The sequence below is a fragment of the Galbibacter kalidii genome, from assembly GCF_026241135.1.
In the GTDB taxonomy this organism is placed as follows: domain Bacteria; phylum Bacteroidota; class Bacteroidia; order Flavobacteriales; family Flavobacteriaceae; genus Galbibacter.
Map to the genome: position 1 here is coordinate 1 of NZ_JAPFGA010000008.1, position 57,671 is coordinate 57,671.

Consider the following 57,671-nt stretch of genomic DNA (forward strand, 5'->3'; position numbering starts at 1 on the left):
AAGCTGTGATGAAATCCGTATATTTGGCCATGAGAGAGGCAACCAAAAAATGGTCCATGCCAGTTAGGAACTGGGGCATTATTTTAAATCAGTTCCTCACAATCTATGAAAAAAGGATCAGAATCTAATTAAGAATCCAACCCTCGATATTTTTACTTACACACTTTTTGGGATAGTGTCCTGACATATCCGGTATAAGTTACTTTTTTAACTCCATATGTAAAGTTGGGTAAGGTTTTCCGGAAGAATCTAATTCCGAACGATTTATTGTTTCAAACCCACAATGCTTGTAAAACCTAACAGCTTGTTCATTCTGTTCATTCACGTCAACTTTGGTTACGTTTAATTTGTCAATGGAATAATCCAATAGTGTTTTTCCTATTCTTTTTCCTCTGTATTCAGGGTGAATAAACAACATTTCCAAATTTTGGTCAGCCACTCCAAGAAATCCAATTATTTTTCCCCTGTTATTTCTAATACATCTTAATTCAACAGCATCTAAATAATTATTTAGGATTAGAGGTTTAAAGTATTGGATATCTTCTTCTTTTAAAAAGTGATGTGTCGCTCTAACTGAAGCTTCCCAAACATCGACTACTTCTATGTATTCTGTCTTTTTTATATTGTCTATTTCGTGTCTCATTTTTTAATTGCTGTTGGCAAACGTTTTTTCTTTTACTTGTCCGTTTATTATTCGTTTTAAATCGTTTATTGAATTCTCTTTTTCTTTATTAAATCCAAAATGAACTAATCCAATTCCGAACGCTATCATTATTAATGGAAAAATTAATAATATAGGATTTGTATCTTGTTTAATAATTCCGACAATTCCCATAACAAAAGCAAATCCGATAAAAGTCAGCCAAAAAATCATAAAGACAATCGAAAAATTGTGAACTTTTAAATCCGCTATAAGTATAGTTCTTTTAAAATCAGATTGAATTTGACCTTTAATTTGAGGCAAAAAAGAATTCCGCCCTTTACTTATCCTTTGTATTTTAAATTCGTCCCGTTCAAAAGTTCCTTCAAATAATTTGTTTTCTTTTTGGTTTTTAAATCCGAATGTAGGTCCTTTTTTTGGTCGAATATATTCGACCAATATTTTCCGAACTTCTTGTATCGATAGTTCAGTTTTTAATTCAATTTTTTCAGATGGTATTAGTTTCATTCAAATGTGTGGCAACTCGTTATAAAAAACACTAAAAATACATTTTAATCCCTCAATAGCTATCAGCAGGCAAGATTTCGGAGTAACATAACTTTTATGATCATTTTTCAGGTTTTGTTAATATTCTAATTAGGCTCCCATAGTTCAATCTTGTTGCCTTCTGTGTCCAGAATATGTACAAATTTTCCAATACCATCGTAAGTCGCAATGCTGTCAAGTATGGTTACTCCGTTTTCTTTGAGTTTGTTTACAAGTCCTTCAATATTCTGAACTCGGTAATTAATCATAAAATCTTTTTGGGACGGGGAAAAATATTCATCTCCTTTTTTGAAGGGTTTCCATTGAAGAGCGTTTATCTCGTCAGGTCTGTTAATGTTTCTGGATTCAAAACTTGACGAACCCCAATCATTAATTTCAATCCCTAAATTTTTGGTGTACCATTCTTTTGTTTTCTGCGGATGGTCAGAATAAAAGAAAATACCACCAATTCCTGTCACCTTTGGTGTTGTATCAATAGGAAATGTTGAGTTGTCTGTTTGATTTTTTTGGTCTTCCATATTGTTTGTTTTTTAGTTGTTGAATCACAATTTGCAAGAAGTGTAACAAGCGAAATTATTGTCAATAATCTTTTTATCCTGTTCTATTTTCTGTACATATATGCTTGCACTGTCGTTTTGTCAAGGTTACTACTAATGTTTATCTACATGAGTAGTGTGGGGGGCACACGCTATAATTTTTAAATTGTTTAGTTTGCATATTTATTTTAGCATTTGTTAGCAACATTTACTTCCCTCCATATTTTTCAGGTAATTCCACACCATTGGATTCTGAAGTCCATAAAAGACTAACTATCCACCAACGGCCATTATAGTAGGCTAACTGATAGCTATTAATGCCTTTATTTTCAACACCCTCAGAGTCCTTCGCATAAAAACTCTGGAATACTTGTGCTATTCCGTTATATTCATCAATAACCTTGTGAATTTCTTTTTCAAGGAATCCCTGTTCATAGTATGGATCTTTCAAGAGGCTGAGGAACTCATCGAGTGACACAGTTTCTGCAAACGAAGAATCATTATGTAAAACAGTGAGTTGTGCAGAGGGATGAAATAAGTTTCTAACCGCTGAGGTATCTATTTTTTTACCTTCTTCTATCGTTATTTGATCAAGGAGGCCATTCACTATTCCATCAATAGATGCAACAGCAGTGTCTTCCTTATCTTGTGCCAAAGAACTTAAAGGAATAATGGTCAAGCATATTATATAAAGTAAGTATTTCATAAAATGATAGTTATTGTTGTTAACGTTCCGGCTAAAAAGAGTTACTGTCCCGTAGGGCAACTATGATTTTTTAACTATTGTTAGCTGTATCTTTAATTTTTTTAATCGATTCCATTCCTTTCAAGTCATTGATAGTTTCAAACGCCTCGTATAAAAGTTCAATTAGTTCTTTATTCAATTTATTTTGATGCTTCTTTATTTCCTCTCTAAAATCCCAAGAGAAAATATATCGCCCAAGGCCAATTCTCGTAACTAGGTCTTTGTCTGAAATTAGGAAAGCATCTATAATTTCTTGAAGTTCGTATTCATTAAGAATCTTTTGAGAAATTGACTCATATATTGGATATGCGTTCCATAGATCTTTGCTAGTACCGAATGACCGAAGTAAAGCAACAATTAAAGAGTTTTTATCTGCATATTCCTTTTTCAAGTCATTAATTAAAAGAGGAAAGTAGCTATTATCAAAATCATTGATTTCATTCCAATAATTAGAAAAACTTTTTGGAGAATTCATTAGCCAATTATTTGATTCCTCCTTAGATTTTCTTGCTCGTTCATAATCCAACTTTTTTTCTTCCAGAGGTTCTTTTAGTCCTAAATCATACAAAAATTGAAGAAGTTCATCAGCATATTTTAGATCTGCATCTCCTGTCCATTGATTGCACCTGATAGAAATACCATGATGAAACCCAATTGCTGATTGTGGTTCTTCATCATTCAATAGCTCAATTGCATAGTCGCCTAGGCACATGCAACGAAAGTCTTTTTTGGGTTCTTCTATTGCTATTAAATTTTTAAATTCTTGAATCTTTGATGGTTTATCAATTCTCAAGACTATATTATCGGATATTGCCTTGTTATTATGTACTCCGTCACTTTTAATCTGGATACTATCAATATCCTTGAATAAATCATTTAGTGAATCATTCGTTGCTCTACTTTTTCTATTCATTGATTTTAAAATCTTCATGTTTTCAATTACAGCTAACAGCAGTCTGTCTCATAACTAATTTTGCCATTCTGAAGACTCTCTTATTCGAAAATCCTCAAAGACACCTCTCCGAATACAAAACTCAAAAAAAGAGGAGTTTTGGGACAGTCTGACGGTTTTGGCTATGGTTTCGTTGCGGAAAATATCCACAGGACTTTTCCTGCCGTAACACCGAAGATAGCAAAAATGTGGGGATTTTCCGGTCAGGATACGTCCTATAACGTATCCAGATACGTTCACCAACGTATCTAGATAGGTTCATAACCCCGCCGGATACGTCTACTAACGTATCTGGATACGTTCATAACCTCGTCAGATACGTCTACTAACGTATCTGTACACGTTCTTAACCCCGTCGGATACGTCCACCAACGTATCTGGAGACGTTCTTTACCGCATCAGATACGTCTGGTAACGTATCTGGATAGGTTTCAAACCCCGATGGATACGTGCAATAATGCTCCGGATAGGTTCATAAGCCCGAAAAATACGTCTGTTGACGTTGTAGCCTTACCCAAGCTAGCGTGAGCGCTGTACTTGTACTCCAATCAACCAGCAACCAACAACCAGCAACCAACTATCTAACATTAAATTCAAAAACACTTTCGTTTTTATAGGTTTCCCCTTTTTTCAGTACAGCTGAAGGAAAATCTGAATGGTTGGGTGCATCGGGAAAGTTTTGCGTTTCAAAACAAATGGCGGGATAGTCCGCTAGGGGATTGTTCTGTACTTTGGTTTCATCCAATTGTGGTGGCGTATAAACGACTACACCGGGCTGATTGGTGTTCATGCGCATTTCAATACCTGTTTTTTCAGAATACAATCGGGCAAAAGAATTTTCCTTAGTCAACTGATAACAATCATCTATGCCGTTGAACTCGTTATGACTGCCTACTTTTCGCTCTTCCCTAAAATCAAAATAGGTGTTTTCAAGGGGAATGAAATTCCCTGTAGAAACAGCATATTCACTTTTTTCCAGAATGTTTTCAGCCGAAATGTATAATTCGTGCTCCAAAATACTCCCTGCTCCGTTGAGGTTGTAGTAGTTGTGATTGGTCAGGTTCACAATGGTATCCCGGTCAGATTCGGCTTGATAGGTGATCACGAGTTGATTACCTTTCAACCGATAGGTAACAGAAGCTTTCATGGTTCCGGGATAACCTTCTTCCATGTCTTCACTCAAATAGGAAAACGTAATAGATTCTCCTTCTTTGATGTTTTCTACTTCCCATGTTTTAAAAGAAAAACCTTCTTTTCCGCCGTGCAAATGGGCACCATCTTTATTGTAAATAGGGTAGTGGGTGTCGTTCAGTCGGAATCCTTTTCCGTTTATCCGTCCGGCACACCTTCCTACAGAGGCTCCCATATAAGGCGCGTTATGAACATAGTCCTGAAGATTTTCATATCCCATAACAACATTAACGTCATTTCCGTTTTTGTCTTTTGTGATCAATTGGTGGACAGTGGCTCCATAATCTAGGGTGACGAGTTTTAAAAATTGGTTTTCTATGGAATATTTCTTCATTTCTATGGTAATTTTTGAATATCTAAATTGTAATTTTAAAACTCCCCACATGCTTGTATTGAAGCTTTCTATTTACTTCTTCCGCCTTAGGCGGATCAGAACTGCTATTTTTCGGCAGTTCTGGGTGAGGTAAAATAAAAAATTTCACTATGGACCTTGTTTTGAGGGTAAATTTCAAGAAATTTTTTATTCAAATAAAACACAAAAAGTCCGCAATCGCAACGGATAAAAAGAAAAAAGGAGAAAAATGCAACGTTGTATTTTTTGTATCGTCTTTATAAGAGAATAGTAATACCAACTTTAAAAAGGAACAAGCCGGCATGCTTCAGATTGATCTGATCGAGAAATGCAAGAAAAACGACCGTAAGGCGCAAATGCGACTATACGATCAGTACTGTGATGGAATGTTTTGTGTGGCGATGCGTTTTTTAAAAAATACCGATGACGCACAAGACGCAGTGCAGGAAGCTTTTATCAAAGCCTTTCAGAAGATCCATCAATTTAAAGCAGAAGTTACTTTTGGAGCTTGGTTAAAACGAATTGTAGTCAACAAGAGCATTGATTTTTTAAAATCGAAACGAGAGTACCTCATTTCATTGGATGAAAGCTATATGCAAATTGCCGATGATGAGGACGATTGGACAGTAGAAGAAAACATCAGTGTTGACATGGTGAAAAAAGCGATCGACAAACTTCCGGACAAATACAAATATGTGGTCATGTTGTATTTGATCGAAGGCTATGACCACGAGGAGATCTCGGAAATATTGAAGATTGCACAAACCACCTCCAGAACGCAGTTGATGCGTGGCAAACAGCGGTTAAGGGAACTTTTAAAATATCAGTATGATGGCACAGGACATTAGGGATTTATTAAAAGAAGATAAGGCAACGGAAAATTTAAAAATGCCAAAAGGGCACAAGGAGCGTTTTGCCCGGCTTTTGGATGAAGAATTGCCAAAAAGCAAGAAAAACAACCTGAATATCTTTTTTAAGATAGCCGCTTCGGTGGTGGTATTGCTTGCTGTGGGCGTTGCCGTTTATCAGTTTACTAAGCAAGATATTGTGACTCCAGAAGTAGTGGAGGTGGATAAAAATACTCCCAATTCAGCTGAACAGATCACATTGGGGGCTATTTCCCCGGATCTGAAAAAGGTAGAAGATTATTATGTGGCTAATATCAATTTAGAGTTGGCTGATCTTGATTTTACCGATGAGAATAAGGAATTACTGGAAGGTTATATGAGCCGACTGGGGGAGTTGAATGATGAATACAAAGTGCTCACTGAAGAGCTGAACGAAGTGGGGCCTAATGAACAGACCATCAATGCGTTGATCAATAATTTACAGTTGCGTTTACAATTACTATATCGATTAAAAGAAAAAATAAAAGAACTTAAAAAGTCAAATAATGAAAAATTTACAACACAAAAAGTTTAAAGTCTTCTTTTTACTGATGCTGATGACATTTTTTGTCAGTGCGCAAAAGCAAACGAAGACCTATAAAGAATCGTTTGATGTTAACGATGACGTGCTGATCGACATCAATACCAGTTATGCTGATGTTGAGTTTGATACTTGGAACACAAATAAGGTGGAGATAGAGGCCGTGATCGAGATTGAGGGTGTTTCCAAAGAAGAAGCTGAAAAGTATTTTAAGGATTGGAACTTTAAAGCAAAAGGAAATAACAGCAAGGTTTCCATTTCTACATCCAATGCTTTACGGTCATGGCACCACGGGGATAATATTATGGTATTATCTACTGATAGTTTGGATTTCGACTTCGATTTCGATTTCGATTTTCCTGATTCCATTCCGATGCCACCAATGCCTCCCATGCCACCGATGGACTCCCTGATGGTAAGGGCTCCGATGCCTCCCATGCCGCCTATGCCACCACTGCCTTTTAATTTCGATAGTTTTACATTCGATTATGAGGCCTATAAAAAAGACGGGGACAAATACATGAAAGAATGGAAGAAGAAATTCAACGAAAGTTTTGATGAAGAAGCGAAAGCCAATATGGAAGAATGGAAAGAAAGAGCGGAAGAACACCAAGCCGAATGGGCAGAGCGCAGAAAGGAAATGGAAGAAAAGTTTGAACACCTTCGAAGCGAGGATGGAAGAGCGGAGTTAAGACAGCGTATGCAAGAAGCCAGGGAAGCGATGAAAGAGGCTCACGAGGAGATTCAGAAAAACAGGGAAAGGGTATTTATATATTCAAGGAGTTTCGATAGTAATGATAAGAACCTGAAAGTCAAAAAAACGATTAAGATAAAAATGCCAAAAGACGCCCGATTGAAGATGAATGTGCGCCACGGAGAGGTAAAACTAGCTGAAAATGCAACAAATATCCATGCAACCTTGTCATACACAAGGTTGCTTGCCCCTCGGGTCGACGGGGAGAATTCGGTTATTGAGGCTTCCTATTCCCCGGTAAGAGTCAACGACTGGAATCAAGGGGAACTGCGGGTCAACTATGTAAGGGATGTTGATCTAAAAAAGGTGAACAGTATGAAACTGATCTCAAAATCGTCTAACGTGGCCATTCAAAGATTTACAGGAGATGCTGTCATTAATGGGAGTTTTGGCAATTTGGAAATAGAGGAGATAGCAGATAGTTTTAATACGTTGAACATCATCTTGGATAATTCAGAGGCTTCGTTGACGCTTCCCAAGGTAGGGTTTAATTTTTTCAGTAATGCCTCCAATTCAGCAGTGACATACCCGCATCAATTGGTGTTGGATGTTTCAAAAAAATACAACAACGAAGTGGCTACCGGATATGGTGTGCAAAAAAACAGCAACAAAACGGTGAATCTTGTAGCTACTTTTAGTGATGTAAAGTTGCAATAATTTAATGAATACCTTCTTTCAATAACTCGGGATATTTCTTCTGGAATTTTCGCAATCTGGGTATTGAAACATTTTTTACATAAGGATTGTCAGGATGTAATTTTTCATAATCCTGATGATAATCTTCAGCTTTCCAGAATTTTTTAAATTTCTTTACTTCCGTTACGATGGGCTTGGAAAAAGCTTTTGTCTCTTCCAGTTCTGAAATATAATTTTCTATGATTTCCTTTTCCTGATCATTCTTATAAAAAGCGATCGACCGGTATTGTGCACCTTTGTCCGGACCTTGTCGGTTTAATGTAGTGGGATCGTGCGATCCGAAGAAAACAATGATCAGAGTTTCAAAAGTGACTACTTCGGGGTCGTAATATACCTTGACACTTTCAGCATGTGATGTTCTTCCTCCCCCGACTTGTTCGTAGGTCGGATTTTTCTCCGTTCCCCCGGAATAGCCGGATACGGCTTCTTTTACACCTTCAACGCTTTCAAAAACAGCTTCCACACACCAAAAGCAACCGCTGGCAAAATAGGCCGTTTCATATTTGGAGAGATCCTGTTCCTCAACGACAGGAATATCTGCTTTGGCCGATTTCTCTTTTTTAGTAGATGATTGGCAGCTTACGACCATAAAACAACTTAAAAGGGTAAAAGCGAGTTTGATAGGATTCATTTTTAATATTTATTTGTTTTATAATAAGTCTGAAAACATTCTAATTTCTTACCATATTTTCTGAAAAACAAATATCTACATCAAATTTCTTGAAATTTAACAGTGAACGAAGTCCCTTTTTCAACTTTGTTTTTGGTGATTAAACCTTTGAGTTGCCTTACTAGATTGTTGACCAATTTGAGTCCCAATGACTTTTTAGGGGCTTCATAAATAAGGTCTTTAAAGCCAACACCATCATCGCCCATGGTTAAATGAAAATAATCGGGAGAGGGTTGTTCTATATGAATGAAAATGACTCCGCCTTTTTGATTGACAAAAGCGTGCTTAATGGAATTGGTCATAAACTCACTGATTAGAAGTCCGAGCGGAATAGCAGTTTCTATGTTGAATTTGATGTTACATATTTTGAGATCCAACTGAATGTCTTTTTCTTCTTTGTTCAGTGATTTTATGAGATATTTCCCTAATTCCTTTACGTATTCCTTGTAAGAAATTTTATAGAGGTCATCCCGTTCGTAAAGCATTTCGTGAACGATGGCCATCGATAAAATCCTATTGTGGCTGTTGGTGAGAATTCTTTTTGTTTCTGCGTTCTCTGTATTCCTTGCTTGCATATTCAGCAAACTTGAAATGGTTTGCAGGTTGTTTTTCACCCTGTGGTGGACTTCTTTAAGCAGGACTTCTTTCTCGACGGCCTTTTTTTCCAATTCTTTTCTTGATAAGTACAGGTGTTTGAGATTGGTAGCTAATATTTTTCCGAAGAAATTTCCTAAAAGATAGATGGAAAAAAGAATAGAGATCAGATAAAATAAATCTCTCGATTTTTCCGGAACCACATTATGAAAAGGGAGTTGTAAACTATCTTGGAAAAAGACGATAAGTACAAAAATGATGATCAACGTCAATAAAATCCTTCCAAAATTAACCGATGAAATATAACCTGAGAAGGCGATAAGCGCCATAATGAATAGAAACGGACTACTCTATGCCTCCACTATAAATGGAGACAAACAAAGAGCCTAATAAACCCAAAAAACACGCTATTACATAGGTGAGATGAATGTTTTTATGCCTATAAAACAGAAGTATATTCATTAAGGCTGTGATTCCGTAGGCTAGAAAAATATGGGGGATGACCACTTTTACTTCCAAAACATAATACATGATCGGTACCAGGCATAATATAGAAATAGAAGAGAAGTAATTCACACTAAGTACCAATGATGCCATGTGTTTTCTCCTGTTGAATATAGATTTGGACTTAATAGAGGTCATGAAGTTTTGTTGATCTTTTAATATTCATAAAGGGAATTATTATATAGAAATGCTAATTTATTTAAAAAACAGATAAAAGGTGTGATTTTGACATTTCGATTGCTTTTTATTTTGTTGTAAGAGTTGATATCAAGCTTTAAATCATATTTAGCTTCTTCATTTATCAAAGGTGCAATCTGTTCAATTTTTTTGATTCAGATGGAATATCAAACAAAAACTCCCGCCGAAGCAGGAGTTTTTATAGCTTAACTCGTTTAACCTTTTTTGATTGAAGTGAAAAAAAGACTGTCTAAAAAAAGCATTTCACGAATTGATATGTCAGTCTGAGCCTGCCTACCGTCAGGCAGGTCTGTCAAAGACATTTTGAATGTTTAGTATAAATTATACTTCGACAAGCTCAGTATGACAATAAGTTGTTTACTTTTTAGACGGTCTTTTTATAGATATTAAAAGCAATCTTTTAATTATCTACCAAAACCCAATCCCCTTTGTCTATCAAAGGCACGGCTTGTTTATATTTTAGGGTTTTATTTTCCCCTGTCATTACATTTTTAATGGTTACTCTTTCATTTCTACCAATTTTTGGTTTGTCCCTTACGATGGTTTCGGTAACCTGAGGTCTTCTTTGCTGTGTTTGTCCGGCAGCCCTGTTTTGAGCAGCAAGTTCGTCACTGTTCGGGATTTCCTCTTTAGAAGTTTTATAATCTTCTTTTCTTTTTACCTCACGAGCTTCCTGAATGTTACTCGTGTCTTGAGTTGGAAGCTCTCCTTTGAACAAGAAAGAAATAACTTCTCTGTTCACCTTATCGATCATAGTCTTGAAAAGCTCAAAAGCTTCAAATTTATAGATCAGCAATGGGTCTTTTTGCTCGTGAACCGCCAACTGAACCGATTGTTTCAGTTCGTCCATTTTTCTCAGGTGCGTCTTCCAGGTGTCGTCTATAATGGCAAGCGTGATGTTCTTTTCAAAATCGGCAATCAGCTTTTTACCTTCAGATTCATAAGCCCCTTTCAGGTTGGTTACTACTTTCAGGGTTTTGATCCCATCTGAAAAAGGAACTACAATACGCTCAAATTTGTTGCCTTCATTTTCATAGACATTCTTGATCACAGGAAAAGCAGTTTTTGCATTTCGCTCAATTTTTTCCTGATAATATTTTAAAGCCTCTTCATAAACTTTGTCAGTGATTTCCTGAACCGATTTCCTCTTCATTTCTTCCTCGCTTATCGGTGAGGTGATCGAGAAGAATTTAATGAGTTCAAACTCAAAGTTTTTATAATCGTCTGCAACTTTATTGCTTTCTACAATAGCCTCGCAGGTGTCAAAGATCATATTGGCGATATCGAGCTTCAATCGCTCTCCTTGTAGGGCGTGTCTTCTTCGTTTGTACACAACTTCACGCTGTGCGTTCATAACATCGTCATATTCCAATAGGCGTTTACGCACACCAAAGTTGTTTTCCTCCACTTTTTTCTGAGCACGTTCAATAGATTTGGTCATCATGGAATGCTGAATAACTTCTCCTTCTTCAAGTCCCATTTTATCCATGATCTTGGCAACCCTTTCTGAACCGAACAAACGCATTAAATTGTCTTCCAAAGACACGTAGAATTGAGAGCTCCCCGGATCCCCCTGACGTCCTGAACGCCCTCTTAACTGACGGTCAACCCGTCTGGAATCGTGTCGTTCTGTACCAATAATGGCCAATCCGCCGGCTTCTTTTACTTGTTGGGAAAGTTTAATGTCGGTACCACGACCCGCCATGTTGGTAGCGATAGTCACCACGCCGGATTCTCCTGCTTCTGCAACAATATCGGCTTCTTTTTTATGGAGTTTGGCGTTCAAGACATTGTGTTTGATCTTTCTAATGGACAGCATTTTTGACAATAACTCGGAAATTTCAACTGAAGTAGTCCCCACCAATACCGGTCGGCCTTCTCCGACTAATTTCACGATATCTTCAATAACCGCATTGTATTTTTCCCTTTTAGTCTTATAGATAAGGTCTTGCTTGTCGTCTCTGGCTATAGGTCTGTTCGTTGGGATTTCAACAACATCCAATTTATAGATCTCCAAAAATTCCCCTTCTTCAGTAATGGCGGTACCCGTCATTCCGGCAAGTTTCCTGTACATTCTGAAGTAATTCTGAAGCGTTACCGTAGCAAAGGTTTGTGTGGCCGCTTCAATCTTTACGCTTTCTTTAGCTTCGATCGCTTGGTGTAACCCATCTGAATAACGCCTACCGTCCATAATACGTCCGGTTTGCTCATCTACGATCATCACCTTGTTTTCCATCACCACATACTCAACATCTTTTTCAAAAAGCGTATAGGCTTTTAAAAGCTGGTTCATGGTGTGGATACGTTCACTTTTAACAGAGAAATCTTTAAAAAGATCTTCTTTCAGCTCCGCTTCTTCTTCAACAGGGAGTTCTTTCTTCTCAATCTGAGCGATTTCCGTACCGATATCGGGCATCACAAAGAAATCAGGGTCGGTATCACCGGATAGGTATTCAATTCCTTTATCGGTTAACTCAATCTGATTTGTTTTTTCGTCGATAACAAACCACAATGCCTCGTCTACTTTTGGCATTTCCCGGTTGTTATCCTGCATATAGAAGTTTTCTGTTTTCTGAAGGAGTTGTTTTACACCTTCTTCACTTAAAAACTTAATTAATGCTTTATTTTTAGGCAAACCCCGCTGAACACGCAATAAAAGAAAACCTCCTTCTTTGGTCTCTCCTTCGGCGATCAGTTTTTTGGCTTCTGCCAAAACGCCTGTTAGATATTGGCGTTGCTTACCAACGATGTCGCTTACTTTTGGTTTTAGTTCGTTAAACTCATGACGGTCGCCTTGTGGAACAGGACCGGAGATGATCAATGGTGTTCTCGCGTCATCGATCAATACAGAATCGACCTCATCGACAATGGCATAGTGATGCGGACGCTGAACCAGGTCTTCCGGTGTATGTGACATATTATCACGTAGATAGTCAAAACCGAATTCGTTATTGGTTCCGTAGGTGATATCTGCAAGATAGGCTTTTCTACGCCCCGTTGATCCCGGTTGGTGTTTATCGATACAATCTATCGAGAGTCCGTGGAATTCAAACAAAGGTCCCATCCAGGCACTATCACGACGGGCAAGGTAGTCGTTTACCGTTACCAGATGAACCCCGTTTCCGGTGAGTGCGTTCAAGTACATAGGTAGGGTAGCTACCAAGGTTTTACCTTCACCTGTATGCATTTCCGCAATTTTTCCTTGGTGCATGGCAATACCACCAATCAGCTGAACATCGTAGTGGATCATATCCCAAGTCACCTCTTTCCCGGCAGCATCCCAAGAATTGCTCCAAATAGCTTTGTCGTCTTCTAAGGTTACATAATCTTTGTCTCCGGAAATTTCACGGTCGAATGCAGAGGCACTAACCGTTATGGTTTCATTGTTGGTAAAACGCTTTGCAGTTTCTTTAACAACGGCAAAAGCTTCGGGAAGAATTTCACTTAAAGTTTTTTCCTCGCTCTCATAAGCTTCATCTTTTAAAGCATCAATTTCGTTATAGATTTCGTCATTTTTGTCGATATCTTCAGAAGTTTCTGCTTCTGCTTTGAGCGCAGTAATTTTTTCGTCGAACGAAGCACGGGCTTCTTTTATTTTGTTTTTAAATTCGGTAGTCTTAGCACGAAGTTCATCGTTGGAAAGCTTGGAAAGCTCTTCTTCAAAAGATTTTATTTGGTTTACGAGGGGTTGTAGTTCCTTTACATCTTTCTTCGCCTTGTCTCCTACAAAAACTTTTATAACTGAATTCAGTAAACTCATGTCAAATTTTATATTTAATCTTAAAATTCCCCGCATATTTTTGCGGGCTTCTTATTTTACCTCTTCTACCTTAGGCGGATCAGAACTGTTATTTTGGGCAGTTCTGGGTGAGGTAAAATAAAAAAATATTTTTGATCCTTATGGTCAAAAATGAAATCGGGGAAACACCTACCTAAATATGGCTCTGCCTCGAGGTGAGTCAATTTCAATTTTTTTATTGTCCAAAATTAAGCAAAAAAAAAGCCTCTTAAGAGACTTTTTTGCTTTATAATGTTAATGTGTTTGTTAATATTCATCCTCATTCCAGAGGTAATCCTCCTCAGTGGGATAGTCGGGCCATATCTCTTCAATAGATTCATACATATCGCCTTCGTCTTCCATTGCTTGCAGATTTTCCACTACTTCCAATGGGGCGCCGGTTCTAATAGCATAGTCAATTAATTCGTCTTTTGTCGCTGGCCAAGGCGCATCGTCTAAATAGGATGCTAATTCTAATGTCCAATACATCTGCTATTTGATTTTTAATTTTGTGCAAAAATAAATTTTTAAAGTAAAAAGTCAAGTAAAATCCATATTATTTGCATATTATTTTTAAGAACGTATTATTTAAGCTATTCTATTGAGTATTAATCAATAAAAACAGGTTATTTTTCTGAAGTACTCCCTTTTTTGGGAATCCACTTCACTTCATTTACCTCTAGATCTGAGGTCAACTTTCGTGCCAATACAAATAAATAATCCGATAAGCGGTTTAAATAATGCAATACCAAAACATCAAAGGATTCATTTTCATGTAAATAGCTAGCTTTTCGTTCAGCTCGTCTACATACGGTTCTCGCAATGTGACAATATGACACAGTAGTGTGTCCGCCGGGCAAAACAAAATGTGTCATAGCCGGTAAAGAGGCATCCATTGTATCGATCTCGTTTTCCAAGAGTGAAATGTCCTCCTGAGCAACGGAAGGGATATCCAAACGTTTTTTTCCGCTTTTCAAAAATTCCTTTTCCGGTGGTGTCGCCAAAATGGCTCCGATGGTAAAAAGCTTGTCCTGAATATCGATCAATACTTTTTTGTGACGGGCATCTATTTGCTGATCCCTCAACAAACCGATCCATGAGTTCAATTCGTCCACAGTTCCATAGCCTTCAATGCGGATATGGTGTTTGGGAACCCTTGTCCCTCCATAGAGTGCTGTTGTGCCCTTGTCGCCTGTTTTAGTGTAAACTTTCAATGATACTATTTTTTGTTCTTTTTGTTTGTATAACGGTCTTCAAAACGCGTATGGCGTCTGTCTCTCCACTTTTTCATGTTCCGCTTATTGTTAAGCCAAACAGCAATAAAGAGGATAGCTAAAATAACGATCCAAATAATATAATTTCTCATTTTACCTTACTTTTTATATAAAATAGCGAATTAAACTCGGATAATAAAATCCTCCTTGTTTTGCCCTTTTCTGATGAAGATAAAACCGAGGCTATAAAAATCGATACTGACATTGAAACGGTTGCTTTTTTTTAGTCTATCCCATTTTTCTGCCGTCTCTTTTGACTGATTGAGGTTGTCTATGATAAAAAAAGAATAGGTATTTACTGCGCCGATAACAGTCTCTAGGTCGATATCCCCGAGTGAAAAATAAGCAGTATTCTTTATTTTGAAAGCATTATCATGCTGTTCTTTAAAGTTTTGATCGTTAAAATAAACAACCGCACTGTTAATTATTCTTTGCTTTCTTTTTGAAAGTCCGTATTGGTTTTTCCATTGGATCACTTGGGAATGCAACACCAGTTTTTGTTTTTTGTAAAGTGCTTTGATAAGCAGATTGTAAACAAAAGGGGAGTGCACCCCGTGCTGGTTAACGGATTTAAAAAGGTATCTTATGTAGCTGATCAAGTTTAACATTCAAGGTTTAATATTTAAAGTTGGACAGAGTTATACATTTTGAGTTCTGTTGGTACATAGTGAACCTTGCGTATTTCTTTGCGTTCCTTACGGTTAAGTTTTACTGCAAAGACTGTGAATCATTAGCTTTTGTCTTGTTTATTTGAATTTCTGCTTACTGTCCACTGAAAAACTATCCTTCCATCTTCATAGAAAGTTCAAACCACGCTTCTGTTTTTTCTTCAATACTGTTGATGATCTCTTGTAGTTTAACGGATTGCTCGTCGATGGCATCACCTTCCAATTCACCTGTTGCAAACAAAGCTTCTATTTCTTTTTTGTTTTCTTCCAGTTTTTTAATGTCGCGTTCCAGACGTTTAAATTCTTTTTGCTCTTCATAACTCAGCATTGAATTGGCGTCTTTTTTCCAGGTTTTTTTAGTATTTGTTTCTGAATTGTTTTCAGTGGTTTCCGGAATCGAACTGCTTTCATAAGCCCTGTAATCGGTATAATTCCCGGGGAAATCTTCTATTTCAGCGTTGCCTTTGAAAATAAAGAGGTGGTCAACGATCTTGTCCATAAAATAACGATCGTGTGAAACCACAAGCAGACAACCGGGGAAATCCAATAGGAACTGTTCCAATACATTCAGCGTAACGATATCCAGATCGTTGGTAGGTTCATCCAGAATTAAAAAATTCGGATTTTGAATGAGCACCGTACACAAATACAAACGTTTTAGCTCGCCACCACTGAGTTTTTCCACAAAATCATACTGCTTTTTTCGGTCAAAAAGAAAACGCTCTAATAATTGAGCTGCTGATATTTGTCGTCCTTTAGTCAATGGGATGTAATCTCCATAAGCCCTTATGATGTCGATCACCTTTTGTTCGGGTTTTGGATTGATTCCGCTTTGGGTGTAATACCCGAATTTCACCGTTTCACCAATCGCTACTTTGCCGGCATCGGGAGCTAAATTCTCCGTTAGAATATTCAAAAAAGTAGATTTCCCGGTACCATTCTTACCGATGATACCGATGCGTTCTCCTTTTTTAAAAGTGTATTCAAACTTGTCGAGGATCTTTTTGTCCTGAAAACTTTTACCGACATTATGAAATTCAACAATCTTACTCCCGAGGCGCTCCATATTGATTTCCAACTGCACCTTATGGTCTTTTCTACGCTGATGGGCTTTCTCTTTGATTTTGTGAAAATCGTCTATTCTGGATTTTGATTTGGTGGTGCGGGCCTTGGGTTGACGGCGCATCCAGTCCAATTCTTTTGAAAAGAGGTTTTTTGCCTTTTCTACGGAAGCCTTTTCCGCTTGGATGCGGGCTTCTTTCTTCTCGAGGTAATAGGAGTAATTACCTTTGTATTGATATATTTTCCCGTGATCCAGTTCAATGATCTCGTTACAAACACGCTCCAAGAAATAACGGTCGTGTGTCACCATAAAAAGCGTGATGTTCTCTTTGGCAAAATACTGCTCCAGCCATTCGATCATTTCCAGGTCCAGATGGTTGGTAGGTTCGTCGAGGATAAGCAAGTCGGGTGTATTGAGAAGGATAGTGGCCAATGCCAATCGCTTTTTTTGTCCGCCGGAAAGCATTTTTACCTTTTTATCGAGCTCTTCCAGTTTCAGTTGAAAAAGGATCTGCTTGTATTGCGTTTCAAAATCCCAGGCATTTTTGATGTCCATTTGTTCAAACGCCTTTTGGTAGGCTTCAGCATCATCTGGGTTTTCAAGTGCTTTCTCGTATTGTTGGATGGTTCTTAAAACATTATTATCCGAAGCAAAAATAGTTTCTTCTATGGTGAGGTTGGGATCCAGATTTGGTTCTTGGGATAAGAATGATATCCGAAGGCCATTTCTCGACACCACTTGTCCACTGTCGGGAGTGTCTTTTCCCGTAATGATATTCAGCATGGAAGTTTTTCCGGTACCGTTTTTTGCGATAAAAGCAATCTTCTGGTCTTTGTTTATTCCGAAGGAAATATCGGTAAACAAAACCCTTTCCCCATACGATTTGGCAATATTTTCAACTGAGAGATAATTCACGCATACGTTTTTTGCAAATTAACGGAATTTAATGTTGAGTTGATAGGTGTTAGGTCAAATTAAAGGATGAATAGTGGATACTACATATTTATAGCGTACTTATAGCGTGTTTGATATATGGAAAATATCTCTTATGGACTATTGGTATTCGTCAATAATCCTTAACCTTTCTTCTTCGCAATGGCAAACAACAGGGTTATTCCGGCGATTAACACAGAAAGTCGAGCAATATAATCACCGTATTTCACATAGAAAGTTTCTTTGCTGTTGATAGTAGCAGCTCCGGAAATGGCTCCTTTTACATTGTAGGCAAGGCTTTTTTCAACCTCTCCTTTTTCGTTGATAAAGGCTGAAATCCCGGTGTTGGCACTTCTCACCACACTTTTTCGGGTTTCTATGGCACGTAGGCGGGCATAACTCAAATGTTGTTGATGACCTTGTGTATCGCTCCACCAAGCGTCGTTGGTGATGATGGCCAGGAAATTAGCTCCATTTTTTACATAATCGGTCACAAATTCCCCGTAAATGGATTCGTAACAAATAATGGGAGCCGCAGCGAAATTTCCATTATTCGAGTTGAAAACAGAACGCTCCTTTTGAGTAGCCCTGGACGCGACGATTCCACCAAGGTCAATCATTATATCTCCCAACAAGGGTTTCAGGATATTTTTAAAGGGAAAATTCTCGACTCCTACCACCAGTTTTGATTTTATATATTTTGGAGTGGAAGGTGACTTACCTATTTGTACTGCCGCGTTGTAAATGTCATACCAATCTCCTCTTGGGGTTTCGTTGGCTGTTGGGGTGGGTTTTTCTTTTTGAGGATACAATCGGAAAAAACTGGCGCCTGTAACAAATTGTAACTTCGGATATTTTTTTACAAATTGCTGAAGCATATGTTTTTCCTGACTCTCATCAAAATCATCGATAGAAAGGTCCCTCGGCAAAGCTGTTTCCGGAGCGAAGACATAATCGGTATTGTTTGTCACATTTTGTTTCGCCAATTCGATAAGCTGTTGTGCCATCTGAACATTGGGGATCCCGTATTTTTCTGTGTACGGATCGATATTGGGTTGAAGTAAAGTGACTTCAACTTTTTCTGTGCTTTCTTCATAGTTGTTGAGAAGGAAGAGCGAAAGAATGATCGGAATGGCAATCATCAAGACATTACGGGCAATTCCTTTGGTGAGGACACTTCGTGTTTTGGTTTCTTTGTAATGGATAATCGTCTTAAAAACACCGATATTGATGATCCATATCCAAAGTGCACCCCCGAAAGTTCCGGTAAATTCATACCATTGAATCCAAGTGGTGTATTCAGAAAAAACATTTCCTAAATTCAACCAAGGCCATGAAAAATCCCAGTTGAGGTGAAATTTTTCAAAAGCCATCCAAATGACAGGTAAAAAGATGAGGTGGATTTTTGATGGAAGCCTTCGTGCTACAAAATGATAGAGTTGAAAAACCAACGCCATCAGCAATGAATTGACCAAAATGGCAAAGAACATACCGAAAGGGGTAGAGTACCAAATCCACCATGTAGTGATAGAATTCCATATTAAAAAAGCGATATATGATGATAGGAAAACTTTTGCCCCCCTTCGTTTTCTATCTGATTCCCGTATGTGTTTTTCAGCCAAAAGTAAAGGGACAAAACCTATAAAAGCAAGCAATGGAATCCCGTAAGTAGGCCAAGCCAATGCCATGAGCAATCCCGATAAAATGGCTAATAGATATGAGTTTCTCATTTCCAGAATTTATACTGCTAATATCTTAATAAAAATGATAGAAACAGGAAGAGTTAGCCGGGCTTTTTTTACTTTTTTGAAATTTTATGGGATCGACAGTATTTTAAAATAGTATTTTTACCAAAACTCAATATCCCAAATTAAGATGAAGAGATTTATACCAAATGCGCTGACGCTTTTAAATATGTTATGCGGAACGATTGCCGTTGTCTATGCTGTTCAAGGGAGTCTGGATATGGCTGCCTATTTTGTGTTTGCCGGGATTTTCTTTGATTTTTTCGACGGATTGGCAGCGCGGTTACTCGATATGCAAAGTGAACTGGGCTTGCAGTTGGATTCTTTGGCAGATGTGGTGACCAGTGGAGTAGTGCCGGGCGTTGTGATGTTTCAACTTTTTAATATGAGTGAGGAAAATTACAGTTGGGGACATCATGATGTTACTTCTGAAGCTTTTTTCCCCTTTCCGGCAATATCTTTATTGGGTTTTTTGATCACGCTAGCTTCGGGATACCGATTGGCGAAATTCAATATCGATGAAGATCAAGCAATGTCTTTTATCGGATTGCCCACTCCGGCAAATGCTCTTTTTGTACTTTCGTTACCTCTTATTTTGATATTTCAGGATCACCCTTTTTTGACAGAACTGATCTTAAATAAATGGTTCTTGATCACAGTAACCCTGCTCAGTGTTTATCTATTGAATGCAAAAATTGAGCTGTTCGCCTTGAAATTTAAAACCTGGGGGGTGAAAGAAAACGGTTTGCGCTATGCTTTTTTATTGCTATGCTTTATTTTGTTGGCAATGTTGAAGTTTATCGCCATTCCGATCATCATCATCCTTTATGTGTTATTGTCTGTCATTGTTAATGTTTTATCCAAAGGCAAAAAATAAGAGGGGGCTAAAAAGCTCTTGATTAATTTGATTTGTCAGTCTGAGCTTGTCGAAGACTTATTGATTTTCAATTAACTATACTTCGACAGGCTCAGTATGACATCTAAATTTATGGCTTTTTAGTCCCTCAAAATAATTTCAAAAACCTTATTCCATAGCTTCAAAGACTGCCAGTGGAGCCATTCGGGCTCTGTTTAGTGATAAAACTCCGTCTTTGATGGCGTAGTTGTCTGCCATATCCAAGGCTTTCAATAATTCTGTTTCCACAGCCATATCAGGACAAGCTTTTAGAGTAGCAACAATTTTGGAAAGATCGATCCGGTTACCTTCTTTTATATCGTATGTTCCGGAGAACACATTACAACCTCCGGTTCCGCTGACTACCATTTTTTCGGTATCAAACTGGATAAAAGGCTCTTGAGCTGCTTTACCGATTTCTTCTGCAGGTTTCCCCAATAGTTTTATCAGCTTCCATTTTTTGGATGTTAGGTTGGTGTCTGTAACTATCATTTCTTTTTTTAGAACATACATAGATGCCAAATCCCCGGTGATTTTATTGCCGTCCGAATCGAGTTTGATCAGCTTGTTTTCCCCTACTAAATACTGATTTGGACCTTCGTGGTCGGTATTGAGGGTTATTGTAGTTCCTGCGTCGTTCCATGTAAAAGTACCCTTGGTTTCAAATGGTGAGTCATCCTTGCCCAGATAAACGTTTTTACTGGTGAAAGTCATATCATTATTGATACTAATGGAAGTTTCGATACCTTCACAATCGGCACAGGGTAAAACACCTGAGTATGTCCCGGCCCAATCCAAAGAACTAGCACTGCTGTGCTCACTGTCTATTATAACCTGCTCGCTATCGGTTATTTCCGGAGTTTCTTTTTTTGCTTTTTGTTTACAACCCAATAGCGTAAAGGTTAAAGACAAACAGCATACTGTTAAGATTTTTGTGTTCATTTGTATAAATATTTAAATTTTAGTGAATAACACCCAAAAAATCAAACCATTCAATAAGTTTGCATACTTCCTGATAAAAAGAAGATGCTTGTTCTGTTTTGAATTGTTTTTTAGGAGATTATTTGGATTGAAGTTACTATTTTTTTGAATAGTTAAGAATGAAAATCCAATTTTTTCTTACGCAACTCGAAATTCTGACCGAGATATACTTTCCTTACCATTTCGTCGGCAGCCAATTCTTCCGGAATACCTGCTTTTAGGATACTTCCTTCAAACATGAGGTAAGAGCGTTCGGTAATGGCGAGGGTTTCTTGAACGTTGTGGTCTGTGATCAAGATGCCGATATTTTTATTTTTCAGCTGGGCGACAATACGTTGAATGTCTTCAACAGCAACAGGGTCAACTCCTGCAAAAGGCTCATCGAGCAAGATAAAATTCGGATCGGTTGCCAAAGCACGGGCGATTTCTGTTCGTCTTCGCTCACCACCCGATAACAAATCCCCTCTGTTTTTTCTGATGTGTCCTAAACCGAATTCATCAATAAGGCCTTCCATTTTCATTTTTCGCTCTTTTTTAGAAAGCTTGGTGAGTTGAAGTACGCTCATGATATTGTCTTCAATACTCAACTTTCTGAATACAGAGGCTTCCTGTGCCAAATAACCAATTCCGTTTTGTGCCCTCTTGTACATAGGGTAGTTGGTAATTTCCCTATCGTCCAAGAATATTCTTCCGCCATTGGGTTTTATAAGGCCTACGATCATATAGAAAGAAGTAGTCTTTCCGGCACCGTTGGGGCCTAATAGCCCTACAATTTCCCCACGGTTTACTTCCAGGGAAATTCCTTTCACTACCTTTCTTCCTTTATAGGATTTCACTATGCTTTCGGCTCTTAATTTCACACAAATAAATTTAAATTAAATATATGTTTCTTGTCAAATAACCTAAAAAAGGTAAAAAAACCATACGATTTGGAAACCATTCCTTTGTCCGTATCCATTGAGGAAGTAATTACCTTAGTCATACTAAATCCCTCAATGAGGGGTTCATGTGGTTTTAAATCTGCTTTATTGATTTATGTATCAAAAATATACATTTGAATTGAATTGCTCACCTAATTAATAAAGGTTTAGGATTTCTTTTCCAATGCATCCCAAAATTCATAAGCTTTCCGTAGGTGTGGGATTACTATAGTTCCACCCACCAAAGTTGCAATTCCAAGGGCTTCGACAACCTCTTCTTTCTTCAATCCTTCTTTATGGCATGTTTCCAGATGATACTTTACACAGTCATCACACCTTAAAACAGCAGAGGCGACCAAGCCCAAAAGTTCTTTGGTTTTTACATCCAAAGCTCCCGGCATATAGGCATTGGTGTCTAAGTTAAAAATGCGCTTTATCAACTTGTTGTTGTCTTCTAGGATGCGGTCGTTCATTCGGGAACGATAATCGTTGAATTCATCTACAATATCAGCCATTGGAGGTTTTATTTTTCTTTAGTTTTCGTTCTTCTCTTTTAATTACAACCTTCGAAATGTGTATACTCAACTCATACAAAATAACAACGGGAATGGTCACTATAATCTGGCTGGTCACATCGGGAGGTGTGATTACTGCTGAAATAATGAGCACGATAACGATAGCAATTTTTCGGTATTTCCTTAAAAATTCGGGAGTTACCAAGCCTATTTTGGTAAGGAAATACATCAAAATAGGAAGTTCGAAAATCAATCCGCAGGCAATAACCGAAGATCGTACAGTCGAAATATAGGATGCCAGGTCGATATCGTTAAATACTTCTTCACTCACTTGATAGTTAGCCAAAAAGTTGATGGATAACGGCGCAACGATATAATACCCGAAAAGGACACCGAGAAAGAATAAAAATGAAGCGATAAGGATAAATCCGCGTGAATTTTTCCGTTCGTTTTCATACAATCCCGGACTGATAAACCGCCATACTTCGTACAACACATAGGGGAATCCGACAATAAAACCGGCCCAGATCGACGTCCATATATGTGCAGAGAATTGTCCAGCCATCTGCCTACTTTGAATCCTGAATTGTGGTCCTTCACAAAAAGATTCATCCAATCCCAATGTCCTGGCGATATTACAGAAGAATTGGTAAGTGGGGAAATCCGCTTTTTTAGGTCCTAAGAGAATGACGTCAAAAATAAAATGCTTGGCGAGAAAAGCGCCCATACCGATAATTACTACAGCCAGTGTTGCCCTAATCAAATGCCATCTTAGTTCTTCCAAGTGATCGAGGAAAGACATTTCCTCAGGCTCCTTGCCTGTTCCGATTTGTTTTGTCATCAGATAATTCCTTCTTTAATTAAGTCATGAAGATGTATGACTCCAAAATATTGTTCGTTCTTTTCCACTAAAAGTTGAGATATTCCATGCTCATCCATCACTTCAAGGGCTTCAACTGCCAAAATGCTAGATTCGACCTTTTTGGGGTTGACTGACATAATGTCTTTTGCTTTCAGGCCATTGATATTGTCATATTTCCTAAGCATCCTACGGATATCTCCATCCGTAATCACTCCTATAATCTTTTTATCCTTAACCACAGCTGTTACTCCCATAAGTTTTTCAGAGATTTCAACAATAACATCACGAACGTCACTGTCTTCCGTAACTTGAGGTTTAAGATTGGCCGTAGCGATATCAGAAACCCGAAGGTAAAGTTTTTTACCCAAAGATCCACCGGGGTGGTATTTTGCAAAATCTTTGCTGCTGAATCCTTTCATATCTAACAAACAAATGGCCATGGCATCGCCCATGACGAGCTGTGCCGTTGTACTGGTTGTTGGGGCTAAGTTGTTGGGACAAGCCTCTTTTTCTACATAAGCGCTGATCACATAATTGGCTTGTTGTGCCAAATAAGAATCCTTGTTGGAGGTAAGGGCAATGAGTTTATTGGGACCTGATTTTATAAACGGGATCAAAGCTTTGATCTCTGTAGTGTTCCCACTTTTAGAAATACAGACCACAATATCATCTTTTAAAATGGTGCCGAGATCCCCGTGAATAGCGTCGGCGGCATGCATAAAAATGGCTGGGGTTCCGGTTGAATTAAAAGTGGCGACGATCTTGGTGGCTATGATCGCACTTTTACCAACGCCTGTCACAATAACCCTCCCTTTTGAGTTGTAAATAGACTCAATCGCTTCAGCAAACTCATCATCTATAAAAGAGGCAAGGTTTTTGATTGCATCACCTTCAGTTTCAATTGCCTTGATAGCATTGGCTATGATGGCACTTTTAGTGTTCAAATTTTAAATTTTTAGAATTTGTTAAAACTAAAGATTAATAGTATCTTTAGTAGTGCAAATGTATATAAAATAGTAAAACGAAAGAATGAGTTCAGCTGAAATTGACTTGCAGGCAGCACTTAAACAATATTTTGGATTTAGTCAGTTTAAAGGTTTACAGGAAGGAGTTATAAAAAATATTGTGAATGATCGCAATACGTTTGTAATTATGCCGACCGGCGGAGGAAAGTCGCTTTGTTACCAATTACCTGCTTTGGTAAAAGAAGGTACAGCTATTGTTATTTCACCATTGATTGCCCTGATGAAAAATCAGGTAGATGTCATTAGGGGGATCTCTTCTAATAAAGGTATCGCGCATGTATTGAATTCTTCACTCAATAAAACAGAAGTACGTCAGGTAATGGACGACATTAAAAATAGTGTCACAAAATTGCTGTATGTGGCTCCGGAATCACTTACCAAAGAAGAATATGTAGAATTTTTCAGAACCGTAAAGATATCGTTTGTAGCCGTTGATGAGGCACATTGTATTTCTGAATGGGGACATGACTTCAGGCCTGAATATCGAAATATACGCACCATCATACAGCGTTTAGGGGATGATATTCCTATTATTGCGCTAACGGCAACCGCTACTCCCAAAGTGCAAGAAGACATTTTGAAGAACTTAGGTGTTAGCAGTGCTGAAGTTTTTAAAGCATCGTTTAACAGGCCAAACCTATATTATGAGGTGCGTCCGAAGACGAAAAATGTAGATGCAGATATCATCCGTTTTGTAAAACAAAATGATGGGAAATCGGGTATTATTTATTGCCTGAGCAGAAAACGTGTAGAAGAGCTGGCACAAACTTTACAAGTAAATGGCGTTAAAGCAGTTCCGTATCACGCCGGACTCGATGCAAAAACACGGGCCAAACATCAAGACATGTTCCTGATGGAAGATGTAGATGTTGTAGTGGCAACCATTGCCTTTGGAATGGGGATCGATAAACCGGATGTGCGCTTTGTGATCCATCACGATATTCCAAAAAGTATAGAAAGTTATTATCAAGAGACCGGAAGGGCGGGACGCGATGGCGGAGAAGGCCATTGTCTTGCTTTTTATGCATATAAAGACATAGAAAAGCTCGAAAAATTCATGAGTGGAAAACCGGTAGCAGAACAGGAGATCGGACATGCTTTGTTACAGGATATGGTGGCCTATGCCGAAACTTCCATGTCGCGAAGAAAATACATACTTCACTATTTTGGGGAAGAATTTGATGATGTTAACGGTGAAGGAGCCGATATGGACGATAATGTAAGGCACCCCAAGAAAAAACACGAAGCAAAAGACGATGTAGTTGATCTGTTGAAAGTTATTAAAGGTACCAAAGAAAAATATAAGGCCAAAGAAATTGTCAATACCCTTACAGGGAAGGTGAACGCACTGATAAAATCACATAAAACAGACGAACGTGATTTCTTCGGAATCGGAAAAGAGAAGGATGCAGCCTATTGGATGGCGTTGATCAGACAAGTGCTTGTTACCGGGATGTTGAAAAAAGAAATCGAGCAATATGGGGTTTTACATCTTATGGATCAAGGAAAAGCTTTTCTGAAACAACCGGAGTCTTTTATGATGACCGAAGATCATACTTATACCGATGCTGATGATGGAACGATTATAACAGCCGGGAAAAGTGGTGGTGCTGTGGCCGACGAAAAGCTATTGAAAATTCTGAAAGACCTCAGAAAACAACAAGCAAAGAAATTGGAGGTGCCGCCGTTCGTGATTTTTCAGGATCCTTCATTGGAAGATATGGCGCTTAAATATCCCATCAGCATGGAGGAAATCACCAATATTCATGGGGTGGGGGACGGAAAAGCCAGAAAATACGGTAAACCTTTTGTCGAGCTTATAAAAAGATATGTTGAAGAGAACGATGTCATTCGACCCGATGATATGGTGGTTAAATCAACCGGAGCGAACTCTGCTTTAAAACTCTATATGATACAAAATATAGACCGGAAATTGCCATTGGACGATATCGCGGCTTCCAAAGGATTGTCGATGGATAACCTTATTAAGGAAATGGAACAGATCGTCTATATGGGAACCAAACTCAATGTTGATTATTGGCTTGATGAGATTTTGGATGAAGATCAGCAGGAAGAACTGTACGATTATTTTTTAGAAGCTGAAAGTGATAAGATATCATTGGCGATGGAAGAATTTGACGGCGAATATGAAGAAGATGAATTACGCCTGTACCGCATTAAGTTTATCAGTGATATAGCGAATTGATTTTTAAGACTAAGATTTAAAGTTTAAAATTTAATGTTTAAGGTTTGTGTTTTCCTGATTGAAGTTAAAAAGTTTTGAAAATTCCAATATCCAAAGTACACTTGATGTATGAAAGGGAAAATTGGCTCCTCCCTTCAGATGAAGGGAGGTGGATTATCCGCCCTAAGCGGATAAGACGGAGGGTTTGATGTCCCAAGTCATGGATAAAAAAGCAAGCCTTTATTTTACGTCCTGAAGTCTTAAGTCGTATAAACCAATCAATTAGAAAGCTTGTAATAACGGTCGATACAGTTGTCTTGCTCGTTGTAAAACTCTTTGATGAGGTTGAAAGTAGAATCCAATATGCGTACAGAAGTAACATTGTTTTTATCAACATAGGCCACAACTTCTTTGATCTTTTTTACTTCAAAGGCATATTTAATGAGTCCGTTGGTGACTTCCTTTCCGTAGCCTTTTTTCCAATACTCTTTTAGAAGGCGATAACCTATTTCGTATTCTTCTTTTTCGTTTTTTACCAAGGCAACGGTTCCAATGAAATCAGAGGTTTCAGCAAGGGTAACCGCCCATACCCAAAAGTCGTTTTTCGGATTTTTGTAAAAATTCAGGATGTTTTGAAGGTCTCTTTTGTTTTCTTCATATGAAAATGCTTTGCCGCTGATATATTTCATTACCGTTTGGTCGTTTTGCATCTTGTGGAAGAGTTTAAGGTCTTCCATGTTTAGTTTTCTTATCGTTAAACGACTGGTCCCGAATATCATACTGTAAAGGTATGACAAAAACTTAAGACGGTGAAAGCCTAAGAAATGATCATTAGGGCAAGCATTATACAATCAAATCTAGATGAATCGGTTTTGAAACCATGTTCACAACAATTTATTCCGCCCCGCCTAGGACGGGCTTAAAAGACCTTTTTATATACCCTTTTCTATTAATATTTCACCCCTAACGGGGTAAAGTCCGTAGGACTGGAATATTAATAGCAAAAAATAGGCTACAAATAAATTTAAGCCCCAGAGGGGCGGAATATTTAATCAAGCAGGAAAGCTTTTCAGGTAAAATGTGATGTTTTTGCCCTGAAATGATCATGAATAAATTTTTAGTTTATTCATCCGCCGTTGGCGGACTAAAAATTTTAAACAGATGAAACGCTGTTTTCCAATAATTTTATACTGAAAGAAGCGGTATTCAATGTCGCATTTATCCCTACCGGAAGCGTGATATTGTATTTAATGTGACCTATAGAATAGCCGTAGAGTGACGGAATATTCAAAGGTTTTATCCTATCCATAATGACTTCCTTTAAACTGAATGTGACCGATCTTTTAGGTTCATCACAGCCTTTAAACACTCCCAAAACGATTCCTTTGGCATTTTTAAAGGTTTTGGAATCGAGAAGCTGTGTCAGCATTCTGTCAATACGATACGGATCTTCATCAATTTCTTCTATAAAAACGATCTTATCGGTATAATCAACTTCAAAAGGGGTGCCCGTCATGGCCGACAGCAAAGAAAGGTTTCCGCCTACAAGTCTTCCCGTAGCAATCCCCGGATTTATAACATATTGATGAAATGTTGAATCTAATGTTTGTGCCGGATAAAATTTACTTTTTATTTCGATACTATTGTTCGCATTTGTAATAATCTGCTCCAAATGTTGACGGTTAAAATCATTGTTCAATGTAGTGCCCACCGGTCCGTGAAAGGTGATCAATTTTGTACGTTGATAAATAGCATTCAGAAAAGCAGTAATATCGCTAAAACCCACAAGTACCTTCGGGTTTTGCTGAATGTAATCATAGTTTAATCCGCTAAGGATACGTGTACAGCCATATCCACCTCTTGCACAGATGATACCGTCTATATCCGGGTTGAGGAACATATGATGTACATCGGCGATACGCTCTTCATCAGTATTGCTCAAATAACCGTGGTTTTCCAAAATCCTCGAAGTGTGATAGGACTTAAACCCCATTTTTTCCACTCGTTCTATAGCTTTATTCAAGGCTGTTTGCGAAAGCTCATATCCGGGTGCGATCAATCCTACAGTATCCCCTTTTTTCAGTTGTTTAGGAAGGATGATGTCATCTTCATTATTTTTGATCTGATGATTTTTTAATGTGGATGGGGAAAAGCCCATTGCCGATGCCGGAAGTATTGAGATAGCCGAAGCTTGAATTCCTCGACCGATAAATTTTCTTCTGTTCATTTTATCAAATTTTAGTCATCAATCAAAACTACTCATTTTTTTTGTTTTTAAGCTTTATCAACATTTCATCCCTAAAAAATTACAGCTCAGTCATTCTATTTTTAAATTATCGGGTTATTTGTGGAGATTTGAACCAACTAATCAAAATCAAGAGAAATGTTACAGGTGATTTATAGTTTGTTGATGTTGTTGATGAACGTGATGGAACAGGATTTTTTTGATGACACAACACAAGATTTTGACACGGAAAGGAGTATTGAGGACAATCGTTACGAGCCTGTTTTTGTGCAGGATCAAAACTGTGAAACTTTCATTACCTTTAAATCAGGGATGCTCAAACAATACTAATAAGATTTAAACAAATACAATGATAAAACTGATTAGGGAAATAGGGATAGCACTTTTTATAGGCGTGTTATTGTTTGTGGTCTTAAGCACTATCAATATTCTTAACGGGGAAACTATCACCTTTGATCGTTTTTTGCTTAAGGCTTTTTTGTTTACTCAGGCATATACCATCTCCTTGTATTTGGCCAATAGTTTTTTTGTGAGGCTCCTTTACAAAAAGTATGAAAAAGAACTCTTTACATTCAGGTATGGGTGGATTTTTATTTTGGGTTCTATGTTGGTCTCTTTTGCCACTATATTTTTACTGAACTTTTTCTTTAAGACAGTTGTTGCCCAGCAAGGATTCCAAGAGTTTTATACCGGCGAGCAGTTTACGGATTATATACAACCTTTGATTATTTCAGTAATCATAGCCTTGCTTTTTTGGGCTTTTACTTATTACAGAACACGGCAGGAAACCAAAGTAAAAGAACAAAAAGTCATTGCCGGGGCTGCCACAGCCCGTTTTGATGCCTTAAAAAATCAGTTGGATCCACATTTTTTGTTCAATAGCCTGAATGTACTCACCAGTCTGATTGATGAAAATCCGGAAGCGGCACAGAAATTCACAACGGGATTATCCAAGGTGTACCGCTATGTGTTGGAGCAAAAAAACAAAGAATTGGTGACCTTGGAAGAGGAACTTCAATTTGCCAAAGTTTATATGGGGCTGTTGCACATGCGTTTTGAAAACAGTATCGATTTTCAGGTTTCAGATAAATTGTTGAAGAGCGAAGCAAGAGTAGTGCCATTATCGCTTCAGCTTTTGCTGGAAAATGCGGTGAAGCACAATAAAGTTACGGCTTCAAAACCCTTGCAGATCACAATTTCCGAAGAAAACAACTATTTGGTGGTTTCAAACCATTTACAACCTAAAGAAGTGATCAAAAAAAGTAGTGGAGTAGGTTTGAACAACATACGTCAACGTTACGGATTGCTCACAAACAGAAAAGTACTCATCGAGAAAACGCAAGAAGAATTTAAAGTCAAAATACCGATGTTAACAAAACAAGTCTCGACTATGGACACACAACAAGAAGCATATATCGATAACAAGCGCTACAAGCGCGCAAAAGAACGGGTGGAAAACATTAAGGGATTTTATGCGAACCTTACCGCTTATTTGATAGTGATCCCCTGTCTTGCGTGGTTGAATTACCAAACGACAGGCTTTGATTTTCCTTGGGTTATCTTTCCGATTTTAGGCTGGGGTTTCGGATTAACAATGCACGCCATGGAAGCCTTTGGTTATAATCCTCTGTTGGGAAAAGGATGGGAAGAGCGGAAAATCAAGGAATACATGGAAAAGGATAAATAATTAAGACAATAAAAAAATCAACTGATCATGGAAACTACAGATAAAGAAAAAAAATATTATGAAGCCAAAGAAAGGGTAGAGGAAATCAAGAAATTCTACAGCAACCTGACATCCTATATCGTGGTAATTATTTTTTTGGCAATTATTAATTACTGGACAAACAGGATGACCTACCCTTGGTTTTTATGGGCAGCCGGAGGCTGGGGCTTAGGACTGATTTTCCACGGGGCAAAAGTATTTGGATGGAATCCCTTTTTCTCTAAAGATTGGGAAGAGCGAAAGATCAAGGAATATATGGATAAAGAAAAAGACGATTATTCATCTTCCCGATGGGAATAAAATAAAACATCATGAGTTATACAGAAGAACAAGATAAATATAAAAAAGCACGGAAAAGGGTTCAAGAGCTAAAAGAGTTTTATTGGCATTTGGCAATCTTTATTATAATTAACAGCCATATTTTTGTAAATGTGTACATCGATACAGCAAGAAAAGGAGAAAGTTTCTGGCACTATACCACATTTATCACCTTTTTTTCCTGGGGAGTAGGACTCGCCGTACATGCATGGTGTGCATTGTGGAAACACCGGCTTTTCTCAAAGAAGTGGGAGCAAAAAATGATAGATCGTTTTATGCAAAAGGAAGCACGACAACATTAGAAGTAATTTATAAGGTATAATTTTTGATTAAAGTAATGAACGTAATTATCATAGAAGACGAAGCTCCTTCAGCAAGACGATTGGGGAGAATGTTGGAAAAACTGGATGTAGGGGTGGATAAAATACTGCATTCTGTTGAAGAGGCTGTCAATTGGTTTTCAAAAAACGCACATCCGGATCTTATTTTTTTGGATATCCAACTTTCTGACGGACTTTCTTTTGAGATTTTTGATACGGTTGAGGTAAAAAGTGCCGTAATTTTTACGACGGCCTATGATGAATATGCCCTGCAAGCGTTTAAACTGAACAGCATTGATTATCTGCTGAAACCCATAGACGAAGAAGAATTAGCCAAGGCGATAGAAAAATATCGGGATTTCAAACCTGTACCGCAGGACCTTCAACTTGATTTTGACGATATAAAAAAGCTATTGATAAATCCATTGGAAAGAGGTTATAAAAAGAGATTCAGCGTAAAGGTAGGACAGCACATTAAGCTAATACAGACAAGCGATATCGAATGTTTGTACAGTGAGAATAAAGGAACCTACGCTTTTACCAACGAAGGTCGAAGCTATCTGTTGGACAACAGTCTGGAGGCGATGGAAAATGAATTGCATCCCGAAAAATTCTTTAGGGTAAGCCGGAAATTCTATGTGAATATTGATGCCATTGCAGACATTATCAATTATTCCAATTCCCGCTTAAAAATCAAACTAAATCACTTCAACGAACAGGAAATTATTGTAAGCCGGGAACGTGTTAAAGATTTTAAAGCGTGGTTGGAGTGATGAGTATGTCAGACCAGTCAGGTTTTCAAAACCTGACTGGTCTTTGACTCAATGTTTTAATGTCACCTCGAGCGCAGTCGAGAGGTTTTGGACTTGGGCATTGGATGAGGTCTCGATAAGCTTCGCTTGGTATCTTCAATTCAAAATATATTTTGAATCTCGATAATGCTCGACCTGACTTTACACAAATATTTGAAATTTAACTCCGTTTACTCCTCTTCAACCCTATTATCATCAAAAGCAGAGGGAAGTAGTGTGGGGATTAATTTGATAAACACAGGTAAGAGTATTGCCCCTCCGGGCAAAGCAAAAATGGCCAGTGACGGGATAGTTTTAAATATATCGAGGAGTTGATCCTTGATTTTTTTGCGTTCCTTATCTGTTAATTCTGTTGTGGCCGATTTGCTTAACAAAAACAACAGTTCTTTGCTTTGTGACAATTCTTTTTGCAGGCGTTTACTGTTTCTGTTGATCAGACGTTTCACCAAAGTGTTGGAGTTGTCAAAAAATTGTTTTAACGGATTGGCACTTTTGAACAGGGACACTTCATCTTTGTGTTGTTCAAAGAATTCACTTACGTAGTCGATGGATTCTTTTATCGAATTTTCATCCAGTTTCAGGTCTTTTCCCGTTCCAAAAATGAATTCGGATTCCTTGTATTCCATCGAATGGTCTTCCCAAGCGGACAAACAAACCATATCGATAAAATATTTCTTTTCAAAATAGTCGAATTCGCCTTTTAGTTCGTCACGATACGAACCGTCAAAATCCTCGTCATCAAGGGTGTTGTAGAGGAGTGAAGCGTTAAAAAGCTTTAGAAGCTGATCGTCGTTCTCTGTTTTTTCCCCTTTGGAAGCGATGGTGTGATAGGCGAGGTTGATAAGGATACGCTCGATTTTTTTTGCGTGGAATTTCAGGTTGTCAACTCCGTTCAGGAATTTGTAATACATCAAAACATCGGTAAACAAGAGCGAGTTGGTCAGTATTTTACTGAAATTTTTAGTCAGGAAATTATCTAAAACGTGCACTCTGTCATGCAAGATTTTTTCCAAACGATAGGAGGCTTTTTTTCCGGTAAACAGGTGATCGATAAACGAAAGCTTTTCGGCTTCCAGTTCTTTATAAAATTGTGTGATATTTTTTAGAAAATCCTTAAAATCAACTGCCTTTTCATACTGAAGTTGATAGGTGCTGTAGAGAGCAGTGAGTAAATTGATTTTAGCCAATTCGTCCTCTGAGAGCTCATTTTCAAAAAGAAAAATAACCGGAGCAGAAACATTAGCTCCGTAGATAAAGCCATGTTGCCTCAGATCGAGATATAAAGCTGCCTTTCCGGAATACAAACGTTTGTTTTCCTGAACAATGGAGGCAAATTTATCAATCCAACCTTGGGCAGACGGGTTCATACAGTACAATTTTTTCAGCTAAAATACAACAGATAATGTAAAATTGAGGTTTCTTTAAAATGAAGAAAGGGAGATTTTTAAATATTAGCTGAAGTTTAAATCCCACTAAGTGGATATTACCTGACTTTGGCCGGTAGGTATAGTTAATAAAATTTATGTTGGATTCATGCAAAAAGCTCTCTGTTAATTTCTTTAACATTTCATGGACTATCCATGGCTTATCTATGGAGTATCCATGGGGTATGTTTGGCTTTAAAATACTTTTTGACCCGTCCTGACCCGTCCTAAAATAACTATTTTAAAAAAGGCCATTTACTGCTTATTCCTGTCAAAACCGTCCATTTATGGGTAAAACAGGGCATTTTATGCCCTTACGGACAGCGGGCTTTTTTATATGGAAAAATTGGTGGAAGTTTGTATTGGGTCAGTTGTCAGTTAATACTCGTTCGTAGTAGTGCCGGACATAAAACGGGTTTTGGCAAAAGGAGAGATGATTTGCAAGAGGTGTTTTCTAAGATGTTTGATGTCATTTTCTGTGTTGTATAGCTCTTTTTGTAAATTTGCGCCTTGTAGTTCATTACATTAGTAATTTATTGGCTGTCAACTTTAAATTTTTAACTGCTTTTTTTAGGTTTTTCCGCCTAATAGCCCTGAGGTAGTTGACCAAAAAGATTAGATTATATCATATAATAAGCAGAAACAAAAAAGTGAAATTAAAACGAAGAAGGAAATTAGTAACGTATTTAAATATTTTAGATCAGCCTGTAAGATTCAACCCTTTTGTTTTTAGTAGAACTTTTTTGTTGTGGGCTTTTCTAGGATTAATAGGAGGGGTAATAGCCGGTGTTTATTGGATTGGTCTCGAATTCCTTACTCATGTATTAGCCTTTTTTGAGGGGTGGACAGTTATTCCTGTGATGGCGGTTTGCGGACTTTTAGCGGGTTTGATAATTCACTTTATTGGCGATCCGGGGGAAATACATTTGATCGTAAACAACATTCGCTTCAATAAGGGGAAGCTGGACCCAAAAAACAATCCTTCAATGATTCTTTCCTCTTTATTATGTGTAGCTTCAGGGGGAAGTCTCGGTCCCGAAGCTCCATTGGTGCAGGTGACCGGTTCGACAGGAACCTGGCTCGGGAAGTTGTTCAGGCTTAAAGGTGAAGAGCTAAGGTCTTTGAGTATTGCCGGGATGGCATCAGGTTTTACGGCACTGTTCGGCGCTCCTTTGGGGGGTAGTTTGTTCTCTTTGGAAATTCTTCATCACAAGCACGCTGTTGAATATTATAAAGCTATTATTCCTGCTTTTGTAGCAAGTTGTTTCAGTTATTTGGTGTTTGCATTGATCATTCATTTAGGACTTGGTCCGATATGGAATTTATCTGCTTATGAATATTCAGGGATTTTTGATTTCGGATATGCTGTTTTATTTGCAATTGTTGGAGCGGCTTTTGGATGGGGATTTATTTTTTGCACAAAGTTTTTTAAATCCGTTTTCGAGCATCGTCCCATACCTATTTATCTTAAAACATTGATTGGTGGAATTGCACTCGGGGCCATAGCTTTCTATTTTCCCTTAACACGATATTTTGGGCATCACGAAATCAACGAACTGTTATCGGGTAACTTTTCGCTGACTTTATTGTTTGCCATTTTGATATTTAAAATCATTGCCATTTCGATAACCGTGACATCGGGATGGAGAGGAGGATTTATCATTCCCCTATTTTTTGTCGGGGCAACAATAGGTTTGATCATTCATCAATTATTTCCTGCAATCAACCTCTCCTTAGCAATTGTTAGCTGTATGGCAGCCATAAATGCCTGCGTGACCCGAACGCCGATGAGTACAACAATTTTATTGGCTACTTTGACAGGATTTGGACATTTCATCCCAATTCTATTTGCAAGTCTTACAGGTTATTTTTTAGCTCCGAGAATACCTTTTATAAGTTCACAAATGGAGAAATGATGAAAAGTATTATCCCGGTTTTTACTTAAAAATATGGGCATCGTTATTTTGACGATGCCCAATTCATACGAAATAAATACTCAAAACAAGTATACATTGTTATTGATGTCTCTATCTCTATTAATGATCTGTCCTAAAAGGAACAGCAGGTAAACCTTCTTCGTTGTATAAGTTGACTTTGTCCGGATTGTTTGCCCAAGCATAACGAACTGATTTTGGTTCAGGTACTTTGTCACTCCATACCTCTATTTTGTTGCCAACGATTTTAGCTTTTGCCCAGACGTATTTCCCATCAGCTCCAGCAATAGCAAATTCTTTTGGTGAAGCTCCGTCTTTGGTGACAAGTCCGCCGCCGGTATGGCTGAATTCCAATACGATTTTATTACCGACAACCTCCATCAATTTGTACATGGGACCCGAAGCGACTATATCTTTCCCATAAGCTATTTTTTGTGCAGCCAATGCCAACCGATGCCCAACATCTTTTTTGTTAAGCGGGTGAATGTCGTTCCATTCGCCTATATCAATGGTTGTGGCCATTCCGGTATTGGGAAGCGACAATGCTTTGGTCTGTGCTTCACGGGTTCGTGCCCAGCCACTTTCTGTTGGTTCCTCCTGTGCTTTCATAAAATTGGTCAATTGCACAAATAAAAATGGGAAATCGCCTTGTTGCCATTGTTGTCTCCAATCACTGATAACAGCAGGGAAGAGGGTATCGTATTCTTCAGGGTTTTTGGTGTTGGATTCCCCTTGATACCAGATCGTACCTTTAATCCGATAATTCAATAAAGGATGTATCATGGCGTTAAAAAGCCCGAGTGGTTTCCAGCGTACAAAGGTTTGTCCTTTCAAAAGTGGAGCAGGTGTCCCTAATTTGAATTTCCAAAGCCCTTTCAGGTTGATGGTTTTATCGGGAAGCACCAATTCATAATCTTTTTCCTTAACAAAACCACCATTCCCCCGTTCGTTAATAATTTTAATGGCGATGGTGTTTTTTCCATCTCGCAATATTCCCTTCGGAATGGTATATCGTCTTGGTGGATATTGATAGGTGGTATTGCCTACAAAAATTCCGTTTACAAAAACCGAATCGGCATCTACAATGCGACCAAGCAGTAATGAAGCTTTGTGTCCGACGTCTTTTTTGTCAAGCTCAAATGATTTTCGGAACCAAACCACTCCGTGGGTATCACCGAGTGATGTTGTGTTCCAATACCCGGGGATTTCCATGATTTCCCACTCACTGTCATCGGTTTCAAAGGTTTTTAGGTTTTCTTTAGTGCCTATGTCTTTTGCTGAAATATCGCTGTACCAATTTTTAATCCGATTTTGATCGGAAGTAATGACACTGTCAACATACTGTTCGTTTTTGAAAAGTTGAGCCTCTTGCCAGTAATGTGGGAATTGCTTTAAAGCGGCTTCACTCAACCAAGCTTCAGCCGGAGAACCTCCCAAACTACTGTTTATGAGTCCGATTGGAATTTTGTTTTCCTGATTTAATTCTGTAGCAAAAAAATAGGCCACAGCAGAAAATTTGTGGATGGTTTTTGAGTTCACCGATTCCCATTTCCCTGAGGAAAGATCAACAAAGGGAGTGTTGAAATCATATGTTTTGGGAACTTCAAAATAGCGTATTTGATCATTGTCAGCCTCTGCTATTTCTTTTTCATACAGCGGACTTACCCGATACATGGGCAATTCCATATTAGATTGTCCGGAACACAACCACACATCACCAATAAGAATATTTTGTACGATGATGCTGTTATTGCCTTTAATGCTCATTTCATATGGACCTCCGGCTTCCATTTCAGGTAAGATTATTGACCAATTTCCATCTGCTGAAGCAGTGGTTTGATATATTTTTCCTTTAAAACCCATTTCGATTTCCTCGTCAGGATCTGCCCAACCCCATATTTTGAGCTCCGTATCGTGCTGTAACACCATGCCATCACTAATGAGTTTTGGGAGCTTAACATCCGCAGATACAGGTAATGCTAAAATTACGGCGCACAGGCAGATAAGAATATGTTTAAAATTATATGATGTCATATTGATATTATTTTTCGGCTTCAACCAGGGCATCTATGGCTTTTATGGTACCATCTTCATTATATTCCAATTCGCTTACTTTCACATTCCTTAAATGTGTTTTTCCGCCCGATAGTGAGCTATCGTGAAAGAAGATGTACCATTTTCCGTCAATTTCAACAATAGAGTGGTGGTTGGTCCATCCTAAAACCGGTTTTAGGATTACACTTTGGTAGGTAAAAGGTCCGTAAGGACTATCTCCAACGGCATAAGCAATATTATGGGTATCTCCTGTTGAATAGGAGAAATAATATTTTCCGTTGTATTTGTGTACCCATGCTGCTTCAAAAAACCTGCGGTCGTGATCTCCGGCTAAAATCGGATTCCCTTCTTTGTCCACGATCTCAATTTCTTTTAGTTCTTCAGCAAATTGAAGCATATCGTCACTCAATTTTGCAACTCTTGGAGCAATGGCCGGCTCATCGTCTTCCGGTTCGTTGTCATACGGACTGTTGAAATCGGTGTTATAGGTTCCGGTTCGCCAATTTTGAAGCTGACCACCCCAAATCCCACCTACATACATATAATAAGAGCCATCAGAATCCTTAAAAACAGCGGGGTCTATACTTATACCGCCTTCAATGGGCTTTTCTTCAGGTTTGAATGGCCCTGCAGGACTGTCGCTTGTAGCAACACCAATCCTGAAGATGTCTTTTTCGTCCTTTGCAGGGAAATACAGGTAGTATTTACCGTCTTTTTCAGCAGCATCAGGCGCCCACATTTGTCTTTTTGCCCATTTTACGTCTTCTACATCCAAAACTTTTCCGTGGTCGGTTACTTTACCATCAATATTATCCATAGAGAAAACATGATAGTCTTTCATATTAAAATGAGCTCCATAATCATTTTCAGGAATTCCGGACTCATAATCGTGTGAAGGGTAGATGTATATTTTTCCGTCAAAAACATGGGCAGAAGGGTCGGCGGTATATATATGGGTGATTAGCGGTTGTATTTCTGTAGTTTCTTCGGCAGTAGTATTCGTAACTACTTCTTGTTCATTTTTAGTAGTTTCTTTTTTATCGGTTTTTTGCTTACAACTCATCCCCAATAATGAAAGGCATGTTAGTAATGCGAATGATTTGGTAGTAAAGCGTGTCATATATTATTTATGTTAGTTAGTTTTATAATCAGGTCTCTAAATTATTAAAAAAATTAATCAATCGTTTTCTTTTATTATTAATTGTTGTAAAATATTAATAATCAATTTTTTATTAAAACATCCCCTCTTTTTTATTTTATTGATATGTTAAAAATTTTTAATTTTTAACGCAATCGATTGCGCTATTTAAATAATTATAATATATTTATCATCTCAAAAATATTTTAGGTGTTTTTGAGTGAAATAAATAATCAATAAACTAATTAATTAAAAAATCAACAAAATGACTCATCAATTGCTGATTAAGACCAAAATCAATGGCAAGAAGTTCCTTATGCTTCTTTTGTTTTTTGCGATGGGCTATACGCTACATGCACAAAACATAAATGTTTCCGGTACGGTTACCGATGAAACAGGCCCTCTGCCGGGAGTAACTGTAGTGGTAAGTGGTGCTAATCAAGGTACGACAACCGATTTTGATGGAGCTTACACTTTGAGTAATGTACCATCTGATGCAACCATAGAGTTTAGTTATGTCGGGTTTACCACCCAAAGACTAGCTGTAAACGGAAGGACACAAATTAACGTGACCATGACACAGGACACAGAAGAACTGGCAGAAGTGGTTGTTGTGGGATATGGTACACAAAACAAGGAATCTGTAACTGGTTCGGTAGTTTCCATTAAAGGTGACAATTTAAATGAGGTACAATCAGCCAACTTCCAACAAGCACTTCAGGGTAGAGCTGCTGGTGTTAAAATTTCCACAACCAGCACAAGACCCGGAGCTGCACCGCAAATACGCATACGTGGTACGCGTTCGCTTTCAGCAGACAATAATCCGTTGATAGTTCTCAACGGTATCCCCTTTTCCGGTGGGCTTAGTGATATCAATCCAAATGACATTGAAAGTCTTGATATACTAAAAGATGCATCCGCCACGGCCATATATGGATCAAGAGGGGCAAACGGTGTTATCTTGATAACGACAAAATCTGGAACCAAAGGACAGAAGGCCACGATCACTTACAATACTTATTATGCTGCAAAAGAAGTATTTGCGAAATTTCCTATGATGAATGCGGCCCAGCTTATACAATTGCGCGCTGATGTTGCAGCCAATAATGGTGGAACTCCTATTTTTGGTTTGGCGGGTGATGAATATTTGGGCAATGATACAGACTGGCAGGATCTACTATATGGTACGGGCCTGCAAACCGCACATGATATTAATGTTCAGGGCGGTACCGAAAACGGCTCTTACAATGTAGGTTTGGGGTATTTTAAAGAAACTTCTGTGGTTCCCGGAGATTCTTTTGATAGATATTCCTTGAGGGCGCAGATCGATCAAAATGTGGGTAAGTTGTTTCGTTTTGGTTTGAATTCTGTAACCAATTTTAACAAAACGAGCAGTGTTATTGGTATCTACGGAACACTGGCTGGATCTCCCCTTCTTAGTCCTTATGACGCTGACGGGAATTTTCTTGAATCCGTCCGTCTTCAAACACAAGCTGATGACCAATGGATCCCAACCAGGAATGAAATTAGTCGAATCGGGAAAGGCAGGGTAAACGAGCAGCTCGACTTTGGTACATATAACAACATCTATGGTGAACTGCAAATACCTTGGGTCGATGGTTTGAAATACCGTCTTAACCTTGGTTTAAACTATCGGACATCAAGGGATGGCAACTTCACGGGGCAAGGTGTATTTAATTATAACCCGATCAACCCTTCCTCTGCAAGTTATGATTCCTCGATCCAAAAAGATTATGTGATTGAAAATCAATTAATTTATGATAAGACATTTGGTAAACATCAGGTAAATTTTGTTGGACTGTTCTCTTCACAAAATACTGAATTTGACAATATAGGGCTTGCTGCTCAAAATATTCCCGACGAAAGCTCTTTATGGTATAACCTTGATGCAGCACTTTCTGAAGATGTTACAAGGTATGGAACCGGCTATTCCGCCACTGGATTGTTATCGTATATGGCCCGGGTGTTATATCAGTTCGACAACCGCTATCTACTTACCGCAACGGTGCGTTCCGACGGTTCATCCAGATTGGCTCCCGGTCGTAAATGGGTTACGTATCCAGCCGTGTCCGTAGGGTGGAACATAGGCAATGAAGTCTTTATGGAAAATGTGGATTGGGTAAATCTGCTCAAACTACGGGCAGGTTATGGTGAAACCTCAAACCAAGCCATAGCACCTTATTCAGTTCAAGGTAGATTAGGTCAGGTCAACTATAATTATGGAGGTACCTTTGCAACAGGTTATTTTGTGAATCAACTGCCCAACCCAAACTTGGGATGGGAGTTTTCAGAGACCTATAACTACGGTCTTGATTTTGGATTGTTCAATAACCGTTTATCGGGTAGTGTGGAATACTATATTACCAAAACCAATGATATTTTATTGGGTCTTGGACTTCCAAGCACTGCAGGTGTAGGTAGCGTAACCAGCAATATTGGCAATACCGAGAATAAAGGTCTTGAAATAGCCCTCAACGGTACCATTTTTGACAATCCCGATGGATTTTCCTGGGATGTTGGAGTTAACGTGTACACCAATAGAAATGAAATTACCTCATTGGCCTCTGGCCAAGATAATGACGAGGGGAATCTTTGGTTTGTTGGCTCGCCAATCAATGTCATTTATGATCAAGAACGAATCGGGCTCTGGAATGAATCCGACCCAGATTTCCAATACTTGGATATATTGGAACCAGGGGGTAATGCCGGTATGATCAAAGTAAGATATACTGGCGATTTCAATGAGGATGGTTCACCAACTAGAGCTATAGGTCCTGACGACAGAATTATACAGGATCCAACTCCTGATTTTCTAGGTGGTTTTAATACACGTTTAGCCTACAAAAATTTTGATTTGAGTATGGTGGGGGCTTTCCAAAGCGGTGGTATCCTTGTAAGTACGTTATATTCGTCAAGTGGCTATCTGAATTTACTGACGGGTAGAAGAAACAACGTTGCCGTGGATTATTGGACACCAACCAATACCGATGCCAAATATCCTGCTCCTGGAGGTATACAAAGTGGTGATAACCCAAAATACGGAAGTACCTTAGGCTATTTTGACGGCTCATATTTAAAGGTACGTGCACTGACTTTGGGCTATAATTTTGATCAAGATTTGATTAGGGATTCTTGGTTTAAAAACCTTCGCCTCTATGCCACTGTACAGAACCCCTTTGTGTTATTTTCACCATTTCATGACGAATCTGGTCTAGATCCAGAAACTAACTCTGGTGTTAATGCTGATGGTACTCGACAAAACGTAGCTGTTAATACGGGTAGTGTTTCCAGAGGAATACCGACTGTTGGTACCAATGTTCCGACAACGAGAAATTTTATGCTAGGATTAAACGTAACATTTTAAAAAAATAATAATGAGAAAGATGAAAAGAAAAAGTATATCAATAGCAATCTTATCGATTGCATTGTTTACAGGATCTTGTACAAAAGACATTATAGAAGAGGAACCAAGAGGTGTGTTCACTCCTGAGTTTTTCTCAACTGAACTTGGTGTTCAAGGTGGTTTGACATACTTGTACCAAAATTTAAGAAACGTATATGGGTTCGCCTATTTTTTAAACTTGGGTGAAACGGGAACAGATGAATACTGTGCTGCCCAAAGTGCCGATAACAACTTTTTTGATTTGGACCTTGCCGGAGAGGGCAATTTAAGTTCCGATAGTGGTTTTTCAATCGGTAGACCTTGGGGCAACGCCTTTCCCGCTATTAACACGGCTAATGGAATTATTGAAAATGCAGCTGCTGTTGGTCTGGACGAAGCGCTAATCGCAGAGGCCCAATTTTTCCGTGCTTTCAACTATTTCTTGTTGGTGCAAACCTATGGCGGTGTACCATTGGATTTAGGTTCCGGGGAATTGGCTTTTAACAGTTCTGCCGTTAGAACCTCAGTACGCAATACGGTACCTGAGGTGTATACCAAAGCCATTTTTCCTGATTTGATTGCTGCGGTTAATGATTTGCCAGAAAATCCACGGTTAACCGGGGCGGTGACCAAGAATGCGGCCCGGTTGTTTTTGGCTAAAGCGTATTTAACATACGGATGGTGGCTGGAAAACCCCAATGGTATTCCTACATATCCAGAAGCGCCAAGAACTGATCCCGATGGCAATGGTGCTGCATATTATTTTCAACAAGCTTATGATGTGGCCGTTCAAGGCATCAATAACCCAGGGCCTTATGGTTTGCTTGATTATTTTTACGATGTTCATGTTGCCACAAACGATCGTCATGAGGAAATGATGTTGTATGCAGATCGTACAGAAGAAAGCCAGATTTACAATGGGGCAGATTTAGGGTTTAGCGGAACAGACGGTAGTGCCAACACAGCGGTTTGGATGGTAACCTCCAATTACACCACTATTAGTGTTGATGGTGTTGCAGCGGTACAACGTGAGGCTGCGCAAAGCTATGGAAGACCATGGACACGTATGGCACCAACTACAGGCGCATTAACAGAAACTTTTGCTGAAAAAGATTTGGATTCCCGTTACGATGGTACATTCGTAACGAGCTACAGGGGTAACTGGGACAAAGGAGGTGATGAGACACCCACTTTAACCGCCGCCAATGGATTGGAAATAGCACCTGGTGATGCGGTTGTTTCATTCTTGGATGATTACGACCCAAATGTTGACTATAGCGTGAACGGCGGTAATATCGGGGGTGGACAAACTGCTGGAAGATCTGATTATGTCATTAACTTAAATGAAATCAATAGAAGATTTTACCCAGGCCTATGGAAGCTGGGAACATATCGCACTGACAACGCGGGTGGTTTAGGATCGCCTAATGGTGCGCTTACACGTCCTTTTCCTATTGCTAAATTTTCAGAATTCTACCTCATAGCCGCCGAAGCAGCTGTAAAAGGTGCGTCTGGAAATCTTTCTGCCAGGGATTTGGTAAATGTCATTCGTGCCCGTGCTGGCATGTGGCGTTTTGACAATGGTGAGCAGCAAGAACGCATTGAAGACAATAGTGCTGCCATGGTGGCCGCAACACCTGCCGTAATTAATATAGACTATATTTTGGCAGAGCGATCCCGTGAGTACTTTGGAGAAGGTATGAGATGGTATGATTTGGTGCGCACACAAAAATGGAACGAATATGCAAGTTCCTATGAAATTGCAGGAAACGATGCTGCAGACCATAACCCCACAACAACAACTAGGACCATTGAGCCTTTTCATTACTTAAGGCCAATACCACAAGGTCAAATAGATGATTTAGATATGTCTGATGCCGAAAAGGCCGCGTATCAAAATCCTGGTTATTAGGAAATTAATATAACTTAACTAAAAAACTATAATCATGTCAAAAACTCTAAAGTACATAGGTAAGTTTTTAACAGTCTTTGCAATTGTGTTTGCTTTAAGTTGTGAAGACGACGATTTATCTAATTCTACTGTAACTGTATCTAGTGTTGTATCCGATAATTTTTATCCTGGTGACCAAGTAACTATGCAAGGGAGTAATTTTGAAGCCGTTCTATTTGTATTTCTAGGAAATGATCAAATTCCCTTTCAATTGGATGGAGACAACTTAACTTTTACGTTACCTTCATCAGCAGCCATTGGTGATGAAACAGTTACTTTGGTAATGCCCGATGGTTACATAGTCACGCGAAATATAGGAGTGGTTGCAAGACCTTTCCCTATAATTACTGCGATAAGTCCCAGTGCTGCAGCACCAGGAGAAGAAGTGAAAATTACTGGAACATCATTGGATAATCTTCAGTCGGTAACCGTTGGGGAGGTTGAGGCAAGCGTTGTTTCATCAACAGCTACTGAGTTGATAATAACTGTTCCTTCAGGTCTTGCGGAAAATTTACCGACCAGTATCAACGTGGTTACAACGGGCGGGGAAGCATCGCCATCTTCAACATTTTATGTGGGTCAAAATTTAATTGTAAATGGACAGTTGGAATTGGGTGATGGAGATGAATTTACCAATTGGGGGAAATGGAATGGAGGCGACGGAATGACTGCCACTACTGCTGATGGTGAAGCCTATTCAGGCAGGGCTTTACGTGCTGTGGGAGTTGGTGGAGATGCTTGGAGAACTCAGTTTGTGAGCGATCCTGTTCCCACACAAGTTGGCGTGGAATACACGTTGTTTATGTTGATAAAAGCGCAACCAGGAACTCCCGGAGATGGAGGAAACGTTAGATTCTCCACAAACCCAGATGCACTCTACAGCGGCAATTATGACATAACTACTGAGTGGCAACAAATTGAGTGGGTATTTACCGCCAACGCTGACCAAACAAGAGCTGTTCTGGACTTGGGCGTAATAGCAAATGCGGTATATTTTGTAGATAATATCACTATGGTTGCTACCGGCTTAAGCGGACCACAACCTACAGAAATCTTGCTCAATGGAGGATTTGAAGAAGGAGATGGGGATGAGTTTACCAATTGGAGTAAATTCAATGGAGCCGACTTGTTGACCGCTACAACAGAGGCCGATGAAGTCCGGAGTGGTGACAGAGCACTTAGGGCCGTTGGATTTGGAGGAGATGCTTGGAGAACCCAATTGGCAAGTGATGCCGTGCCTACCGAAGATGGAGTGGATTATACGGCAAGCTTATGGATTAAAGCTGCGCCTGGTCCAGGTAATGGCGGTGTCATACGAATGTCAACCACAGGTAATGGGGATGCCCAATACCAAGGTGATGTAACCGTAACAACCGAATGGCAAAAAGTTGAATGGATATTTACTGCAAATAGCACACAAACTGGTATTGTATTGGACCTAGGAGCTACTCTAGATGCAGTTTATTTTGTTGATGATGTTAGTCTTTTGGCTCCACCTGAGGATTAATAACACCAAACTCAATATAATATTGAATCTTTTGATTGAATACTGAAATTAAAATAAGACAATGAGAGAAATTAAACAGGTAATAACAATCATTTTTGTTATTCTAAACATCAATTGTAGTAGCAATGACACCAATGAGGTCGGAGGACCTACACCACTACCAGATCCAGTAGATCCAACAGTTTTACAATCTGATGCTTCTATAATTACACCGACTGATGTTGAACAAGATATCAGTGGTTTTGGTGCTGCAACGGTTTTTAGACTGGATAATCCACTTGGCGCTTCAGATATGGATAAATTATTTGGAACAGATGAGGGGCAAATTGGTCTATCTATCTTGAGAATTCGAGTAGCCACTGATGATTTTTCAAGAAGCGTTGAGTTGGAACATGCAAAACTAGCCGCAGCCAGGGGAGCTAAAATTATGGCCACACCATGGAGCCCACCGGCTGAAATGAAGACCAATAACGACTTGGTGAGTGGATCATTAAAACCAGATTCTTATGAGGACTACGCAAATTATTTAAACGATTTTGCGGCTTATATGGAAGTTAATGGTGCTGCTCTTGAGGCAATCGGTATTCAAAATGAAGGAGACTATCAAGTGAGCTATGAGTCTTGTGATTGGACAGCTGCCCAAGTACGGGATTTTGTTAGGGATTATGGGCAACTTATTACCAATACCAAAGTCATATCTCCAGAATCATTTCAATTTAGGCACGAGCATACAGATTTAATGCTAAACGACACGCAAGCAGCAGCTAATGTTGATATTGTAGGGGGACACATTTACGGGACACAAGTTCAAGATTATCCTTATCCTTTAGCTTTGGAAAAGGGAAAAGAACTTTGGATGACCGAGCATTACACAACCAGTGATAGAAGTGCAAATTTATGGCCAGATGCCCTACTGGTTGGGAAAGAAATTCATAACTGCATGGTAATAGGTCAATACAGTGCTTACATATGGTGGTACGGCAAACGTTATTATGGTTTCATAGGGGATGGAGAAGAAGGTACGGGAAACGGAATTGTAACAAAGCGAGGGTATGTAATGGCTAATTTTTCAAAATTCATTCGGCCTAGTTATAAAAGAATAGATGCAGATGAAAATCCTCAAACAGATGTATCTGTTAGTGCATACTCTGGTGAAGGAAAAACTGTTGTTGTAGCCATTAACGAATCAGACCAAACCAAAGAACAGCAGTTTGTAATCACTGGAACGAACAGCACCAGCGTTACCCCTTACATCACTAGTGCTTCCAAAAACCTGGAGGTTCAAGAAGCTGTTGATATTGAATCAAGCATAGATGCATTTTTATATGTGTTGCCACCCAATAGTATCACCACTTTTGTGACTGACTAATACGTTGAGAATAAGTGTATTATTTATGTACATGAAAGAAGCTAGTTTGGTCATAAATAGAGAAGCATTTAAACTTTAATCCAAGCTACGGATAAAAACACAATAAGATTTTTAAAATTAAACATCTGATAGATTCTTCATAGAGGATAGTTTAGTTAGCTCTTAAAACCGTCGCAGTTTGCGGCGGTTTTTTGTCTATTCCTGAATTCCTGCGAAGGCAGGAATCTTTAGCCCCCCTGTAACACATAAACATTGCTGATTGTTTACTCACTAAGTGTCACGAACTATTGGGATAAAATGCTCCGACGCCAGGCTGTACCGTTAGACAGGCTTACCCGGAGGTAGCCGAATTAGCTTACTGTAGGTATAGATAAGGCTTCTGATAACAACCCAATCATTCAAATTCAGGAAGGGTCTCAGCAATTATATTATCTACGAAGGTTTGTTTGGGGTAGAAGGATAATAAACCGGATTTAAGAATTGTCTGTATATAAATCAGTTAATTTTATGACTCTCCTCCGGTCCTAGATACGTCTGCTGTAACCCACCACAATCAATCACCAGTTTTTGGAGTACCAATCCTTCATCAATCCTAAAATAATTTAGGGTGTGATTCCCGAGCTGGTCGATTTCGAATTCGGTGGTGACTATCTTTATGTTGTCGGCAACGTTTTGATGCCAATTTTCGGGTACGCTGCCGCTATAGTTTTCAATCATCTTATCATGGTTGTAAGTAACAGCCTTTGGTTCGTTATCGTCAAAGGACAAACCGTAAAGGAGGGATTTCCGTTTTGAATAATTAAGCGTTGGTGAAAAATAAGCATGTACTTTTACTTTCCCTTTGGAAAATAAATAGACATCGTAGGAGAGTTTCGGTGAATTTTTATTGAGCGAAACCCGTCCTTTTTCAATAGGCAAGGAAATAACCGAATTTCCTGTCTTTCCCATATTTTCTATCACTTTCCACTGATATACTCCCCTCTCCTTTGGGGAGGGGTTGGGGGTGGGGACTTCCCTAGTAAAATGATCGGCGTTAATAACAATCACACCGTTGCTTTCCACAAAACCTTTAATGTCATCTGTTTTAGGATTGAAGGTGTTTACAGTTATGGGAAGTTCTTTTCCGTTTCCTTTTATGATAAGGGTTGAAGAAGCTTCACCTTGTGGAGCCTTTTCCCAATCGATGGATACCCAGATACGTTCTTCATCGGTGATGCTTCCTTTTTCTTTTGAAAGTTGTACCCAATCGTTTTCCGATGAAATTTCAAAATCGAAAGCTTGTGTTCCCTTGTTGAAAATATCAATGTAATAGCGTTCTTCCCCAAACGGACTAAAGGTTGGGAGCGTATTATCTTCTGATGCCTCCACAGCAATTCCCCTTTCGGCTTTATCCTCCAGCTCTATGGTGTAAGTATTCGGAATATTGTTCTGCTCGGGTTGTTGCCAATAGGTATAACCGATGTGGGTCTGGCTCATCATGTGGTTCCACTTGCCGTTGTTCAGCTGGTGATATTCAGCCATCAAAAGTGAATCTTTTTTAAATAATTCCTTAATCCTTTCAGCATAAAAATTGGCAGAAGCCCTGCCTTGTTTGGCGTACAAATGGTTTTTTGCCGCTGCTATATGCAATTCATTTACGTTGGCACTGGCTAAAACAGGGAACAATACCAATTGATAATAAGCATCTTGGTATTCTTCGGGTAATTGTTCGTTGATTTCCATTGCTTTTTCTATCAATGCATTGTATTCGGTAACAATCCTGTCGGCTTCCTTATAATATTTTAAACTATAGGTAGCTGAATCGATAAGTTCGGGTTTTCTGCGGGCATTGTACTTGGTGTACTTCCGCATGATGTCTGCAATAGCTTCCGTGGCATGATCTCCAAAAGTATTTCCACTCCATTGCTTATAATATTCCTGAAGATTGTCGGCTGTCACCTCTTCCGGATTCCAGGCATAATCTAAAAAGAACTGTATGGGAAATTCCATGGGTTTGATGTCACCTACGTTTACGATCCAGACTTTATCCACACCATATTGGTAGGCCAAATGCATTTGTTCCCAAACACGTTCAATTTGCGTGGTGTTAATCCATTTGTAGTTCCGTGGTCCGCCTACATAATCAAAATGATAGTAAATTCCGTAGCCGCCACTTCTAGGTGATGCATCTAATTCCGGTAATTTGCGGATGTTCCCCCAATTGTCGTCGCACAACAGCAAGGTAACGTCGTCGGGGACTTGCATCCCTTTATCGTAATAAGTTTGTACTTCTTTGTAGAGCGCCCACATTTGCGGGGTTTCCTCAGCCGGTTTTCCGGTGGTTTCGGTTATGATCTCTCGTTGTTTTTTTACGATATTCTCTAATAATTCAATAGCCGTGCCTTCTGTCATGGGTTCATCGCCATCGCCCCGCATGCCCACGGTGACAAGGGCTTCGGTATTACCTTTTCGTTCCATACCTTCTCGCCAGAACTTTTCGAGTCTGTCAGGATTGGTATTGTAGTCCCATTCACCTTCACCAAAGTGTTCCCACTCCGCATGGGCACGGGTGAGCGGTTCGTGGTGCGATGTTCCCATAACGATACCGTATTCATCGGCCAAGTCGGCATTTTTCGGATCTTCTACATAAAACATTTTTCCCCACATGGCCGGCCAGAGGTAGTTGCCTTTCATCCGCAGGATCAATTCAAAAACCTTGTCGTAAAACTGCGAATTAAAACCATCGAATTTCTCATTGGCCCAACCGGTTAGGGCAGGGGCTTCGTCGTTGATAAAGATGCCGCGATATTTCACTTTGGGTTCACCTCTGGTATGAATTCCGGGTTTAACGTAGAGTATTTCTTTTTTGCTGATAGGCACATCGGCCCAATAGTACCACGGATTGACCCCTATCTCTGCGGATAGGTCGTACATGCCGTAAATGGTACCACGTTTGTCGCTTCCGGCAATGACCAAGGCTTGACCGATACCTTCAAAAGGATTATCAACGATTGTGATGAGGTGTTTTTCCCACTTATCTTGAAGTGCTTCGGATTTAATTTTTCCTGATTGAATTAGTTCTTTAATCAACGGACTTTCATCCAAACTCCCGACAATAATGATATGATCTGCTTGCTCCGGAATTTCATTCAGGAGTTTCGGGGAAGTTCCCGTAATTGCTTTGAGATCATTTTGCAAATGTTCCGCTACCTTTTTTACGCCGGAAAAATCATCACTACTAACCAAAATGGGAGGGATGCCTTCTGAAGTCGCCAATGGGAATCCATCCTGAATCTCAGAAGTTGACACATAAGTTGTGGTGTCTGTTTCCAAAGAAAACTTTTTTGAGGTGCCCTCACAGGAAAACAATATCACACCGAACACAAAAAGAAAAGCATATTTTAGATTGAATTTCATAAGATGTTTTTTGTCTCAATCATTTTCATTTATTCGTTGCGCTCTTTGCGGTTAAACTTAAACGCAATGTTCGCAAAGTGAAGTGCAAGGGGCGCAAAATTTTTATTCAAAATCAATAACTTCATAATACGCTTTTTTAGGCTTTAAGTCTTCATCAAACAACAGCGGATAATTCTTTCGTCCTTGCACCGGAAAATTATCCAACCACGAATAGCGATCGGAAATATTCCAGAAGGTTACGCCTGTCAATGTATTTTTGTAATCCCTAAACACACGGAAGAGCATATCGTATTGTTCTATTTGCTTTTGCTCTTGTTCCGGGGTGAAATCATCGTTCTCATCTTCCGGTTTAGGATCGCGACGTTGGTGTTCTTTATGATAAACCGAAACGTCCAACTCGGTAATCTGTACTTCAACACCCAGCGATGCATATTTGTCCAATGCCTCCCGAAGTTCCTGTTCGGTTGGTTCGTAAATGGACACATGGCCTTGAATACCCACTCCGTGGATAGGCACACCCGCATCCTGAACCATTTTTACCAATCTATAGATCTTATCGCGTTTTTCCGGACGGATGGCACTATAATCGTTGTAGAATAATTTCATATTCGGATCAGCTTCATGGGCATACTCAAAGGCTTTTAAGATAAAATCTTCACCTAAGATCTCATACCAAGGAGATGGTCTTAAAAATTCCCCCGGTTTATCCGAAACAGCTTCATTGACCACATCCCAGGCGTAGATCACATCTTTATAACGGGTCACTACTTCAGTAATATGGGTTTTCATGCGTTCCAGTAACACTTCTTTTGAAACTTGTTTGCCATCTTCATCCATAAAGATCCAGTCCCCTGCCTGATTATGCCATACCAGGGCATGACCACGGAGTTTCATGTTGTTTTCCCTTGCAAAATTGGCTATTTCATCTGCTGCCGCCCAGTTGTATTCATTTTCCTTGGGATGAATGGGTCCCATTTTCATCACGTTCTCCGGCGTCATGCTGTTAAACTGGGTAGTGATAAGCGCTATTATCGCAGAATCTTTGAGCGCCTGCGGATAGATAGCCACCCCTACTGGAAAGTAGTCTTCGTAATAATCCTTAAGTCCTTTTTTTTCAGTAGTAGTTTCAGTTTCTGCCGAAGCATTCTTTTTTCCCTGCGATGGGCATCCAGCCAAGGTAAAGGCTAGTAACGGTAGTATTAGCTTGTATATTTTCATAGCTTTGATTGATTGAGACGCAAAATATTGCATCTTTACTTTGATCCATATTGTATCCCTAATTCAAGTCCGCGTAACTCTGCCAGGCCTTTCATCCTTCCCATGAGCGAGTATCCGGGGTAGAGTTCGGTTTTTTCAAAAGAATGTAAAAATCCGTGGTCGGGGCGCATTGGAAGGCTTAGATTCCGTTTTTGCATTAATTTAACCAATTTTTCCATAATAGCTTCCATAGGATTGTCGCCATTCAGGTGTTCGCTTTCGCGGAAAATGTTTTCGTTTTCCCTTACCACATTCCGAAGATGAAGAAAATGGATACGGTCTTCAAAATCGTCAATGATGCTTAAAAGATCATTGTTGGGCTGTGCTCCAAGCGAACCGGTACAATAGCATAAACCATTGGCTTGAAAGGGTACGGCATCAAATATCTGACGCAGGTCGTCTTGGGTGCAAACCACTCTTGGCAATCCTAAAACAGAAAAAGGAGGATCGTCTGGGTGAATGGCTAGTTTCAACCCGAGCCTTTCAGCCACCGGAGCCACTTCCGACAGGAAATAGACCAGATTCTTTCTCAGTTTTTCATCATCGATATGTTTGTAATCATCAAGCAAGGACAATACCTGTTCGGCAGTAAAATTTTCAGTACTTCCGGGAAGGCCGAGTAAAACGCTTCGGAAAAGTGTGTTTTTATCTTCCTCTGAAAGCGAATCTCCATATTCCTTAGCTGTAGTAACTTCTTCTTGGGTGTAATCCTGTTCTGCATTTGGACGTTTCAGTAGAAACACATCAAAAAAGATAAAAGCGGTCTTATTGTACAACAATGCACGGGTGCCATCGGGATTTTTGTGACTGTGGTGCGTTCTGACCCAATCCAATACCGGCATAAAGTTGTAGGTGATCACTTCAATACCGCATTGGGCAATGTTCTTTAGACTGATCTTATAGTTTTCGATATACTGCTTGTAATTGCCTTCGCCCCGTTTTATGTCTTCATGCACAGGCAAGCTTTCTATCACCGTCCATTCCAATCCTACATCGCGTACCAGCTGTTGCCGTTTTTTGATTTCATCAACCGTCCAAATATCCCCCGCAGGAATCTGGTGTAATGCAGTTACAATTCCTGTAATACCACATTGTTTTAGATCCTCCAATTGAACCTTATCATGAGGCCCGTACCATCGCATGGTTTGGTGAATCTTCCTAACCCCGCCAGCTGGCGGGGGAACTATTGTATTTTTTTTATGTTGATTTTGATTCATTGTTTGTGTTTTAATCTCACTAAATAGGTTTTTCCCCTCTCCTTTGGGGAGGGGCTTTTTTCAAAACCCAATACTATTCCCGCCATCTACAGGCAATACAGTTCCTGTTACAAAACTAGCCTCGTTGAGCGCTAAAAAGTACACTGCATTTGCTATGTTCGACGGTTTGCCCAAAACACCCATAGGAGTTCTGCCCAAGACCTTCTTTTTTCGTTCCGGGTCGTTGTTCAAGGCTTTGGACGACATTTTGGTTTTGATAAACCCGGGAGCGATACAGTTCACACGTATACCGTATTGTGCTAAATCGACGGCCATAGCACGTGTCATGGCTTCAATAGCACCTTTACTTGCTGAATAGGCAATTACTTTTGGCAATCCATATTGTGAAGCCATGGAACTGATGTTGATAATGCTTCCGCCACCGTTTTCTTTCATTACTATTGAAACTTCACGGCTCACAGAAAATACGCTTTGTACATTGGTGTGAATAATAGAGGCGAATTCTTCATCGGTTACTTCGGTGAATTCTTTTTTCATATTGATCCCCGCATTGTTCACAAGAATATCGATATGACCGGCTTCTGAAGCAATTTTTTTGACCATGGATGGAACCTGATCGGTTTTAGTAAGGTCGAAGATCACAGGAACAGCATTTTCTCCAATTTCCTTGCATGCCGCTTCGGTTTTTTCCACCGATCGTCCAATAATATAGGTTTTGATACCGTTTTCACACAATTTCTTTGACGTTGCAAATCCTAATCCGGCATTCCCTCCGGTAACAATAGCTGTTTTTTGATTCATTTTTAATGACATATAATTAATCCCATTGTGGCCTTATTCCCGGCGCATAAGGAAATTTTAATGATTGATAATAATCCAGTGTTTTAGTAGGTTTTTCCATTTCTTTCGGAAATTCTCTTTTTGAAAAAGTTTGGAAATATAGCATGGAAGCATCTCGCCACCATTTGGCTTCTTTTAGCTGAATTTTCAATAACATATTTACCTCCTTAAACTGGTTTGAGGTGATAAAAGGTTTCATTTTTTGCCATGCGGCTTGCATGCCTTCGACTTGATCCACACCTTCTTGATATTTCAACCCCAAATTGTCCCAAAGTGTTTTTCCGTTCTTGAGTTTATAATCCCACGAAAGGTGATGAAACCAAAGCAAATATGTTTCAGGACAGGTTTCCAGTTCGTTGAACATTGTTGCGACTTCCGAAGCATATTGTGAAGTGGCATCACTCCCTGTTGGAGTTCTATCAAAACCAATCCCTTCAGCATCTGCTTTGTGATAATAAGTGGGATTCCACTCGGGTCTGGAAAGGTTGCCTACCCAAGGTCCGGGCCCGTAATGATGTCCGGTGTCCATTAAGTGATGTAAGCCCAAAGGTGTCATATAGTTGACGACGGCTTCCCGTGATTTTATCATTAAATCGGTCATAGGAGTGACAAAATCCTCATCGTTGGAATAGGTTAAACGAAGCCATTCCTCTGCAATTTTTTCTGAACTGAGATACGGATCCCAAGCGAGTCTTCCATAGCCGTACCAATTGGCTTGTCCGAAAGGATGTCCTGTCCAATTGATGTCACTGCCAATATTGGCCACTCCGGCCATTCCGGTAATTTTTTTATCGTCAAGGGTACCGTCGATGACTTTAGCCACCGTTGACCCTTTTCCGTGTTGATAAGTATCAGCATCTAAAACTTCCTCATAAAGTTTTGGTAGGAAAACCAAATGGGTACTAAAGCCGAGATATTCCTGTGTGATTTGAAATTCCATCATTAATGGTGTTTTGGGCATGGCACCAAACATAGGATGAAAAGGTTCCCTGGGTTGAAAATCGATGGGACCGTTTTTCACCTGTATCAACACATTGTCTTTAAACTTTCCATCCATAGGAACAAACTCGCTATAGGCTTGTTTTGCCCTGTCGGTTGCATCATGTTCAGAATACACAAAGGCACGCCACATCACAACTCCGTTATGAGGTGCTACTGTTTCAGCAAGCATATTGGCTCCATCAACATGAGATCTTCCGTAGTTTTGCGGACCGGGTTGTCCTTCAGAATTGGCTTTCACCAAAAATCCACCGAAATCGGGAATAGCCTTGTAGATCTCGTCTGCTTTATCCTTCCACCATTGTTGCACTTCAGGATCTAAAGGATCAGCTGTTGAAAGTTCGCCAATTTCTATAGGAGCTGAGAATCTTGCTGTGAGATACACTTTTATGCCGTAAGGCCTGAAAACATCAGCTAAAGCTTTTACTTTTTCAATATAATGTGGGGTTAAGACCAAGGCGTTGGCATTTACGTTGGTCAATACCGTCCCATTAATCCCGATAGAAGCGTTTGCCCTTGCGTAATCAATATAACGTTGATCGATATAGCCCGGAAGTCTGTGCCATTTCCATATGGAAGCTCCGGCATAACCACGCTCTACACTTCTGTCGAGGTTGTCCCAATGATTTAGGATACGGATATCGGTTTTTGGAATTTCCAACTGATGGATATCCTCAATAGACCGTTGTGTTTGTAATTGCCTGAGAAAATAAAAAGTCCCGTATAGCACACCCAGATCACTTTTTGCAGTGATTATAATGTTATTTTCATGAGAAGTGATCAGGAAACCATCTTTTTTAAGGATTAACACACTTTTTTCGATTTGATTTTGAATTTCAGCGTCTAAATGATCAATCGTTCCCACGACCAATGTATGTGCTTCCGACGATGAATTGACAAAAGGAACAGCAGTGTCTAATAATGCTGATAGCCCGCGTGTTAATTCCTTTTTTGAAATTTCCAGGGTCTCACTTCCGGTTTCGTGATAGATCGATTGGATACTGTTTCTATAGGAAGTTAGTAGCGTTTTATTTTGTATTTTCCGATATTTAAGCCACAGTTCATAGCCGTTTGCGAACGATAGACTTACGCAGAGCAAGAGAATTGTTGTAAAAAACGCTGTTTTTTTGTGCATTGACAATTTTATTTAAGAAATCGATTGTATGATATGTAAATATGGTAATATATGCCATTTATTAATGGTAAATTAAATGAAAATATATATATTGTCAAAATATTTATGCAACCGATTGCGTTTTTATTTTAAAACAGAACGAATTCATAAACTAACCAAACTGTATATCAATGAAAAAAAACTTATTTAACAAAGCTATTTTATTACTCCTATTTGGTTTTGTAATTACATCTTGTAAAAAAACAGCGGAAAGTCCGGAAGCGGTTGAGGAATCTGAAGTAAGTACTGAAGCTTCATACAACTTTCCGTTTTACGATCCGTCTTTATCCATAGAAGAAAGGGTGGAAGACTTAATTTCCAGATTGACCTTAGAAGAGAAATCCCTTCAGATGATGCATAATACACCGGCTATCGATCGCCTTGGTATTCCACCTTATAGTTATTGGAATGAGGCTTTGCACGGTGTTGGTCGATCTGGGAAGGCCACGGTGTTTCCGCAAGCTATTGGTCTTGGAGCTACTTTCGATAGCGATTTGGCTTTCAGGGTAGCATCAGCCATATCCGACGAAGCTAGGGCAAAATATAACGCTGCCAAGGAAAAAGGGTATCATAAACAATATGGCGGACTCACTTTTTGGTCGCCTAATGTGAATATCTTTCGCGATCCGAGATGGGGGCGCGGACAAGAAACATACGGAGAAGATCCGTATCTGACTTCAATAATCGGAGCGTCTTTTGTAAGAGGCTTGCAAGGGGATAATGATAAATATTTAAAGGCGGCGGCTTGCGCAAAGCATTATGCGGTGCATAGCGGTCCGGAGAAATTGAGACACCAGTTTAATGCCGTGGCCAATATGAAAGATATGTGGGAGACCTACCTTCCGGCTTTCAAGGCATTGGTAGATGCTGATGTGGAAGCGGTGATGTGTGCCTACAACAGTACCAATGGAGAACCTTGTTGTGCAAATTCTTATTTGATAGATGAGGTGTTGATAGATGAATGGGGCTTTGACGGACATGTATTGAGTGATTGTTGGGCGATAGCGGATTTTTATTCCCAGGATAACGGACACGGGGTTGCAGCAAATGCAGCAGAAGCGGCTGCAATGGCTGTAAAAAGTAATGTAAGCCTGAATTGTGGAGCTTCTTATGGCGCTTTACCGGAAGCAGTGGAGAAAGGCCTTGTAACCGAAGAAGAAATGGATGACCAATTAAGAATATTGCTTCGCACAAGATTCAAATTAGGACTTTTTGATCCTGAGGGTAGTAATCCGTATGACGATATACCAAAAGATGTGATCAATAGTGACGAACACAGGGCTTTGGCCAGGGAAGTAGCGCAGAAAGGGATTGTGATGCTCAAAAATAATGGTGTTTTACCCTTGAAGAACGACCTTTCCAAATATTTTGTAACCGGACCCAATGCCGCCAATGTCGATATTTTATTAGGAAATTATTACGGAGTAAACCCGGAGATGGTTACGATTTTGGAAGGTGTAACCAAAGCGGTAAGTCCTGCCAGTCAGTTGCAATATCGTTTAGGGACAATGTTAGACAGACAATCTTTGAATCCGCAGGATTGGGCAAGTGGAAATGCAGGAAACAGTGATGCGACCATAGCCGTTTTGGGAATCTCAAGCCTGTTGGAAGGAGAAGAAGGGGAGTCCTTGGCATCACCAACAGCAGGAGACCGGTTGGATTATAACCTCCCCAAAAATCAGATTGATTATTTACAAAGACTTCGTAATACAGCAGGGGAGCGCCCCATTATTGCTGTCATTACAGGAGGGAGTCCGATGAATTTAGCAAAAGTCCACGAACTTGCAGATGCCGTGCTTTTTGTGTGGTATCCCGGGGAAGAAGGAGGAAATGCCGTTGCCGATGTGCTTTTTGGGAAAATGTCTCCGTCGGGTAGGTTGCCGATCACATTTCCGAAGTCATTGGATCAATTACC

The 57,671-nt window shown here is 39.3% G+C and carries 48 protein-coding genes and 1 pseudogene (1 of these 49 running past the window's edge); 18 read left to right on the plus strand and 31 right to left on the minus strand.

Annotated elements, in window-relative coordinates; genetic code table 11:
* A pseudogene (locus OOZ15_RS20285) lies at nucleotides 1–128 on the plus strand (IS256 family transposase); the annotation flags it as partial.
* Between the two features lie 71 nt (nucleotides 129–199).
* Here the strand turns inward: OOZ15_RS20285 and OOZ15_RS09660 are convergent.
* The 5 genes from OOZ15_RS09660 to OOZ15_RS09680 all read right to left on the minus strand — a co-directional run bounded on the left by OOZ15_RS09660 (nucleotide 200) and on the right by OOZ15_RS09680 (nucleotide 3,401).
* Nucleotides 200–643: a GNAT family N-acetyltransferase gene (locus OOZ15_RS09660; RefSeq protein ID WP_265956195.1), complete on the minus strand. Its 444-nt coding sequence runs from the start codon at nucleotides 641–643 to the stop codon at nucleotides 200–202.
* Between the two features lie 3 nt (nucleotides 644–646).
* Nucleotides 647–1,168 carry a hypothetical protein gene (locus OOZ15_RS09665; RefSeq protein WP_265956196.1) on the minus strand — a complete coding sequence of 174 codons (522 nt, stop codon included), beginning with the start codon at nucleotides 1,166–1,168 and terminating at the stop codon, nucleotides 647–649.
* 125 nt (nucleotides 1,169–1,293) lie between these two features.
* Nucleotides 1,294–1,725, minus strand: a complete 432-nt coding sequence (locus OOZ15_RS09670; protein ID WP_265956197.1) for a VOC family protein — start codon at nucleotides 1,723–1,725, stop codon at nucleotides 1,294–1,296.
* Between the two features lie 226 nt (nucleotides 1,726–1,951).
* On the minus strand, nucleotides 1,952–2,449 hold the full coding sequence (locus OOZ15_RS09675; protein WP_265956198.1) for a hypothetical protein: 498 nt from the start codon (nucleotides 2,447–2,449) through the stop codon (nucleotides 1,952–1,954).
* Nucleotides 2,450–2,519: 70 nt separating this feature from the next.
* Entirely contained in the window at nucleotides 2,520–3,401 is an 882-nt protein-coding gene (locus OOZ15_RS09680; RefSeq protein WP_265956199.1) for a hypothetical protein, read from the minus strand.
* Nucleotides 3,402–3,539: 138 nt separating this feature from the next.
* On the opposite strand from OOZ15_RS09680, the gene OOZ15_RS09685 reads away from it, so the two are divergent.
* The gene (locus tag OOZ15_RS09685) at nucleotides 3,540–3,692 is read left to right on the plus strand and encodes a hypothetical protein (RefSeq protein WP_265956200.1); all 153 of its coding nucleotides are present in this window, start codon (nucleotides 3,540–3,542) and stop codon (nucleotides 3,690–3,692) included.
* Nucleotides 3,693–4,017: 325 nt separating this feature from the next.
* Here OOZ15_RS09685 and OOZ15_RS09690 read toward each other — a convergent pair whose 3' ends face one another.
* Complete coding sequence (locus OOZ15_RS09690) at nucleotides 4,018–4,965, minus strand: aldose epimerase family protein (protein WP_265956201.1); 948 nt, start codon at nucleotides 4,963–4,965, stop codon at nucleotides 4,018–4,020.
* Between the two features lie 320 nt (nucleotides 4,966–5,285).
* Here OOZ15_RS09690 and OOZ15_RS09695 point away from each other — a divergent pair, with 320 nt between their 5' ends.
* From OOZ15_RS09695 to OOZ15_RS09705, 3 genes are read left to right on the plus strand one after another with little or no spacing between them, the layout of a single operon-like run.
* Nucleotides 5,286–5,831 carry an RNA polymerase sigma factor gene (locus OOZ15_RS09695; protein ID WP_265956202.1) on the plus strand — a complete coding sequence of 182 codons (546 nt, stop codon included), beginning with the start codon at nucleotides 5,286–5,288 and terminating at the stop codon, nucleotides 5,829–5,831.
* A complete protein-coding gene (locus OOZ15_RS09700; RefSeq protein ID WP_323053875.1) occupies nucleotides 5,812–6,405 on the plus strand; it encodes a hypothetical protein in 594 nt (197 codons plus the stop codon). Before OOZ15_RS09695 ends, OOZ15_RS09700 begins: the two co-directional genes overlap by 20 nt.
* Nucleotides 6,377–7,822 (plus strand): hypothetical protein, encoded by a 1,446-nt coding sequence (locus tag OOZ15_RS09705; RefSeq protein WP_265956203.1) that lies wholly within the window; start codon nucleotides 6,377–6,379, stop codon nucleotides 7,820–7,822. The genes OOZ15_RS09700 and OOZ15_RS09705 overlap by 29 nt, the downstream gene beginning before the upstream one ends.
* 1 nt (nucleotide 7,823) lies before the next feature.
* Here the strand turns inward: OOZ15_RS09705 and msrA are convergent, their stop codons facing one another.
* The 10 genes from msrA to lnt all read right to left on the minus strand — a co-directional run bounded on the left by msrA (nucleotide 7,824) and on the right by lnt (nucleotide 19,273).
* Nucleotides 7,824–8,492: a peptide-methionine (S)-S-oxide reductase MsrA gene (msrA, locus tag OOZ15_RS09710; protein ID WP_265956204.1), complete on the minus strand. Its 669-nt coding sequence runs from the start codon at nucleotides 8,490–8,492 to the stop codon at nucleotides 7,824–7,826.
* Nucleotides 8,493–8,572: 80 nt separating this feature from the next.
* Entirely contained in the window at nucleotides 8,573–9,454 is an 882-nt protein-coding gene (locus OOZ15_RS09715) for a sensor histidine kinase (RefSeq protein ID WP_265956205.1), read from the minus strand.
* 16 nt (nucleotides 9,455–9,470) lie between these two features.
* Nucleotides 9,471–9,767 carry a hypothetical protein gene (locus OOZ15_RS09720; protein ID WP_265956206.1) on the minus strand — a complete coding sequence of 99 codons (297 nt, stop codon included), beginning with the start codon at nucleotides 9,765–9,767 and terminating at the stop codon, nucleotides 9,471–9,473.
* A gap of 460 nt (nucleotides 9,768–10,227) precedes the next feature.
* Nucleotides 10,228–13,587 (minus strand): preprotein translocase subunit SecA, encoded by a 3,360-nt coding sequence (gene secA, locus OOZ15_RS09725; RefSeq protein ID WP_265956207.1) that lies wholly within the window; start codon nucleotides 13,585–13,587, stop codon nucleotides 10,228–10,230.
* A gap of 285 nt (nucleotides 13,588–13,872) precedes the next feature.
* Nucleotides 13,873–14,094, minus strand: coding sequence for a DUF2795 domain-containing protein (locus OOZ15_RS09730; protein ID WP_008612884.1), 222 nt, complete (start codon nucleotides 14,092–14,094; stop codon nucleotides 13,873–13,875).
* A gap of 137 nt (nucleotides 14,095–14,231) precedes the next feature.
* Entirely contained in the window at nucleotides 14,232–14,819 is a 588-nt protein-coding gene (locus tag OOZ15_RS09735) for a cob(I)yrinic acid a,c-diamide adenosyltransferase (RefSeq protein WP_265956208.1), read from the minus strand.
* A gap of 5 nt (nucleotides 14,820–14,824) precedes the next feature.
* Nucleotides 14,825–14,971 carry a hypothetical protein gene (locus OOZ15_RS09740; protein ID WP_265956209.1) on the minus strand — a complete coding sequence of 49 codons (147 nt, stop codon included), beginning with the start codon at nucleotides 14,969–14,971 and terminating at the stop codon, nucleotides 14,825–14,827.
* A gap of 30 nt (nucleotides 14,972–15,001) precedes the next feature.
* Nucleotides 15,002–15,487 (minus strand): hypothetical protein, encoded by a 486-nt coding sequence (locus OOZ15_RS09745; RefSeq protein WP_265956210.1) that lies wholly within the window; start codon nucleotides 15,485–15,487, stop codon nucleotides 15,002–15,004.
* Between the two features lie 172 nt (nucleotides 15,488–15,659).
* Nucleotides 15,660–17,525, minus strand: coding sequence for an ABC-F family ATP-binding cassette domain-containing protein (locus OOZ15_RS09750; protein ID WP_265956211.1), 1,866 nt, complete (start codon nucleotides 17,523–17,525; stop codon nucleotides 15,660–15,662).
* 161 nt (nucleotides 17,526–17,686) lie between these two features.
* Nucleotides 17,687–19,273 carry an apolipoprotein N-acyltransferase gene (gene lnt / locus OOZ15_RS09755; protein WP_265956212.1) on the minus strand — a complete coding sequence of 529 codons (1,587 nt, stop codon included), beginning with the start codon at nucleotides 19,271–19,273 and terminating at the stop codon, nucleotides 17,687–17,689.
* Nucleotides 19,274–19,418: 145 nt separating this feature from the next.
* Here lnt and OOZ15_RS09760 point away from each other — a divergent pair, with 145 nt between their 5' ends.
* Entirely contained in the window at nucleotides 19,419–20,165 is a 747-nt protein-coding gene (locus OOZ15_RS09760) for a CDP-alcohol phosphatidyltransferase family protein (protein WP_265956213.1), read from the plus strand.
* A 147-nt stretch (nucleotides 20,166–20,312) separates the two neighbouring features.
* Here OOZ15_RS09760 and OOZ15_RS09765 read toward each other — a convergent pair whose 3' ends face one another.
* From OOZ15_RS09765 to OOZ15_RS09785, 5 genes are all read right to left on the minus strand, one after another.
* Nucleotides 20,313–21,125 carry a copper resistance protein NlpE N-terminal domain-containing protein gene (locus OOZ15_RS09765; protein WP_265956214.1) on the minus strand — a complete coding sequence of 271 codons (813 nt, stop codon included), beginning with the start codon at nucleotides 21,123–21,125 and terminating at the stop codon, nucleotides 20,313–20,315.
* A 152-nt stretch (nucleotides 21,126–21,277) separates the two neighbouring features.
* Nucleotides 21,278–22,024 (minus strand): LPS export ABC transporter ATP-binding protein, encoded by a 747-nt coding sequence (lptB, locus tag OOZ15_RS09770; RefSeq protein WP_265956215.1) that lies wholly within the window; start codon nucleotides 22,022–22,024, stop codon nucleotides 21,278–21,280.
* Nucleotides 22,025–22,251: 227 nt separating this feature from the next.
* Nucleotides 22,252–22,599, minus strand: coding sequence for a carboxymuconolactone decarboxylase family protein (locus OOZ15_RS09775; RefSeq protein WP_265956216.1), 348 nt, complete (start codon nucleotides 22,597–22,599; stop codon nucleotides 22,252–22,254).
* Nucleotides 22,592–23,440, minus strand: coding sequence for a twin-arginine translocase subunit TatC (gene tatC, locus OOZ15_RS09780; protein WP_265956217.1), 849 nt, complete (start codon nucleotides 23,438–23,440; stop codon nucleotides 22,592–22,594). The genes OOZ15_RS09775 and tatC overlap by 8 nt, the downstream gene beginning before the upstream one ends.
* A complete protein-coding gene (locus OOZ15_RS09785) occupies nucleotides 23,440–24,405 on the minus strand; it encodes a KpsF/GutQ family sugar-phosphate isomerase (RefSeq protein ID WP_265956218.1) in 966 nt (321 codons plus the stop codon). The genes tatC and OOZ15_RS09785 overlap by 1 nt, the downstream gene beginning before the upstream one ends.
* Nucleotides 24,406–24,490: 85 nt before the next feature.
* Here OOZ15_RS09785 and recQ point away from each other — a divergent pair, with 85 nt between their 5' ends.
* Nucleotides 24,491–26,692, plus strand: coding sequence for a DNA helicase RecQ (gene recQ, locus OOZ15_RS09790; RefSeq protein WP_265956219.1), 2,202 nt, complete (start codon nucleotides 24,491–24,493; stop codon nucleotides 26,690–26,692).
* Between the two features lie 257 nt (nucleotides 26,693–26,949).
* Here the strand turns inward: recQ and OOZ15_RS09795 are convergent, their stop codons facing one another.
* Both OOZ15_RS09795 and OOZ15_RS09800 read right to left on the minus strand, forming a co-directional pair.
* A complete protein-coding gene (locus tag OOZ15_RS09795; RefSeq protein WP_265956220.1) occupies nucleotides 26,950–27,450 on the minus strand; it encodes a GNAT family N-acetyltransferase in 501 nt (166 codons plus the stop codon).
* A gap of 374 nt (nucleotides 27,451–27,824) precedes the next feature.
* Complete coding sequence (locus OOZ15_RS09800) at nucleotides 27,825–28,898, minus strand: S66 peptidase family protein (RefSeq protein WP_265956221.1); 1,074 nt, start codon at nucleotides 28,896–28,898, stop codon at nucleotides 27,825–27,827.
* Between the two features lie 156 nt (nucleotides 28,899–29,054).
* On the opposite strand from OOZ15_RS09800, the gene OOZ15_RS09805 reads away from it, so the two are divergent.
* From OOZ15_RS09805 to OOZ15_RS09825, 5 genes are read left to right on the plus strand one after another with little or no spacing between them, the layout of a single operon-like run.
* Nucleotides 29,055–29,246, plus strand: coding sequence for a hypothetical protein (locus tag OOZ15_RS09805; protein ID WP_265956222.1), 192 nt, complete (start codon nucleotides 29,055–29,057; stop codon nucleotides 29,244–29,246).
* A 19-nt stretch (nucleotides 29,247–29,265) separates the two neighbouring features.
* Nucleotides 29,266–30,603, plus strand: coding sequence for a 2TM domain-containing protein (locus OOZ15_RS09810; RefSeq protein ID WP_265956223.1), 1,338 nt, complete (start codon nucleotides 29,266–29,268; stop codon nucleotides 30,601–30,603).
* 27 nt (nucleotides 30,604–30,630) lie between these two features.
* Nucleotides 30,631–30,942 carry a 2TM domain-containing protein gene (locus OOZ15_RS09815; RefSeq protein ID WP_265956224.1) on the plus strand — a complete coding sequence of 104 codons (312 nt, stop codon included), beginning with the start codon at nucleotides 30,631–30,633 and terminating at the stop codon, nucleotides 30,940–30,942.
* A gap of 11 nt (nucleotides 30,943–30,953) precedes the next feature.
* The gene (locus OOZ15_RS09820; protein ID WP_265956225.1) at nucleotides 30,954–31,262 is read left to right on the plus strand and encodes a 2TM domain-containing protein; all 309 of its coding nucleotides are present in this window, start codon (nucleotides 30,954–30,956) and stop codon (nucleotides 31,260–31,262) included.
* 35 nt (nucleotides 31,263–31,297) lie between these two features.
* On the plus strand, nucleotides 31,298–32,053 hold the full coding sequence (locus OOZ15_RS09825) for a LytR/AlgR family response regulator transcription factor (RefSeq protein WP_265956226.1): 756 nt from the start codon (nucleotides 31,298–31,300) through the stop codon (nucleotides 32,051–32,053).
* Between the two features lie 209 nt (nucleotides 32,054–32,262).
* Here OOZ15_RS09825 and OOZ15_RS09830 read toward each other — a convergent pair whose 3' ends face one another.
* Nucleotides 32,263–33,459, minus strand: coding sequence for an LETM1-related biofilm-associated protein (locus OOZ15_RS09830; protein WP_265956227.1), 1,197 nt, complete (start codon nucleotides 33,457–33,459; stop codon nucleotides 32,263–32,265).
* A gap of 707 nt (nucleotides 33,460–34,166) precedes the next feature.
* On the opposite strand from OOZ15_RS09830, the gene OOZ15_RS09835 reads away from it, so the two are divergent.
* Entirely contained in the window at nucleotides 34,167–35,432 is a 1,266-nt protein-coding gene (locus tag OOZ15_RS09835) for a chloride channel protein (protein ID WP_265956228.1), read from the plus strand.
* Between the two features lie 120 nt (nucleotides 35,433–35,552).
* On the opposite strand, the gene OOZ15_RS09840 is transcribed toward OOZ15_RS09835, so the two are convergent.
* Complete coding sequence (locus tag OOZ15_RS09840) at nucleotides 35,553–37,484, minus strand: sialate O-acetylesterase (RefSeq protein ID WP_265956229.1); 1,932 nt, start codon at nucleotides 37,482–37,484, stop codon at nucleotides 35,553–35,555.
* A 7-nt stretch (nucleotides 37,485–37,491) separates the two neighbouring features.
* Complete coding sequence (locus tag OOZ15_RS09845; protein WP_265956230.1) at nucleotides 37,492–38,625, minus strand: glycoside hydrolase family 43 protein; 1,134 nt, start codon at nucleotides 38,623–38,625, stop codon at nucleotides 37,492–37,494.
* A 283-nt stretch (nucleotides 38,626–38,908) separates the two neighbouring features.
* On the opposite strand from OOZ15_RS09845, the gene OOZ15_RS09850 reads away from it, so the two are divergent.
* The 4 genes from OOZ15_RS09850 to OOZ15_RS09865 all read left to right on the plus strand — a co-directional run bounded on the left by OOZ15_RS09850 (nucleotide 38,909) and on the right by OOZ15_RS09865 (nucleotide 46,873).
* Complete coding sequence (locus tag OOZ15_RS09850; protein WP_265956231.1) at nucleotides 38,909–42,028, plus strand: SusC/RagA family TonB-linked outer membrane protein; 3,120 nt, start codon at nucleotides 38,909–38,911, stop codon at nucleotides 42,026–42,028.
* 19 nt (nucleotides 42,029–42,047) lie between these two features.
* Nucleotides 42,048–43,958 (plus strand): RagB/SusD family nutrient uptake outer membrane protein, encoded by a 1,911-nt coding sequence (locus OOZ15_RS09855; protein ID WP_265956345.1) that lies wholly within the window; start codon nucleotides 42,048–42,050, stop codon nucleotides 43,956–43,958.
* A 34-nt stretch (nucleotides 43,959–43,992) separates the two neighbouring features.
* On the plus strand, nucleotides 43,993–45,504 hold the full coding sequence (locus tag OOZ15_RS09860; RefSeq protein ID WP_265956232.1) for a carbohydrate binding domain-containing protein: 1,512 nt from the start codon (nucleotides 43,993–43,995) through the stop codon (nucleotides 45,502–45,504).
* A gap of 61 nt (nucleotides 45,505–45,565) precedes the next feature.
* Nucleotides 45,566–46,873, plus strand: a complete 1,308-nt coding sequence (locus OOZ15_RS09865; protein ID WP_265956233.1) for a glycoside hydrolase — start codon at nucleotides 45,566–45,568, stop codon at nucleotides 46,871–46,873.
* A 495-nt stretch (nucleotides 46,874–47,368) separates the two neighbouring features.
* On the opposite strand, the gene OOZ15_RS09870 is transcribed toward OOZ15_RS09865, so the two are convergent.
* The 5 genes from OOZ15_RS09870 to OOZ15_RS09890 form a co-directional block, all read right to left on the minus strand.
* On the minus strand, nucleotides 47,369–50,269 hold the full coding sequence (locus OOZ15_RS09870; protein WP_265956234.1) for a glycosyl hydrolase 115 family protein: 2,901 nt from the start codon (nucleotides 50,267–50,269) through the stop codon (nucleotides 47,369–47,371).
* Nucleotides 50,270–50,371: 102 nt separating this feature from the next.
* Nucleotides 50,372–51,487, minus strand: coding sequence for an endo-1,4-beta-xylanase (locus OOZ15_RS09875; protein ID WP_265956235.1), 1,116 nt, complete (start codon nucleotides 51,485–51,487; stop codon nucleotides 50,372–50,374).
* Nucleotides 51,488–51,522: 35 nt separating this feature from the next.
* Entirely contained in the window at nucleotides 51,523–52,743 is a 1,221-nt protein-coding gene (gene uxuA, locus OOZ15_RS09880; protein ID WP_265956236.1) for a mannonate dehydratase, read from the minus strand.
* A 60-nt stretch (nucleotides 52,744–52,803) separates the two neighbouring features.
* Nucleotides 52,804–53,544: an SDR family NAD(P)-dependent oxidoreductase gene (locus OOZ15_RS09885; RefSeq protein ID WP_265956237.1), complete on the minus strand. Its 741-nt coding sequence runs from the start codon at nucleotides 53,542–53,544 to the stop codon at nucleotides 52,804–52,806.
* A 16-nt stretch (nucleotides 53,545–53,560) separates the two neighbouring features.
* Nucleotides 53,561–55,717 carry an alpha-glucuronidase family glycosyl hydrolase gene (locus tag OOZ15_RS09890; RefSeq protein ID WP_265956238.1) on the minus strand — a complete coding sequence of 719 codons (2,157 nt, stop codon included), beginning with the start codon at nucleotides 55,715–55,717 and terminating at the stop codon, nucleotides 53,561–53,563.
* A gap of 170 nt (nucleotides 55,718–55,887) precedes the next feature.
* Between OOZ15_RS09890 and OOZ15_RS09895 the strand changes: the two genes are divergently transcribed.
* A protein-coding gene (locus OOZ15_RS09895; protein WP_265956239.1) for a glycoside hydrolase family 3 C-terminal domain-containing protein crosses the window boundary here: on the plus strand, nucleotides 55,888–57,671 show its 5' portion. Its footprint extends 472 nt past the window's final position; 1,784 of the gene's 2,256 nt are visible here — the first part of the coding sequence; it begins with the start codon at nucleotides 55,888–55,890; the stop codon falls past the right edge of the window.

What these genes read in the sequence shown, in the direction of transcription:
- OOZ15_RS09660 (WP_265956195.1), bottom strand. Translation starts at nt 643, where the DNA reads ATGAGACACGAAATAGACAATATAAAAAAGACAGAATACATAGAAGTA.
- OOZ15_RS09665 (WP_265956196.1), bottom strand. Translation starts at nt 1,168, where the DNA reads ATGAAACTAATACCATCTGAAAAAATTGAATTAAAAACTGAACTATCG.
- OOZ15_RS09670 (WP_265956197.1), bottom strand. Translation starts at nt 1,725, where the DNA reads ATGGAAGACCAAAAAAATCAAACAGACAACTCAACATTTCCTATTGAT.
- OOZ15_RS09675 (WP_265956198.1), bottom strand. Translation starts at nt 2,449, where the DNA reads ATGAAATACTTACTTTATATAATATGCTTGACCATTATTCCTTTAAGT.
- OOZ15_RS09680 (WP_265956199.1), bottom strand. Translation starts at nt 3,401, where the DNA reads ATGAATAGAAAAAGTAGAGCAACGAATGATTCACTAAATGATTTATTC.
- OOZ15_RS09690 (WP_265956201.1), bottom strand. Translation starts at nt 4,965, where the DNA reads ATGAAGAAATATTCCATAGAAAACCAATTTTTAAAACTCGTCACCCTA.
- OOZ15_RS09695 (WP_265956202.1), top strand. Translation starts at nt 5,286, where the DNA reads ATGCTTCAGATTGATCTGATCGAGAAATGCAAGAAAAACGACCGTAAG.
- OOZ15_RS09700 (WP_323053875.1), top strand. Translation starts at nt 5,812, where the DNA reads ATGATGGCACAGGACATTAGGGATTTATTAAAAGAAGATAAGGCAACG.
- OOZ15_RS09705 (WP_265956203.1), top strand. Translation starts at nt 6,377, where the DNA reads ATGAAAAATTTACAACACAAAAAGTTTAAAGTCTTCTTTTTACTGATG.
- msrA (WP_265956204.1), bottom strand. Translation starts at nt 8,492, where the DNA reads ATGAATCCTATCAAACTCGCTTTTACCCTTTTAAGTTGTTTTATGGTC.
- OOZ15_RS09715 (WP_265956205.1), bottom strand. Translation starts at nt 9,454, where the DNA reads ATGGCGCTTATCGCCTTCTCAGGTTATATTTCATCGGTTAATTTTGGA.
- OOZ15_RS09720 (WP_265956206.1), bottom strand. Translation starts at nt 9,767, where the DNA reads ATGACCTCTATTAAGTCCAAATCTATATTCAACAGGAGAAAACACATG.
- secA (WP_265956207.1), bottom strand. Translation starts at nt 13,587, where the DNA reads ATGAGTTTACTGAATTCAGTTATAAAAGTTTTTGTAGGAGACAAGGCG.
- OOZ15_RS09730 (WP_008612884.1), bottom strand. Translation starts at nt 14,094, where the DNA reads ATGTATTGGACATTAGAATTAGCATCCTATTTAGACGATGCGCCTTGG.
- OOZ15_RS09740 (WP_265956209.1), bottom strand. Translation starts at nt 14,971, where the DNA reads ATGAGAAATTATATTATTTGGATCGTTATTTTAGCTATCCTCTTTATT.
- OOZ15_RS09745 (WP_265956210.1), bottom strand. Translation starts at nt 15,487, where the DNA reads ATGTTAAACTTGATCAGCTACATAAGATACCTTTTTAAATCCGTTAAC.
- lnt (WP_265956212.1), bottom strand. Translation starts at nt 19,273, where the DNA reads ATGAGAAACTCATATCTATTAGCCATTTTATCGGGATTGCTCATGGCA.
- OOZ15_RS09760 (WP_265956213.1), top strand. Translation starts at nt 19,419, where the DNA reads ATGAAGAGATTTATACCAAATGCGCTGACGCTTTTAAATATGTTATGC.
- OOZ15_RS09765 (WP_265956214.1), bottom strand. Translation starts at nt 21,125, where the DNA reads ATGAACACAAAAATCTTAACAGTATGCTGTTTGTCTTTAACCTTTACG.
- OOZ15_RS09775 (WP_265956216.1), bottom strand. Translation starts at nt 22,599, where the DNA reads ATGGCTGATATTGTAGATGAATTCAACGATTATCGTTCCCGAATGAAC.
- tatC (WP_265956217.1), bottom strand. Translation starts at nt 23,440, where the DNA reads ATGACAAAACAAATCGGAACAGGCAAGGAGCCTGAGGAAATGTCTTTC.
- recQ (WP_265956219.1), top strand. Translation starts at nt 24,491, where the DNA reads ATGAGTTCAGCTGAAATTGACTTGCAGGCAGCACTTAAACAATATTTT.
- OOZ15_RS09795 (WP_265956220.1), bottom strand. Translation starts at nt 27,450, where the DNA reads ATGATATTCGGGACCAGTCGTTTAACGATAAGAAAACTAAACATGGAA.
- OOZ15_RS09800 (WP_265956221.1), bottom strand. Translation starts at nt 28,898, where the DNA reads ATGAACAGAAGAAAATTTATCGGTCGAGGAATTCAAGCTTCGGCTATC.
- OOZ15_RS09805 (WP_265956222.1), top strand. Translation starts at nt 29,055, where the DNA reads ATGTTACAGGTGATTTATAGTTTGTTGATGTTGTTGATGAACGTGATG.
- OOZ15_RS09810 (WP_265956223.1), top strand. Translation starts at nt 29,266, where the DNA reads ATGATAAAACTGATTAGGGAAATAGGGATAGCACTTTTTATAGGCGTG.
- OOZ15_RS09815 (WP_265956224.1), top strand. Translation starts at nt 30,631, where the DNA reads ATGGAAACTACAGATAAAGAAAAAAAATATTATGAAGCCAAAGAAAGG.
- OOZ15_RS09820 (WP_265956225.1), top strand. Translation starts at nt 30,954, where the DNA reads ATGAGTTATACAGAAGAACAAGATAAATATAAAAAAGCACGGAAAAGG.
- OOZ15_RS09825 (WP_265956226.1), top strand. Translation starts at nt 31,298, where the DNA reads ATGAACGTAATTATCATAGAAGACGAAGCTCCTTCAGCAAGACGATTG.
- OOZ15_RS09830 (WP_265956227.1), bottom strand. Translation starts at nt 33,459, where the DNA reads ATGAACCCGTCTGCCCAAGGTTGGATTGATAAATTTGCCTCCATTGTT.
- OOZ15_RS09840 (WP_265956229.1), bottom strand. Translation starts at nt 37,484, where the DNA reads ATGACATCATATAATTTTAAACATATTCTTATCTGCCTGTGCGCCGTA.
- OOZ15_RS09845 (WP_265956230.1), bottom strand. Translation starts at nt 38,625, where the DNA reads ATGACACGCTTTACTACCAAATCATTCGCATTACTAACATGCCTTTCA.
- OOZ15_RS09850 (WP_265956231.1), top strand. Translation starts at nt 38,909, where the DNA reads ATGACTCATCAATTGCTGATTAAGACCAAAATCAATGGCAAGAAGTTC.
- OOZ15_RS09855 (WP_265956345.1), top strand. Translation starts at nt 42,048, where the DNA reads ATGAAAAGAAAAAGTATATCAATAGCAATCTTATCGATTGCATTGTTT.
- OOZ15_RS09860 (WP_265956232.1), top strand. Translation starts at nt 43,993, where the DNA reads ATGTCAAAAACTCTAAAGTACATAGGTAAGTTTTTAACAGTCTTTGCA.
- OOZ15_RS09865 (WP_265956233.1), top strand. Translation starts at nt 45,566, where the DNA reads ATGAGAGAAATTAAACAGGTAATAACAATCATTTTTGTTATTCTAAAC.
- OOZ15_RS09870 (WP_265956234.1), bottom strand. Translation starts at nt 50,269, where the DNA reads ATGAAATTCAATCTAAAATATGCTTTTCTTTTTGTGTTCGGTGTGATA.
- OOZ15_RS09875 (WP_265956235.1), bottom strand. Translation starts at nt 51,487, where the DNA reads ATGAAAATATACAAGCTAATACTACCGTTACTAGCCTTTACCTTGGCT.
- uxuA (WP_265956236.1), bottom strand. Translation starts at nt 52,743, where the DNA reads ATGAATCAAAATCAACATAAAAAAAATACAATAGTTCCCCCGCCAGCT.
- OOZ15_RS09885 (WP_265956237.1), bottom strand. Translation starts at nt 53,544, where the DNA reads ATGAATCAAAAAACAGCTATTGTTACCGGAGGGAATGCCGGATTAGGA.
- OOZ15_RS09890 (WP_265956238.1), bottom strand. Translation starts at nt 55,717, where the DNA reads ATGCACAAAAAAACAGCGTTTTTTACAACAATTCTCTTGCTCTGCGTA.